48 protein-coding genes and 4 pseudogenes (2 of these 52 running past the window's edge) are annotated in these 57,671 nt (G+C 69.2%); 27 read left to right on the plus strand and 25 right to left on the minus strand.

The window, feature by feature from the left end; genetic code table 11:
- The 5 genes from ID574_RS47595 to ID574_RS47615 all read left to right on the plus strand — a co-directional run.
- Positions 1 to 483 carry the 3' end of an ABC transporter permease gene (locus tag ID574_RS47595; RefSeq protein WP_188195686.1) on the plus strand. 504 nt of this gene lie to the left of the window's left edge, so 483 of the gene's 987 nt are visible here — the last part of the coding sequence; its start codon lies off the left edge, out of view; its stop codon occupies positions 481 to 483.
- Positions 484 to 489: 6 nt separating this feature from the next.
- Complete coding sequence (locus tag ID574_RS47600) at positions 490 to 1,617, plus strand: ABC transporter permease (protein ID WP_188195687.1); 1,128 nt, start codon at positions 490 to 492, stop codon at positions 1,615 to 1,617.
- A 65-nt stretch (positions 1,618 to 1,682) separates the two neighbouring features.
- Positions 1,683 to 2,780 carry an ABC transporter ATP-binding protein gene (locus ID574_RS47605; RefSeq protein ID WP_188195688.1) on the plus strand — a complete coding sequence of 366 codons (1,098 nt, stop codon included), beginning with the start codon at positions 1,683 to 1,685 and terminating at the stop codon, positions 2,778 to 2,780.
- The gene (locus ID574_RS47610; RefSeq protein ID WP_188195689.1) at positions 2,777 to 3,814 is read left to right on the plus strand and encodes an ABC transporter ATP-binding protein; all 1,038 of its coding nucleotides are present in this window, start codon (positions 2,777 to 2,779) and stop codon (positions 3,812 to 3,814) included. Before ID574_RS47605 ends, ID574_RS47610 begins: the two co-directional genes overlap by 4 nt.
- A 53-nt stretch (positions 3,815 to 3,867) precedes the next feature.
- Complete coding sequence (locus ID574_RS47615; RefSeq protein WP_188195690.1) at positions 3,868 to 4,443, plus strand: hypothetical protein; 576 nt, start codon at positions 3,868 to 3,870, stop codon at positions 4,441 to 4,443.
- Between the two features lie 63 nt (positions 4,444 to 4,506).
- Here the strand turns inward: ID574_RS47615 and ID574_RS47620 are convergent, their stop codons facing one another.
- Entirely contained in the window at positions 4,507 to 5,547 is a 1,041-nt protein-coding gene (locus ID574_RS47620; RefSeq protein ID WP_188195691.1) for a LacI family DNA-binding transcriptional regulator, read from the minus strand.
- A 115-nt stretch (positions 5,548 to 5,662) separates the two neighbouring features.
- Between ID574_RS47620 and ID574_RS47625 the strand changes: the two genes are divergently transcribed.
- From ID574_RS47625 to ID574_RS47635, 3 genes are read left to right on the plus strand one after another with little or no spacing between them, the layout of a single operon-like run.
- Entirely contained in the window at positions 5,663 to 6,775 is a 1,113-nt protein-coding gene (locus ID574_RS47625; protein WP_188195692.1) for a Gfo/Idh/MocA family protein, read from the plus strand.
- Positions 6,772 to 6,993, plus strand: coding sequence for a hypothetical protein (locus tag ID574_RS47630; protein ID WP_188195693.1), 222 nt, complete (start codon positions 6,772 to 6,774; stop codon positions 6,991 to 6,993). Before ID574_RS47625 ends, ID574_RS47630 begins: the two co-directional genes overlap by 4 nt.
- Entirely contained in the window at positions 6,990 to 8,036 is a 1,047-nt protein-coding gene (locus tag ID574_RS47635; RefSeq protein ID WP_188195694.1) for a glycoside hydrolase family 43 protein, read from the plus strand. Before ID574_RS47630 ends, ID574_RS47635 begins: the two co-directional genes overlap by 4 nt.
- Before the next feature lie 91 nt (positions 8,037 to 8,127).
- On the opposite strand, the gene ID574_RS63135 is transcribed toward ID574_RS47635, so the two are convergent.
- The 7 genes from ID574_RS63135 to ID574_RS47670 all read right to left on the minus strand — a co-directional run bounded on the left by ID574_RS63135 (position 8,128) and on the right by ID574_RS47670 (position 14,438).
- Entirely contained in the window at positions 8,128 to 8,508 is a 381-nt protein-coding gene (locus ID574_RS63135; protein WP_188195745.1) for a histidine kinase, read from the minus strand.
- A gap of 279 nt (positions 8,509 to 8,787) precedes the next feature.
- Positions 8,788 to 9,009, minus strand: coding sequence for an RICIN domain-containing protein (locus tag ID574_RS47645; protein ID WP_223167811.1), 222 nt, complete (start codon positions 9,007 to 9,009; stop codon positions 8,788 to 8,790).
- 75 nt (positions 9,010 to 9,084) lie between these two features.
- Positions 9,085 to 10,491 carry an MmgE/PrpD family protein gene (locus tag ID574_RS47650; protein WP_188195695.1) on the minus strand — a complete coding sequence of 469 codons (1,407 nt, stop codon included), beginning with the start codon at positions 10,489 to 10,491 and terminating at the stop codon, positions 9,085 to 9,087.
- Positions 10,481 to 10,816 carry a DUF4387 domain-containing protein gene (locus ID574_RS47655; protein ID WP_188195696.1) on the minus strand — a complete coding sequence of 112 codons (336 nt, stop codon included), beginning with the start codon at positions 10,814 to 10,816 and terminating at the stop codon, positions 10,481 to 10,483. Before ID574_RS47655 ends, ID574_RS47650 begins: the two co-directional genes overlap by 11 nt.
- Positions 10,809 to 12,191: an acyclic terpene utilization AtuA family protein gene (locus ID574_RS47660; RefSeq protein ID WP_188195697.1), complete on the minus strand. Its 1,383-nt coding sequence runs from the start codon at positions 12,189 to 12,191 to the stop codon at positions 10,809 to 10,811. Before ID574_RS47660 ends, ID574_RS47655 begins: the two co-directional genes overlap by 8 nt.
- Positions 12,192 to 12,210: 19 nt before the next feature.
- Positions 12,211 to 13,161: a phosphoglycerate dehydrogenase gene (locus ID574_RS47665; RefSeq protein WP_188195698.1), complete on the minus strand. Its 951-nt coding sequence runs from the start codon at positions 13,159 to 13,161 to the stop codon at positions 12,211 to 12,213.
- Positions 13,158 to 14,438 carry an MFS transporter gene (locus ID574_RS47670; RefSeq protein ID WP_188195699.1) on the minus strand — a complete coding sequence of 427 codons (1,281 nt, stop codon included), beginning with the start codon at positions 14,436 to 14,438 and terminating at the stop codon, positions 13,158 to 13,160. The genes ID574_RS47665 and ID574_RS47670 overlap by 4 nt, the downstream gene beginning before the upstream one ends.
- Positions 14,439 to 14,549: 111 nt before the next feature.
- Between ID574_RS47670 and ID574_RS47675 the strand changes: the two genes are divergently transcribed.
- The gene (locus ID574_RS47675; protein ID WP_188195700.1) at positions 14,550 to 15,293 is read left to right on the plus strand and encodes a GntR family transcriptional regulator; all 744 of its coding nucleotides are present in this window, start codon (positions 14,550 to 14,552) and stop codon (positions 15,291 to 15,293) included.
- A gap of 24 nt (positions 15,294 to 15,317) precedes the next feature.
- Here ID574_RS47675 and ID574_RS47680 read toward each other — a convergent pair whose 3' ends face one another.
- From ID574_RS47680 to ID574_RS47695, 4 genes are read right to left on the minus strand one after another with little or no spacing between them, the layout of a single operon-like run.
- Positions 15,318 to 17,399: a hydantoinase/oxoprolinase family protein gene (locus ID574_RS47680; protein ID WP_223167812.1), complete on the minus strand. Its 2,082-nt coding sequence runs from the start codon at positions 17,397 to 17,399 to the stop codon at positions 15,318 to 15,320.
- A 32-nt stretch (positions 17,400 to 17,431) separates the two neighbouring features.
- Positions 17,432 to 18,157: a hydantoinase B/oxoprolinase family protein gene (locus ID574_RS47685; protein ID WP_223167822.1), complete on the minus strand. Its 726-nt coding sequence runs from the start codon at positions 18,155 to 18,157 to the stop codon at positions 17,432 to 17,434.
- Between the two features lie 12 nt (positions 18,158 to 18,169).
- Positions 18,170 to 18,874: a hydantoinase B/oxoprolinase family protein gene (locus ID574_RS47690; RefSeq protein ID WP_188195747.1), complete on the minus strand. Its 705-nt coding sequence runs from the start codon at positions 18,872 to 18,874 to the stop codon at positions 18,170 to 18,172.
- A 27-nt stretch (positions 18,875 to 18,901) separates the two neighbouring features.
- Complete coding sequence (locus ID574_RS47695; protein ID WP_188195702.1) at positions 18,902 to 20,026, minus strand: tartrate dehydrogenase; 1,125 nt, start codon at positions 20,024 to 20,026, stop codon at positions 18,902 to 18,904.
- 161 nt (positions 20,027 to 20,187) lie between these two features.
- Between ID574_RS47695 and ID574_RS47700 the strand changes: the two genes are divergently transcribed.
- Positions 20,188 to 21,114, plus strand: a complete 927-nt coding sequence (locus ID574_RS47700; RefSeq protein ID WP_188195703.1) for a LysR family transcriptional regulator — start codon at positions 20,188 to 20,190, stop codon at positions 21,112 to 21,114.
- A 62-nt stretch (positions 21,115 to 21,176) separates the two neighbouring features.
- A complete protein-coding gene (locus ID574_RS47705) occupies positions 21,177 to 22,160 on the plus strand; it encodes an alpha/beta hydrolase (protein ID WP_188195704.1) in 984 nt (327 codons plus the stop codon).
- A gap of 420 nt (positions 22,161 to 22,580) precedes the next feature.
- On the opposite strand, the gene ID574_RS60855 is transcribed toward ID574_RS47705, so the two are convergent.
- The 5 genes from ID574_RS60855 to ID574_RS47730 all read right to left on the minus strand — a co-directional run bounded on the left by ID574_RS60855 (position 22,581) and on the right by ID574_RS47730 (position 29,694).
- Positions 22,581 to 22,811 (minus strand): hypothetical protein, encoded by a 231-nt coding sequence (locus ID574_RS60855; protein WP_223167813.1) that lies wholly within the window; start codon positions 22,809 to 22,811, stop codon positions 22,581 to 22,583.
- A gap of 585 nt (positions 22,812 to 23,396) precedes the next feature.
- Positions 23,397 to 26,582 carry a S8 family serine peptidase gene (locus ID574_RS47715; RefSeq protein WP_188195705.1) on the minus strand — a complete coding sequence of 1,062 codons (3,186 nt, stop codon included), beginning with the start codon at positions 26,580 to 26,582 and terminating at the stop codon, positions 23,397 to 23,399.
- A 67-nt stretch (positions 26,583 to 26,649) separates the two neighbouring features.
- Complete coding sequence (locus ID574_RS47720) at positions 26,650 to 27,507, minus strand: CU044_5270 family protein (protein ID WP_188195706.1); 858 nt, start codon at positions 27,505 to 27,507, stop codon at positions 26,650 to 26,652.
- On the minus strand, positions 27,500 to 28,072 hold the full coding sequence (locus ID574_RS47725) for an RNA polymerase sigma factor (RefSeq protein ID WP_188195748.1): 573 nt from the start codon (positions 28,070 to 28,072) through the stop codon (positions 27,500 to 27,502). The genes ID574_RS47720 and ID574_RS47725 overlap by 8 nt, the downstream gene beginning before the upstream one ends.
- 557 nt (positions 28,073 to 28,629) lie before the next feature.
- On the minus strand, positions 28,630 to 29,694 hold the full coding sequence (locus ID574_RS47730; RefSeq protein ID WP_336245621.1) for a LacI family DNA-binding transcriptional regulator: 1,065 nt from the start codon (positions 29,692 to 29,694) through the stop codon (positions 28,630 to 28,632).
- Between the two features lie 31 nt (positions 29,695 to 29,725).
- Here ID574_RS47730 and ID574_RS47735 point away from each other — a divergent pair, with 31 nt between their 5' ends.
- Positions 29,726 to 30,985, plus strand: a complete 1,260-nt coding sequence (locus ID574_RS47735; protein ID WP_188195707.1) for an MFS transporter — start codon at positions 29,726 to 29,728, stop codon at positions 30,983 to 30,985.
- Between the two features lie 18 nt (positions 30,986 to 31,003).
- Here the strand turns inward: ID574_RS47735 and ID574_RS47740 are convergent, their stop codons facing one another.
- From ID574_RS47740 to ID574_RS47745, 3 genes and pseudogenes are all read right to left on the minus strand, one after another.
- A complete protein-coding gene (locus ID574_RS47740) occupies positions 31,004 to 31,567 on the minus strand; it encodes an IS5 family transposase (protein ID WP_262496140.1) in 564 nt (187 codons plus the stop codon).
- 44 nt (positions 31,568 to 31,611) lie between these two features.
- Positions 31,612 to 31,806: pseudogene (locus tag ID574_RS62540) on the minus strand (transposase); the annotation flags it as partial.
- A gap of 1,010 nt (positions 31,807 to 32,816) precedes the next feature.
- Entirely contained in the window at positions 32,817 to 32,966 is a 150-nt protein-coding gene (locus ID574_RS47745) for a hypothetical protein (protein WP_188195708.1), read from the minus strand.
- A gap of 388 nt (positions 32,967 to 33,354) precedes the next feature.
- On the opposite strand from ID574_RS47745, the gene ID574_RS47750 reads away from it, so the two are divergent.
- A complete protein-coding gene (locus ID574_RS47750) occupies positions 33,355 to 34,095 on the plus strand; it encodes a hypothetical protein (RefSeq protein ID WP_188195709.1) in 741 nt (246 codons plus the stop codon).
- Positions 34,096 to 35,039: 944 nt separating this feature from the next.
- Positions 35,040 to 35,447, plus strand: a complete 408-nt coding sequence (locus ID574_RS47755) for a hypothetical protein (protein WP_188195710.1) — start codon at positions 35,040 to 35,042, stop codon at positions 35,445 to 35,447.
- Between the two features lie 9 nt (positions 35,448 to 35,456).
- On the opposite strand, the gene ID574_RS47760 is transcribed toward ID574_RS47755, so the two are convergent.
- The gene (locus ID574_RS47760) at positions 35,457 to 36,182 is read right to left on the minus strand and encodes an NPCBM/NEW2 domain-containing protein (RefSeq protein WP_188195711.1); all 726 of its coding nucleotides are present in this window, start codon (positions 36,180 to 36,182) and stop codon (positions 35,457 to 35,459) included.
- Positions 36,183 to 36,394: 212 nt separating this feature from the next.
- Here ID574_RS47760 and ID574_RS63140 point away from each other — a divergent pair.
- The 4 genes and pseudogenes from ID574_RS63140 to ID574_RS62310 form a co-directional block, all read left to right on the plus strand.
- A pseudogene (locus ID574_RS63140) lies at positions 36,395 to 37,174 on the plus strand (D-alanyl-D-alanine carboxypeptidase); the annotation flags it as partial.
- Positions 37,175 to 37,317: 143 nt separating this feature from the next.
- Positions 37,318 to 37,695: pseudogene (locus tag ID574_RS47770) on the plus strand (D-alanyl-D-alanine carboxypeptidase); the annotation flags it as partial.
- A 118-nt stretch (positions 37,696 to 37,813) separates the two neighbouring features.
- Positions 37,814 to 38,335: a DUF5994 family protein gene (locus ID574_RS63145; protein ID WP_223167823.1), complete on the plus strand. Its 522-nt coding sequence runs from the start codon at positions 37,814 to 37,816 to the stop codon at positions 38,333 to 38,335.
- A 299-nt stretch (positions 38,336 to 38,634) separates the two neighbouring features.
- Positions 38,635 to 39,246 (plus strand): LysR family transcriptional regulator, encoded by a 612-nt coding sequence (locus ID574_RS62310; protein WP_270094321.1) that lies wholly within the window; start codon positions 38,635 to 38,637, stop codon positions 39,244 to 39,246.
- A gap of 191 nt (positions 39,247 to 39,437) precedes the next feature.
- On the opposite strand, the gene ID574_RS47780 is transcribed toward ID574_RS62310, so the two are convergent.
- Positions 39,438 to 41,162 (minus strand): SpoIIE family protein phosphatase, encoded by a 1,725-nt coding sequence (locus ID574_RS47780; protein ID WP_188195712.1) that lies wholly within the window; start codon positions 41,160 to 41,162, stop codon positions 39,438 to 39,440.
- Between the two features lie 367 nt (positions 41,163 to 41,529).
- Here ID574_RS47780 and ID574_RS47785 point away from each other — a divergent pair, with 367 nt between their 5' ends.
- From ID574_RS47785 to ID574_RS47800, 4 genes are all read left to right on the plus strand, one after another.
- Positions 41,530 to 42,435: a YhjD/YihY/BrkB family envelope integrity protein gene (locus ID574_RS47785; protein WP_188195713.1), complete on the plus strand. Its 906-nt coding sequence runs from the start codon at positions 41,530 to 41,532 to the stop codon at positions 42,433 to 42,435.
- 461 nt (positions 42,436 to 42,896) lie between these two features.
- Positions 42,897 to 43,220: an STAS domain-containing protein gene (locus tag ID574_RS47790; protein WP_188195714.1), complete on the plus strand. Its 324-nt coding sequence runs from the start codon at positions 42,897 to 42,899 to the stop codon at positions 43,218 to 43,220.
- Between the two features lie 153 nt (positions 43,221 to 43,373).
- A complete protein-coding gene (locus tag ID574_RS47795) occupies positions 43,374 to 43,685 on the plus strand; it encodes a UBP-type zinc finger domain-containing protein (protein WP_188195715.1) in 312 nt (103 codons plus the stop codon).
- 18 nt (positions 43,686 to 43,703) lie between these two features.
- Complete coding sequence (locus ID574_RS47800) at positions 43,704 to 44,705, plus strand: acyl-CoA desaturase (protein ID WP_188195716.1); 1,002 nt, start codon at positions 43,704 to 43,706, stop codon at positions 44,703 to 44,705.
- Positions 44,706 to 45,022: 317 nt separating this feature from the next.
- Here the strand turns inward: ID574_RS47800 and ID574_RS47805 are convergent, their stop codons facing one another.
- A complete protein-coding gene (locus ID574_RS47805) occupies positions 45,023 to 45,370 on the minus strand; it encodes a hypothetical protein (protein ID WP_188195717.1) in 348 nt (115 codons plus the stop codon).
- 198 nt (positions 45,371 to 45,568) lie between these two features.
- A complete protein-coding gene (locus ID574_RS47810; RefSeq protein ID WP_223167824.1) occupies positions 45,569 to 45,772 on the minus strand; it encodes an STAS domain-containing protein in 204 nt (67 codons plus the stop codon).
- Positions 45,773 to 46,311: 539 nt separating this feature from the next.
- Here ID574_RS47810 and ID574_RS47815 point away from each other — a divergent pair.
- The 3 genes and pseudogenes from ID574_RS47815 to ID574_RS60875 all read left to right on the plus strand — a co-directional run bounded on the left by ID574_RS47815 (position 46,312) and on the right by ID574_RS60875 (position 47,763).
- On the plus strand, positions 46,312 to 46,740 hold the full coding sequence (locus ID574_RS47815) for a hypothetical protein (protein WP_188195719.1): 429 nt from the start codon (positions 46,312 to 46,314) through the stop codon (positions 46,738 to 46,740).
- A 272-nt stretch (positions 46,741 to 47,012) separates the two neighbouring features.
- Positions 47,013 to 47,099: pseudogene (locus tag ID574_RS62070) on the plus strand (hypothetical protein); the annotation flags it as partial.
- Positions 47,100 to 47,202: 103 nt separating this feature from the next.
- Positions 47,203 to 47,763: a hypothetical protein gene (locus ID574_RS60875; RefSeq protein ID WP_223167825.1), complete on the plus strand. Its 561-nt coding sequence runs from the start codon at positions 47,203 to 47,205 to the stop codon at positions 47,761 to 47,763.
- Positions 47,764 to 48,337: 574 nt separating this feature from the next.
- Here the strand turns inward: ID574_RS60875 and ID574_RS47830 are convergent.
- A complete protein-coding gene (locus ID574_RS47830) occupies positions 48,338 to 51,157 on the minus strand; it encodes an ATP-binding protein (protein ID WP_188195722.1) in 2,820 nt (939 codons plus the stop codon).
- Between the two features lie 1,312 nt (positions 51,158 to 52,469).
- Between ID574_RS47830 and ID574_RS47835 the strand changes: the two genes are divergently transcribed.
- Both ID574_RS47835 and ID574_RS47840 read left to right on the plus strand, forming a co-directional pair.
- Positions 52,470 to 54,479, plus strand: a complete 2,010-nt coding sequence (locus tag ID574_RS47835) for a discoidin domain-containing protein (protein ID WP_188195723.1) — start codon at positions 52,470 to 52,472, stop codon at positions 54,477 to 54,479.
- A gap of 1,132 nt (positions 54,480 to 55,611) precedes the next feature.
- On the plus strand, positions 55,612 to 57,671 hold the 5' portion of the coding sequence (locus tag ID574_RS47840) for a LamG domain-containing protein (protein WP_188195724.1). The gene runs 1,945 nt beyond the window's last position; only the first 2,060 of its 4,005 coding nucleotides appear in the window; it begins with the start codon at positions 55,612 to 55,614; its stop codon lies off the right edge, out of view.

Consider the following 57,671-nt stretch of genomic DNA (forward strand, 5'->3'; position numbering starts at 1 on the left):
GTCGGCGGGCTCTTCTCCAGCCAGTACGAGAACGCCCCGTGGAGCTGGGCCAAGTTCACCGATCTGCTCGAACATCTCTGGATCCCGCTGGTGGTGATCGCGGCCGGCTCGACCGCCTGGCTGACCCGCGTCATGCGCGCCAATCTGCTCGACGTTCTCAACAACCAGTACGTGCAGACCGCGCGGGCCAAGGGGGTTTCGGAGCGCAAGGTGATCTGGAAGCACGCGGTGCGCAACTCGCTGCACCCGCTGGTGATGACCTTCGGCACCACCTTCCCCGTGCTGATCTCCGGCGAGGCGATCGTGTCGATCGTCCTCAACCTGCCGACCATCGGGCCGCTGCTGGTCAACTCACTGCTCAACAAGGACATGTACGTCGCGGGCACCATCTTGCTCATGCTCTCGGCCCTGCTGGTGATCGGCAATTTCGTCGCCGATCTCCTGCTCACCGTGATCGACCCCCGCATCCGGGTCGGAGAGTGATCGGAGATGACGACAACGCCACCGCCTCCCGTCACGGAGCCCCCCGCCCCCTCCGCGCTCGCCGACGCCGGCAACGGGGCGGCCACCCTGCCGCAGTGGCGGCTCATGTTGCGCCGCTTCCTCAAGAACCGCCTCGCGGTGGCCAGTTCGGTCGTGCTCGTGGTGCTCTACGTGTGCGCGATCCTGGCCCCTTTCCTCTCCCCCAACCCCTACGACCAGCAGAACGTCGACCTGAAGAACGCATCCCCGACGGCCGTCATCTGGTCCGGCGGACCGGCGATCTGCAGCCGCGAGCAACAGCTCGACACCGAGACCTTCACCTACGAATACCGCAGCGACTGCAGCAAGCCCGTACCGCTGCGGTTCTTCGGCAAGGGGTACGAGTACAAGCTGTTCGGCCTGATCCCGACCGACCGGCACCTCGTGACGGTGGACAAACCGCACACACTGCTGATCTGGGGCGCCGACAGCGCCGGCCGGGACGTGTTCGCCCGCTCCATGCAGGGCGCGCGGGTGTCGCTCACCATCGGCCTGCTCGGCGTAGCCGTCGGCACCTTCCTCGGCGCGACGATCGGCACGATATCGGGGTACTTCCGGGGAGCCGTCGACACGCTGCTGCAGCGGTTCATCGAGCTGCTGATGTCGCTGCCCACGCTGCCGCTGTGGCTGGCGCTGGCCGCGATCCTGCCCCAGGACATGTCCGTCACCAGCCGTTACTTCCTGATCACCCTCATCCTGTCACTGGTCGGCTGGGCGAGCCTCGCGCGGCAGATCCGCGGCAAGGTGATGTCGTACGCGGCCAGCGACTACGTCGCCGCCGCCCGAATCGCCGGCTCCTCCAGCGCCCGCATCGTCTTCAGGCACCTGATACCGAACGCCTCCAGCCACATCGTCGCCACGGCGATGCTGGCGGTACCGGCCACGATCATCGCCGAGACGTCGCTGTCGTTCCTCGGCGTCGGCATGCTGCCGCCCGCCGTCAGCTGGGGCGTCCTGCTCTCGGACGCGCAGAACGTCGCGACCGTGCAGCAGTACCCGTGGCTGCTGATCCCGGCGGCCTTGGTGGTGCTCGCGGTGACCTGCTTCCAGTTGATCGGCGACGGGCTGCGCGACGCCGTCGACCCCTACGGATGAGGGGCACCGTGACACCCCGCGTGACAGGACCCGACCGACCCCCGACCGAGCCGGAGAACCGCACGATGAGCCAGTCATACGCGGCAGAGGAAGGAACACCTGCCGCCGCCCCGGTGGAGGTGCCGCACGGCGCCGGAGACGCTGTGCTGTCCATCCGTGACCTGGAAGTGGAGTTTCCTACCCAGCTGGGCGTGGTACGCGCGCTGAACGGCGTGACATTCGACGTTCCGCGGGGCAAGGTGCTGGGGATCGTCGGCGAGTCCGGCTGCGGCAAGAGCGTGACGGCCCGGGCGATCCTGCAGATCATCGAGAAGCCGGGGCGCATCACCGGCGGCAGCATCACGCTGCGCAGCGTGGGCGGGGAGACCGAGATCACCGGGCTCAGCCCGGACAGTGCGCGGATGCGCGAGCTGCGCGGCAGGGAGATCGCGATGATCTTCCAAGAGCCGATGAGCTCGCTCAACCCGGTGTACACCATCGGCGCCCAGATCGCCGAAGCCGTCCTCATCCATCAAACGCGGAACCGCGAGGAGGCGCACAAGCGCGCGGTGGAGATGCTGCGCCAGGTGGGCATGCCGCACCCCGAGGCGGCCGCCGCGTCCTACCCGCACCAGCTCTCCGGCGGCATGCGGCAGCGCGCCATGATCGCCATGGCACTCTCCTGCAACCCGACGGTGCTCATCGCCGACGAGCCCACCACCGCGCTGGACGTCACCACCGAGGCACAGATCCTCGAACTGATCCGGAACGTGCGCGACCGGGCCGGCATGTCGATCATGTTCATCACCCACAGCATGGGCGTGGTCGCCCAGCTCTGCGAGGAGGTGATCGTGATGTATCTGGGCCGGATCGTGGAGCGCGGCAGCGTCGACGACCTCTTCTACGACCCCAAGCACCCCTACACCCGGGCGCTGCTCCGCTCGATACCCCGCATCGGCCGCAACCGCAAGGCGCCGCTGGAGGTGATCGAGGGCTCTGTGCCCGATCCGCACACACGGGTGGCCGGCTGCCCGTTCCACCCCCGGTGCCCGGAGGCGATCCCAGGCCGCTGCGATACCACCGTCCCGGCCCTGAGCACCGCGGGACCGGGACACACCGTGCACTGCCATCTCTACCAAGGCGACGACGAGACCGGCCGGACCGAGCCGGGCGAGGACGCATGAACGAACCACTGCTCGAAGTAACCGGCCTGCGCAAGCACTTCCCCATCCGCGGCGGCTTCCTGCGCCGCCGCGTCGGGGAGATCAAGGCGGTGGACGGGGTCGACCTGACGGTCCGCCGGGGCGAGACCGTCGCCCTGGTCGGCGAGTCCGGCTGCGGCAAGTCCACGACCGGGCGCACGATCCTCCGGCTGGAAGAGCCGACCGCCGGCGAGGTCGTCTTCCACCACCCCGGACGCGGCCCCGTCCGCCTCGAGTCCGCCGACGCCCGCATGCTGCGCGCGGTCCGCCCCCACCTCCAGATGATCTTCCAGGATCCGTTCGCCTCCCTGGACTCCCGGATGACCGTCGGCAGCATCATCGCCGAACCGCTCCTCATCAACAAGGCGGCCGCCGGGCGGGCGCTGAAGGACCACGTCGCGGAACTGCTCACCCTGGTCGGCCTGCGCCCCGAGCACGCGAACCGCTACCCGCACGCCTTCTCCGGCGGCCAGCGCCAGCGCATCGGCATCGCGCGGGCGATCGCCCTCAACCCGGATCTGATCGTATGCGACGAGGCGGTCTCCGCCCTGGACGTGTCCGTGCAGGCGCAGATCCTCAACCTGCTGGAGGAGCTGCAGCGCCGACTGGGCCTGGCCTATCTCTTCATCAGCCACGACCTGGCGGCCGTCGAGCACATCGCCGACCGGGTGGTGGTGATGTACGTGGGACGGATCGTCGAGAGCGGACCGGTCGAGCAGCTCTACACCGCGCCGAAGCACCCGTACACCGAGGCGCTGCTGGCCGCCGTACCGCAGCCCGACCCGCGGGTGCGAACCCGTCCGAAGCTGCTCACCGGCGACGTGCCGAGCCCCGCGAACCCGCCCAGCGGCTGCTACTTCCACCCACGCTGCCCCTACGCCCAGCCGGTCTGCGCCGCGGAGACCCCGCCGGTGCGTCAGGTCGGCGAAGACCACCGCTCGGCCTGCCACTTCGCCGGCGCGCTGCCGCTCGCGGGCGCCGCCGCGGCAGTGCCACCCGCACAGGCCACCTCGTGAAGCTCAGCCAGTCCTCCCCGGCCCCGCGTCACCGGGCGTACGACAGGAGTGCCATGACCGACGACGTACCGCAGTTCACCGGCATCACCCGCTACCGCGACCCGCGGGGCCGGTTCTCGTTCCGCTACCCCTGGGACTGGCATACCGATCGCCTCGACCAGGACCGCGAGGGGGTGATGCTCAGGCCCGACGCAGACGACCCGGACACCTATGTCGCCGCCTGGGTGAGCACGCTCCCGGCCGACGTGACCGTCGGCGACCTGCCCGAGCTGCGCGACGGCTTCGACGCCGGCCTGGCCACACTGCCGGAACGGGACGTTCTGGAAGCGCGCGAGGACACGGTGGGCGGGGCGGTGCAGGTGGAGCGCACCGCCACCTTCCGCGAGGGTGAACACATCCGGCAGCGCTGCATCCGGGCGCTGTATGCGGGCCGGATTCAGCTGGTCTTCGTGTATCAAGGTGCGACGCGGGGAGCGTACGCGTACTGGCTTGCGATGGGCAACTATTGCTGGGCCACGCTCCAGCTCGCCGAAGAGATCTGGTACGGCGCGGATCCGGAACAGGGCCGGGCAGCGCCCGGTGCGCCCCATACGGCGGCGGCGTCGGGTGTACCGGGTCACGTGGCGTAAGCCCGGGCTGGAACGTGCCCCGCCGCGCGGCGCCGTGGCGGGGCATACGGCAGCCTGCCGCTGTCAGCGCGTCCCGGCGGATGGGGATGCGGAGGGACGGCCCGGGGGGGCCGTCGACTCGCGCCAGATGACCTGCGTCACCGGGCCGCTCCACGGTTCGAGCTCGGGCCCGCCGACCGCCTTGATCAGCCGCAGCACCGCGTTGCGCCCGACTCCTTCCAGGTTGATGCGGACGGTGGTGAGCGACGGGGGGAGGAACCGGCACAGCTCGTTGTCGTCCCACCCGGTGACGCTCAGGTCGCCGGGTACGTCCAGGCCGCGTTCATGGGCACCGCGCACCACCCCGGAGGCGACCACGTCGTTGGCGGCGATCACGGCGGTGGGCAGCCGGTCGGAGTCCAGCCGCATGACGGCTTCCACCCCCGACTCGCCGGACCAGTCGCCCTCTGCCACCCCGACCGACTCGAGTCCGAGCCGCTCGACCGCCTCCAGGTAGGCGGCCTTGCGCGCCCGTGCCGAGGCCCAGTCCTGATCTCCGGCGACGTGCAGGAACCGCCGGTGGCCGAGGGCGGCGAGGCGTTCCATCAGCTCAGTGACGGGCGAAGCGTCGGTGAGTTCGCCGATGCTGCGCATGGCGTCGTCGAAGTCCGGGGAGACGACGACGGCCGCTCCCTCCGGCAAGCCGTGCTCGATGCCGGCCGCCATGGGCGTCAGCGACAGCACCCCGTCCACCTGTCCCGACTGGGCGAGTTCGAGGACTCGCTCGGTCCGGGTCGCGGTGGAGCCCTCGACGCTGACGACCTCGACCACGTGTCCCGCCTCGTGGCCTGCGGCCAGAGCGCCGGAGAGCAGGCGCGCGTGGTTGAAGGTGGTGACGGGCATGACGACGGCGAGCCGGCCGGTGCGCCGGGTGCGCATAGAGCGGGCCATGAGGTTGGGGCGGTAACCGAGTTCTTCGACCGCGCCATCGATGCGCTCGAGCGTGGCCGGGAGCAGGCCCTGACGAGACTTCAGGTATCGCGAGACGGTCTGGTGCGAGACGCCCGCCAGGCGTGCCACCTCTTTGATGGTGGGCCGCCTGGCCGGTGCGGAGTGTTCGGTCATGGATGGACCCCCTCGTGCTGAGCGGCACCCTATTGCCCTGCTGGAGAAAGTTCACTACGGTTTTCCTCGAAGCGAAAGTGAACGTTCACTATTCTGCCATAGAGGGAGACCGTCCATGCCGGACCCGTCCCCGTCCGCCCGCGTCGCCATCGTTGGCGCGGGCGGCATCGCCCACGCGCACGCGGGTGCCCTGGCCGAACTGTCCGACCGGGCGAGCCTGGTGGCCGTCGCCGACACCGACCGCGACCGCGCCGAGACCTTCGCCCGGCGCTTCTCCGTGTCGGGCGTGTACACCAGCGCGGAGAAGCTCCTCGCAGAGGAGCGTCTCGACCTGGTGCACATCTGCACCCCGCCGCACAGCCACACGCCGCTGGCCATCGCCGCCCTGCGCGCCGGGGTGCCGGTACTGGTCGAGAAGCCGACCGCGCTGAGCCTCGCCGAGCTGGACGAGCTCGCCGCGGTGCAGCAGGCCACCGGCACACCCGTCCTCACCGTCTTCCAGCACCGCTTCGGCCCCGCCGCCGTCCGGCTGCGCCGGCTGGCCTCCTCCGGAGCGCTCGGCCGACCGCTCACCGCGGTCTGCGAGACCCTGTGGTACCGCACCGACGCGTACTTCGCCGTGCCGTGGCGCGGGCGCTGGGAGGTGGAGGGCGGCGGCCCGACCATGGGCCACGGCATCCACCAGTTCGACCTGTTGCTCTCCGTCCTCGGCCCGTGGAGCGAGGTCACCGCCGTGGCCGGCCGGCTCGCCCGGCCCACTGACACCGAGGACGTCTCGATGGCCCTCGCCCGGTTCCAGAACGGGGCGATGGCCAGCGTCGTCAATTCACTGCTCGCCCCGCGCGAAACTTCACGGCTCCGCTTCGATTTCGAGCACGCCACCGTCGAGCTGGAGCACCTCTACGGCTACCGGGAGAAGCACTGGCGCTTCACTCCCGCCCCCGGCCACGAGCACCTGGCAACCCTGTGGCGCAGCGACGACGCGGACGACGTCGAGAGCGCGCACCTGCTGCAGATCGCGGCGGTCCTGGACGCGCTGCGGCACGGCACCGAACCCGGGGTGAGCCTTGCCGAAGCGCGCCGCACCCTGGAGTTCGCCGCCGCCACCTACGCCTCCGCGTTCCGCCGCCGCCCCGTCGCCGCGGGCGAACTCACCGGCGACGATCCTTTCGTGCGCGCCATGGACGGTGGCGCCGTGCCGTGGCCGCGCGTCAAGGAGGCCGCATGACCGCGCTGGACACCCGCCCGGGCACCGGGGCAGGGCTCACGGTGCACAACAGCGGCACGGAGCTCATCGTCCGCGACTGCACTGACGGGGCGGCGCACGGAGCTGCTGCGCTACGTCTACCACGGCGTCGCCGTCGCCGACGCAAGGCCGGACGAGGCCAGGAGTCGCCGCTGCTGCAGGGGAGTTGCCGGGCCGCGACGCAGGATCGGCCGGCGTGATGGGACCAGCGGGCACGCCAGCCCCCACGTCCGCCGGAGCCGATGCATTCGAGGGCTACCTGTTCGCCTACTTCACGGGAGAGGACAAACCCCGCGGCGAGCAGATCTACTTCGCGGCCAGCCGCGGCAACGACCCCCGATTCTGGGACGAGCTGAATGAGGGACAACCGGTCCTCACCTCGACGCACGGCGAGAAGGGGGTACGCGACCCGTTCCTTGTGCGTTCACCCGCCGGCGACCGGTTCTTCCTGCTCGCCACGGACTTGCGGATCTACGGGAGCGGGGACTGGCACGCCGCGAAAAGGGTCGGCAGCCTGTACATCGAGGTGTGGGAGTCGGCCGACCTGGTGCACTGGTCGCCGCAACGCCACATCCGGGTCTCCCCCGGCACCGCCGGCTGCGCCTGGGCACCGGAGGCGCACTACGACCCGGAAAGCGGCGCCTACGTCGTGTACTGGGCGTCGCGGCTGTACGCCGTGGGCGACACGGACCGCTCCACAGAGACCCACGAGCGCATGCTCTACGCCACGACCCGCGACTTCCGCACCTTCAGCGCCCCGCAGATCTGGCACGACCCGGGGCACCCCGTCCTGGACGCCACGGTGTTCCGCCACGGCGAGACCTACTACCGGTTCACCAAGGACGCGCGAGCCCCCGGCTGGTCGGACCCCTGCGGCCGGTTCATCACGCAGGAGAAGTCCGCACGGCTCACCGGCGCCGAGTGGGAGCTGGTCGCCAAGTGCGTCGGACGGGGTGACACCACGCGCCCGGGCGTCACCGAAGGCGAGGGGCCGACCATCTTCCGCTCCACCACCGAGCAGAAGTGGTACCTGCTCATTGACGAGTTCCGCGGCCGCGGGTACGTGCCGTTCGAGACCTCCGATCCAACCGGCGGGGTGTGGCGCCCTGCCGAGGGATTCGTACTTCCGCAGGGCGCCCGGCACGGCAGCGTCCTGCCGGTCACGCGAGCGGAGCTGGAGCGATTGCGTGCACACTACGGCGCAGGCGGCGCCCCGGCGCCACGGGGAGCCGGAGCGGGCTGACGGTTCCTTCGACGCACCGCGGACCGAGCGTCCTGACGGGGGCATCCCGCGGGGGCGCTCTTCGCAGCGCATGGCGACGGCTGCGCATCGTTCACAGTGTCCGCCACCGGACTCCTTCCGGTCCGCGTGAAGGCGCGATCGACCAGGCCGATGGCGATCTGGTTCGGCATGGCACACAGCCACTCGGGTCGGCCGCTGAGGAATTCCAGCCCGGCGCATGAGGAACTCGACCAGGCCGTGGCACGCGCAGCAGGTTGCCGGGCTGGCTCAGGCCGGTGAGTACGAGGGTGCGCCCGCGCTGGTGGCCGACGAGCCGGACACGGCCCGGACTCGCGCGTACGTCCCGCAGCGCGTCGCGGGCCACGCCGGTCAGGCTCCCGGCCTCGGCACGGGCTGCGGCGGCGTCCTTGGCGAACAGCCGCGGCGCCGGGTCGACCTTCAGCGAGATCGCCGACAGGCTCTGGCCGATCAGGTCTGCAGGTCGCGGGAGACCTGGATGCGTTCCTCGCCGACCACCGTGGCGGCCAGTCGCGAGTGGCGTCCAGCTCGGTCACCAGCCGGACCAGCCGGGCGCCGCCGACCAGGGCCACGGCGTACAGGCCGGCGGCGACCACGGCATATGTGCCCATGAGGATGGCCTGTGGGACCGTCGCGCCCGGCTCCCGCAGCACGCCATCCCGTCGGGCGTTCGCCCCGGGCGGCCGCGAGGCTGTGCCGCAGCTGGATGACGCCGGCAGGCCGGCCAGCAGGATCACGACGACCGGGTCGCCGGGCCCGCATTTCGCGTGAACTGCTGGTTCTGCCCGCTGGTGCAGGTGTACTGGATCAGGCGGGTGCCGTCGGCGGTGGAACTGCTCGGGACGTCAAGGCATTTGCCGGAGTGTCCGGCGACGATCTGGTAGTAGCCGGTGCCGAGGTCCCGGACCTCCCAGCGCTGGTTGCTGCCGCCGTTGCCGCGGATCGTGCCCAGCAACGGTGTACGGCCGGTCAGCAGCCGGCGGCCGGGGTGTGCGGCAGGCTTCGAGACGAATCACGAGATCTCCCTTTTTCAGGTCGAGGCAAGAGGAGGCTGGTTTCGTCCGCCATCGGGCTCGTCGTCGACGACCAGGGTCTTCATGAGGGTGGTGACGGTCGGCGCCAGGTCGACGTTCCAGATCTCGTCGAGCATCCGGCTGCACCGCGCTGCCGTCGTCAGCGGTTCCACGAGGGCCACGAACTTCTTCTCGAACTGCTCATCGGTCATCGGCGTCCGGTGGCCGCCGGGGGCGTCGTGGACCTCGCGGACGAGCTTGTCGCCGGAGGTGAGGCGGATGGTGACCCGGTTGGGGATGCGGGTCGGCAGCATCGCCGTGAGAACCGGGTCCTCGCGAACCTCGACGCGGGCCATCAACGCCCCGACGGCGGGGTCGGTGAGCGCGTCCGGATCGTACGAGGACGCCGTCAGTTCCCCGTCGACGAGTGCGCGGGCCACCGTGTACGGGAGGCTGTGGTCGGCGGTCTCGCGGGTGGTGGGGCGCCACTTCTCCGGGTCCTTGCCCAGGATCGTCCAGCCGATGTGCGTGGTGTCGACGACGATGCGGTCGATCTCGTCGAGGTCGGCGATCTTCTCGCGCAAGGCGAACGCCGCCCACACCGCTGTCTGCATCTCACCGTTGGTCGGCAGCAGTTTGGTGAGCGTCCGGGACACGGCGTACGTGCTGCCGGAGTTGTGCGGAAACTCGAGTGGCTCCAGCACGAAGGAATCGCTCACCTGTCGCATGAACCCCATCTCGCCCTCGAAGATCGGCGCGGGTCCGGTGAACCCCTCCCTGGCCAGCCAGGCGGAGAAGACGCCGTTCCTGGCGGCGTTCGGCGCGGAGGAACCCTTCCACGACGACAGTTCGCCTGCCCGGACCTGGCGCATCGCGATGTGCCCGTTCAGGGCGATGTTGACCGCCTGGGTGAGCTGTCGAGCCTCCAGGCCCATGAGCTTGCCGGCGGCGAGGGTGGCGGCCACGAGCACGTAGTTCACGTGGTCCCACCCGCGGCGGTAGAGGTTCGCGGCGTCCTGCAACTGGACCTGCACCTCGTAGGCGAGCGCGATGGCTGTGACGAGGTCCCGGCCGGAGCGCCCTTCGGCCTCGGCAACCGCCAGACATGCCGCAATGTTGTCGCTGGGATGTCCGGGCTCGAGCCCGAGGTAGCCGTCGTTGAAGTCCAGGTGGCGCACCATCGTTCCGTTGACGAACGTGGCGACGTCCGCGGTGGCGGTGTGTCTCGCGCCCAGGACCGTCGACGGGCCCGGGGGAAGGGCACGTGCGAGACGTCGCGCGGCGCGGCTGGGCTCGGCGTCGAACGCGCCGAGCCCGCAACCGAGGGTGTCGACCAGGCGTTGCCGGACCGTGTGGATCGCGTGCTCGCTGAGGTCGTCGAAACGCAGCGCAGCCGCCCAGGTACCCAGGTCGTCAGCGATCACGGCCGGCCGACTGCCTGATCGGCATGCGCGCGAGAGGGACGTGGTGCTGGCCGGCGTGCATGTCGCGGTCCCGGAGCGATCCCTGGCCGATGGGGCGCGGGAAGGAGATCTTCACGACGTTCAGCGACGGGATCCGGAACATCTGGACCGTGCTCTCCTCGACCCGGTAGAGCTCGGCGATCACGCGTTCGTTCAGGAAGGACTCGTCCGCGGCGATCCGGTAGCCGTCGGCGTCGCGCAGGAAGAGCTCCATGGTGACCCAGAACGGGCCCGCGTTCTTGGACCGGACCTCGTGGGCGAGGTCCGCCAGGGTGGTCTCAGACATCGGCGTTCAATCCCATCTCGATGCGGAACAGGCTCGTCGGGTCGGCGCAGTCGACGACATGGTTCAGCACGAACTCGTACGCCGCGCCGCGCTCGACCTCGGCCGGCGAGGACGCGAACGCGAGGCTCGGCAGGTAGTCCATCGCCGGCGTCGGCAGGTGCAGCATCAGCGGGTTGGCGACCTTGGCGATCGCCGTGGCCGTCGCCTGGTCGGGCGCGTTGACCAGCAGCATCACGCCCACCTCCCGCGGCGGCCCGGTCTCGGGCTCGAGGTCGTCCAGCACCGCGTTGTGGCCGTAGAGGCGCAGGTCGAAGGCGTACTCGTCGTGCGCCAGCCCCAGCGTCTGGCCCACCCGCTGCTTGATCATCATGCGCATCAGGTCCGCCCAGGCGTCGATGTCGGCGAGGATGAGGGGGTCTCGGATCGCGGTGAACGACATGGTCTCGTAGCCGGTGATCCGGGCGCCTTCCAGCTTGATCGTGTACTGGTCGGCGACGTGGAACCTCGACCCCTCGACGCGGACGATCCGGTCGTCGACCGCGGTGTACCGCGCGTCCCGGACGTCGAGGGTGCCGTCGGGCTCCCGCATCTCGAACGGGTTCGCGCTCTCGTAGAGCATGTGGGCGGCCACCGAGATCGGCGTGCACGACACCGCGGGGTCGAGCGGTTCGATGGTGAAGCCGTCGGCGTCGATGGTGGCGAGGACTCCGCCCGCGCGCGGGTTGCTGGTGCACTGACCGCCGCACTCGACGATCTTGGCGGCGTGCCACGTCGGCCCGGCTGGCATGCCTTTCATGAGCGGGTAGGCGGCGGCCACCGCCGTGTCGGTGGCCCGGCCGGCGAGCACCACCTGGGCACCGGCACGGAGTGCCGCGACGATCGGTTCGTGGCCCATCGCGCCGACGATGTGGGTGCAGCTTTCAAGGGTCTCGGCCCGCAGCGGTCCCAACGGTGGTAGCGGGTGGATCCGGCCCGCGTCGAGGTGCTCCTTCAATCCGGCCGCGTCCTGCTCGCTGTAGATCCGGGCGACCTTCAGGTCCAGTCCCTCCTCCGCCATCACCTCGGCCGCGATCCCGGCGACCCAGTCGACGCCGCTGTCGGTCCCGCTCGTACCGCATGAGCCCACGATGACGGGTATGCCCGCGCTGGACGCGGCCGTCAGCAGACTGCGCAGATCGCGTGCCACCGCCTTGGCCGTCGTCTTGGGGGTCGCGGAACCGAGGTAGTAGGGGCCGGAGTCCGTTGACCCGGCGTCGATGCTGATGACGTCGGCACCCAGGGCGATGCCGCGCTCGATCGTCGCGTGGTCCCAACCTGCGCCGAGCATGCCGCTCGGCGACAGGACCCGGACCGACTTGACGGGTTCGCTGTCCATGTCCCTCTTTCTCTCGGTGTCAGTTCACCGGGAACTGTGCTCGGCCTTCGAGCGCCGCCACGAGTTCCTCGGCCCCTCTGCGCCCTGCGGCGGCTCGCGCTTCGGCGGTTTGCCCGGCCATGTGGGAGTAGACGACGATGCCGTCGACGCCACGCAACGGGCTGCCAAGCGGAAGCGGCTCCTCGCTCACGACGTCGAGTGCGGCGCCCGCGATCTGTCCCGCCCGCACGGCCGCGACGAGTGCGTCCTCGTCGACGATGGGACCACGCGCGGTGTTGACCAGCAGCGCGGTCGGCTTCATCCGCTTGAACGCCGACTCGCCGAGCAGGCCTCGGGTCCGTTCCGTGAGCGCGGTGTGCACCGAGACGTAATCGGCGATGGCCAGCAGCTCGGGCAGGTCGACGAACCGGACCGAGGGGTCGCTCCGCAGCCGCGGCGGCACGTTGGTGGAGCAGACCACGCTCATGCCGAAGGCGCGAGCCAGCGGCACCACCGCCCGCGCCGATGCGCCGTAGCCGATGAGTCCGAGGGTCGACCCACGCAGTTCACGTCCGTCCTCACGCGGCCAGGCCCCCTGGGCCACACCGTGTGCGGACTGCACGAGACGTCGGGCGCCCGCGAGCAACAGACCCATGGTGTACTCGGCGACGGCGTTGGCGTTGATGCCGGGCAGGTTGCTCACGCTGATCCCCAGCCGGGCCGCGGCGGCGACGTCGACCGAGTCGTAGCCCACGCCTGTCCGCACGATGACCCTCAGCCTCGGCGCGCGGGCGAGGACGTCGGCCGTCAACGGTTCGTTGGCCACCAGCGCGGCGTCGATCCCGGCGAGCGCTGCCACGAGCTGCTCGGGGTCGCGCCGACCGACCATGGGCAGGTGCACGGTCTCCAGCCCGGAGAGTCTCAGGAACTCGTCGACCTCGTCGCCGGGGCGGAGGTAGTCCGTGGTGATCAGCACGCGGGTTGCCGTCACAGCACACGTCCGGAGGAAGACCGTCGTTGCAGGGCACTGACGCGCGCGACCGTCAGCACGGCGATGACCGCGATGATCGCGACGTGGATCAGCAGCAGGAACCAGTTCGTCAGGTCGACCATGCCGCCGACCACCGCCGGCCCGAGGAAGCCGCCACCCACCCACCCGACGGTATAGAGCCCGGTATAGGTCCCGACCACTCCGTCAGACGGGGCGAGGTTCCACAGGACGACGACCACGTTGACCAGGAACGAGGACGCACCCGCTGCCGCGACGCACAGACCGACCACCGCACCGGTGGGCGTCTGCACCACGGTGCCGAGCACCAGGCCGGCCGCGAACACCGCCATCCCGGCCATCATCACGCGCAGCCGGCCGAAGCGCTCCGCGAGCATCGCCACCGGGTAGGCCGCCAGGATGAAGGCCACCCCGCTGGGCAGGGTCAGCCCGCCCGCTTCGCCGCGGGACAGGTCCAGCACCTCCATGCCGTACGGCGTGATGAGTGCCCGGGAGGCGGCCCACGCACCACCGAAGAGGAGGATGGACACGATGAGCAACAACCTGCTGCGGTTCGGATCCCGCACGATGTCGAGCACGACGTCCCGCACCCGCACCCGCACGTCCGCCGACGCCGTACCCTGCCGCTCGCGGTCCTCCTCCAGTGCCGTCTGGTAGGCCGGGGACCGGCTGTCCCGCAGCTTCGCGGCGAGCAGGACCACGGACGCCACCATCAAGACCGCGGGAATCGCGAACGACAACCTCGGAAAGTCGTCGATCATGAAGACGCTGATCAGCGCCGCGACCATCACCGTGAGGCTCGACGCGATCTTGACCGCCGCGTTGGCCCGGCTCCGGCGCTGCGGCGGGATGAAGTCCGGGAGCAGGGACTCGGCGATGGGCTTGAACGAGTTCGCGACCAGCGCGTAGGCGAACATCACCAGGACCAGCAGTGGTAACGCGGCCGCGGCATGCGGGATGGCGAGGAACAGCAGCGCCGCCAACGGCATCCCGACGACGAGGTACGGGATACGTCTTCCCCATGAGGTACGGGTGTTGTCCGACCGGTTGCCCATCCACGGCTGGATGAAGATGCCGAGCAGGTTGTCCATCCCCATGAGCAGGCCGATGAGCGCGGCACTGCCGATGTGCTCGCGGAGCAACGGCGGCACCTGCGAGTCGTAGAGGTTCCACGTCGACTCCTGCGCGAAGACCGCCAGGGAAACGAGGAACGTGATCCGTCCCGCTCGCGCGCGCTGCCCGCGCATCGTCGTCGACATTGGACACCTTCCCTTCGCCACTGCTGTTGTGGCGAGCACAACGCTACGATTGCTATAGCAAGACGGTCAAGTGACTCAATTTGGTTTTGCCATGGCAGATAGACTGCTCGCATGGCGGATGAGACGTTGAAGGGCCTGACTGCCAGCACCTTGGCCGACCGCGCGTACCGCGCCATCCGCGACGCGATCACGATCGGCGAACTACGTCCCGGTCAGAAGGTCACCGAACGGGGGCTCGCCGAGCGGTTGTCGGTCAGCCCGACGCCGGTGCGCGAGGCCATCCGGCGCCTGGAGCAGGACGGCCTGCTCGAACGAACGGGACCGAGGACGGTGCAGGTGGCCACGTTCGGCGACGTCGCGATACAGGACCTCGCCGAGGTCGAGGTGGCCCTGCGCGGGATGGTGGCCCGCTTCGCCGCCCGGCACGCGTCCCCGGAGCAACTGGACCAGCTCGACGCCATCCTCGACGAAGCCGACGACCTGCTGATCCTCATCAAGCAGCGCCAGAAGGCCGGGCAGGAGCCGTCGCGACACCTTGGCCGGCTACTCGACGCCATGCAGCGCTTCAACGAGGTCGTCGAGTCCTGCGCCGGCAACCCGGTCCTCGTGCGTCTGCTCGACCAGACCCGGGTGTTCTCGTGGCCCGAGCGCCGGGCCAAGCTGATCGAACGGATCAGCCACGACGCCGAGTTCGGCCTGCACCGCTACACGAGCCATCGTGCGCTCGTCCGGGCGTTGCGAGCGCGTGACTCGGCAGCGGCCGAGGCGCTCGTGATCGAGGACGCCCGTGGCGGGCTCGGGGACCTGCTCGCCGCACCCACGACACCGGCGACGGCTTCCGTCGCCCAGCCCTGAAGGACCATGCCTGGCTGCCTGAGGTCAGCGCGCGAGGTCGACGAGGAGTGTCAGATCACGGTCCACTCGGATGCGGCACTCCGGTCCGAAACAGCACGAGGACTCGCGCTCCTCGAAGACCGCCGGCCCCGTGATCTCCGTTCCCGGTCGCAGGCGGTACCGGTCCCAAACCGTCGCCTGGAGCCAGCCGTGCCCGGGGAGCCACACGTCGCGTACCCCGCGCCGGGGGTGGCCGGCGACGGGTGCGCATCTCACGGGGATGTCGTGGCCGGGCAGTTGTGCCGAAAGCCGCCAGTTGACGACTTCTGCAGGTCCGTCGAGGGAGCGACCGAACGTCGCGCGGTAGGCCTCTTCGAATGCGCGGTGGAGGCGTTCGACGTCGGTCCGGGCGAGGTCCGCTCCAGGGAGCTCGACCTCGATCTCGAACCCCTGTCCCACGTACCGCATGCCGGCTGACCGCCGGGTCCGGATCAGATCCGGACGGTCCGGTCGCAGCACCGCGGTGGCGTGCGCGGACATCTCGCCGTAGACGGCGGCGACGCGGTCCCACTCGACGTCGGCGAGGGCCGACGGCAGGCTGCGCGCCTGGTCCACCGTGGGTGCGGCGACGAGGAACCCGTAGGCGGACATGACGCCGGCGCGCATCGGGACGACGATCCGTGCGATCTTCAGCTGCTTCGCCAGACCGTACGCGTGCACCGGGCCGGCCCCGCCGAACGCGATGAGGGCGAAGTCGGCGGGGTCCCTGCCGTGCTCGGACAGGTGCATCCGGGCGGCGGCCGCCATATTCGCGGTGGCCACCTCGACGATGCCCGATGCGGCGCCGACCCGGTCGAGGCCGAGCGGCCCGGCCAATTCCCGGTCCACCGCCTTGTGGACCTCGGCGGTCCGCAGCGCCATCTCCCCGCCGAGGAAGGCGGCCGGATCGAGATAGCCGAGCACGAGATCCGCGTCTGTGACAGTCGGATGGTCCCCGCCCCTGCCGTAGGCGACGGGCCCCGGCACGGACCCGGCGCTGCGCGGGCCGACCTTGAGCAACCCCAGCGAGTCAGGCGCCGCGATCGAGCCGCCACCCGAGCCGATCTCGATCATGTCGACGACGGTCAGCCTGAACGGCAGCCCCGAGCCCGGCTTGAACTTGTCGACGCGGCCCGCCTCGAAGTCGTGCTTGCGGCGAGGCTCACCGCCGCCCACGATCGCGATCTTGGCCGTTGTGCCGCCCATGTCGAACGAGACGACATCCGGCTCACCCAACTGGCGTGCCACGGCGGCAGCGGCGATCGCACCCGCGGCCGGACCGGACTCGAGCAGGCGGAAGGGAAACGCCTTCGCCTCGTCCAAGGTGGTGACTCCGCCCCCGGACAGCATGACGTGCAGCGGCGCGTCAATGCCCATGGCGAGCAGGTCGTCACGCAGCGCGTCGAGGTAGCGCACCATCAGCGGTTGCACGTAGGCGTTGAGGCATGCGGTGCTCGCCCGTTCGTACTCGCCGATCACGGGAGCGACCGCGCTGGAGATGGTGACCTGCAGCCCCGGGTGTGCCCGCGCGAGCAGCTCCTGCACCCGCCGTTCGTGCTTGTCGTCGCGGTAGGAGTGCAGCAGGACCACAGCCACCGCTTCGACGCCCTGCTCGAGGAGCTCCCGCGCCTGTGCGAGCACCTCGCCCTCGTCCAACGGCTCCAGCTCGGTGCCGTCGGCGGCGATGCAGCCCCGCACCCCGCGGCGGAGGTGCCGCGGGACCAGCGGACCGGCCGGGCGGGCGAGGAGATCGGTGGTGTCGAACCGGATCTCCCGGGCCATCTCCAGGGTGTCGCGGAAACCCTTGGTGGTGAGCAGTCCCACGACGGCGCCGGTGCGCTCGAGCAGTGTGTTGGTCACCAGGGTGGTGCCGTGCACCACCCCGGCGATGTCACCGGCCGGCGTGGCGGTCTCCGCCAGCAGACGTGCGATGCCCGCGGTGATCGCCTCGTTGGGGGCGTGCGGCGTGGAGGGCAGTTTGCCGGACCACGTCAGGTTGCGTGCCGGGTCGTGGAGCAGCAGGTCGGTGAACGTGCCGCCGACATCCACCCGATCCGGACCGTGCGGCTCATGGATGAGGCTCCTCACTCGGGTGGGCGGTCACGTCACGGCCCACCCGTTCACGTTCCGCCGCACGCGGACGGACTTAGCCGCCCAGTTCGTCGGCCACGGCCAGGTTCGGCTCCCGGTCCTCCGGCGCGCCGAACCCTCCCCCGCCGGGGAACGAGATGACGACGGAGGAACCCGGGGCCGGCTGGGAAATCGACTTCAAGGACAGACGTTCCCCGGTGTCCAGCACCGCGTACGCCGTCGCCCCCGGCGAGTCCCAGTGCCGGGTGTCGCTCGCGATCCCCCAGCAGCACCATCTGCACCGGACGACGGGTCGGGTTGTGCACCTCGATGTCCTGCCCGAGCCCGCCACGGCGCCGCCCGCGACCACCCGAGTCCGCCCGGAGCTCCTTGCGCACGAACCGCAGCGGAGAGGCGACCTCGATCGCCTCGACACTCCCGCTTCCGGAGTTGGTCGGGAACGCGGTGGTCGAAAGCCCGTCCTCGTCCTTGGAGGCTCCCATGCCGGCGTTGGCGAACAGCATCTGCGAGAAGGGGCGACCGGCGTCGTCGACACCGGCGAATCGAACGCGGAGCGCGGGCGCTCCCCCGCTGTCGGCGATGACCCGATCGGGCAGCGCCGGCGCGAGCGCCTGGTAGATCGCGCACGAGAGCAGGTGCCCGGTCAGGTGGCGCGCGACGACCGGCGCGGGAAACGTGGGATTGACGATCGTGCCCGCCGGAGCGGTCACGCTGATCGCCTGGTAAGAACCCCCAGTTCGTCCGCGTGGCCGGATCGAGCAGGACCTTCAGCGGTCGGCGTCGACGCCCGCCCGGTACACGCCGTCCGGCAGTTCGCGGATCGCCGCCCGCAGTGCGGCATCGGCCAGCGCGTGCACCTCGGCGGCGAACCGCTCGAAGTCCGGTTCGCCGAAGTCGTCGAGGAACTCCTGCTCACGCCGTCGGCACACCGCGTGCGCGGCGGCCTGCGCCTCCAGGTCACCCCACAGCTGGTCGGCGAGGCGGACGTTGGCCAGCAGGAGATCCTTGACCCCCTGCTCCACCCCGCCGGCCCGGAACAGCCGTAACGGCGGGATCAGGATGCCCTCCGAGATCAGGTCGGTGGCTCCCATCGACGGCGTGCCGCCGATGTCGGGGGAATGCGCCGCGGTCCCGGCAAAGCCGACGAGCACGCCCCCGTGGAAGATCGGGGTGATCATGGCGATGTCGGGCAGGTGTCCCGTCGCGATCCACGGGTCGTTGGTGATGACGCAGTCGCCGTCCTGCCATTGCCGGGCCGGGAACTTGTCCAGGACCACGGCGCTGAGGGAGCTCATCAGGGCCGCGAAACCGGGGATACCGGCGCGCGACTCCGCCATGGTGCGTCCCTGGCGGTCCATCAGGACGATGGTGTAGTCGTTGGACTCGCGGATGATGGTCGAGAAAGCCGTGCGCAGCATCGTCGAGGCGGCCTCGTCGGTCGCGGCGGCGAGCCGGTCCCACCGGACCTCCAGGCCCGATCGGGTCGGACAAGGATGGTGTCATGACGTCGTGGTGGCCTTCGGCTGCGAACCGCGCTGGCCGGATGCCCCGGCGGCGATCTCGGCGGCGATCGCCGCGCCGAGACCCGCGGTCGTCCCGGTGCTGCCGAGGTCGGGAGTGAGCACCTCTGGTTGCTCGTCGAGCACGCTCTCGATCGCGGCCACGACCCGCGCCGCCGCGGCGGGCTCTCCCAGGTGGTCGAGCATCAGGGCGCCGCTCCAGATCTGCCCGACCGGGTTGGCGATCCCGCGTCCGGCGATGTCAGGAGCCGAGCCATGAACCGGCTCGAACAGGCTCGGCCAGGTGCGGTCCGGGTTGATGTTGGCGCTCGGGGCGATCCCGATCGTCCCCGCGCACGCCGGTCCGAGGTCGGAGAGGATGTCCCCGAAAAGGTTGCTGGCGACGACGACGTCGTACTGCTCGGGGCGCAGGACGAACTTGGCCGCGAGGATGTCGATGTGATCCTTGTCCGCGACCACGTCCGGGTACCGCTCCGCCATCGCGGCCGCGCGCTCGTCCCAGTACGGCATCGTGATGGAGATGCCGTTGCTCTTGGTCGCCCACGTCAGGTGCTTGCGTGGCCGGGAGCCGGCCAGCTCGAACGCGTACCGCAGGACCCGGTCCACCCCGGTTCGGGTCATCACGGTCTCCTGCACGACCGTCTCGCGGTCGGTGCCCTCGAAGATCCGGCCCCCGATGCTCGAGTACTCGCCTTCGGTGTTCTCGCGGACGACCAGGAAGTCGATGTCGCCCGGCTCGCGGTCACGCAGCGGGCTGCGCACCCCGCGCAGCAGCCGGACCGGCCGCAGGTTGACGTACTGGTCGAACTCACGGCGGAACTTCAGGAGGCTGCCCCACAGCGACACGTGGTCGGGCACGACCTCGGGCCATCCGACCGCGCCGAAGTAGATCGCGTCGAAGCCACCGAGCACCTCGCGCCAGTCCGGCGGCAGCATCTCGCCGTGCCGTATCCAGTAGTCGGCGCAGGCGAACCCGAACTCGACGGTCTCCAGCTCGAACCCATGGGTCTCCGCGGCGGCCCGCAGGCACCGCAGCCCTTCCGGGACGACCTCACGTCCGATGCCGTCGCCCGGGATGACGGCGATGCGGTAACGGTGGGACACAGGCGCTCCTCCGGCCTCGTCGACAGTGCACGCGTCCGGTCCTGCCGGCAGGTGCGCCTCCACCTTCGTCGGCGGGGAACGCCGCAACAAGAACGTCCGGAGCAACCTATCCTTTCGCTCATGGAAAGACACCGGCGCTACCTCCGCCGCGGTGCGACGCGATGACCACCTCGATGGACGACCTTCGCTTCTTCCAGGTGGTCGCCTCCAGCGAAACGCTCACGGCGGCCGCCCGCGAGCTGGACTGCTCCTTGCCTGTTGTCAGCAAGCGCCTCAGCGCCCTGGAACGCCGGCTCGACGTACGTCTGGTGCACCGCGGCACGCGCCGGCTCGCGCTGACCTCCGAGGGGGAGGTCTATGCCGCGCGCCTGAAGACTATCCTCGACCAGGTCCGCGAACTCGAGGACTTGGTCACCCATCGTTCCGGCGACCTGCGGGGCTCCGTCGTGGTCCAGGCGACCCTGGGCCTCGGACGGGCGCACGTGGCGCCGCTGGTCGGCGAGTTCACCGCCCTGCATCCCCAGCTGAGCATCCAGCTCCGCACGACGGCGCTGCCCCTGCGGCCGCACAGACGCGAGTTCGACATGGCCGTCCACGTCGGAACACCCCCTGACTCCTCACTGCGGATGCGCCGACTGGCGGAGAACCGTCGAGTTCCCTGCGCCGCACCGTCCTACCTGGAACGAAGGGGAACGCCCAAACGCGTGGAGGACTTGGCCGACCACGACTGCATCGTGCTCCGCGAGAACGAGGGCGACTTCGCCCTGTGGCGCTTCGGCGACGCCAGGAACCCGCGCCAGATACGCGTGCACGGCCGCCTGTCCAGCAACGACGGGGACATCGTGACCGACTGGGCACTGCAGGGCCGCGGGGTGATCATGCGCTCGGAATGGCAGATCCGGTCTCACCTCGAGAGCGGCGCCCTGGTGCGCGTGCTGCCCGAGGTGCCGACACCACCTGCCGACATCTACGCACTCCTGTGCGACGACGTCCACGTGCCTCGACGGATCAGCGAGCTGGTCGACCATCTGGCCGCACGGCTACCGGACCGGATCGCCGGCTCTGGTGAGCCGGCGCTTTCTCGCTGAGAAAGGTCGCTTTGCCATCGACGGCATTGTCCGACCGCCACCCCGGTTTCTAGGTTGCGTCCGTGGACATCACCCAGCGCATCGATCCCCAGGTCCGCGCGCGCCTCGATCAGTATCTACAGCTGGTCGGCCCCAAAGGTCTGAGCGGTATCGGGGACATTCCCGAGCGACGCAGGCGACAGGCCGAGTTGACCGCCCTGCGAGCCGCCCCGGGCGTGCCCGACGACATGGACGTGTACGACCTGTCGATCACTCACGGTGCGGCGACGCCGGTGCTGGTGCGTGTGTACCGACCGCACGCGAGCACCCGGCAGGCGCCCTGCGTCTACTACATTCACGGTGGCGGCATGGTGGCGGGCAGCGTCGACGGCGATCACGCAAAAGCCATCGGGCTGGCCCGGGCGACCGGCTGCGTCGTCGTCTCGGTCGAGTACCGGCTGGCACCCGAAAACCCGTACCCCGCGGCGCTGGACGACTGCTACGCGGGACTCGTCGCGGTCGTGGACCGGCACCGCGAACATGGGATCGACCCCGGCCGAATCGGTCTCTACGGGACGAGCGCGGGCGGCGGGCTGGCCGCGGCGGTGGCGTTGCTGTCCCGCGACCGCGGCGGTCCGGCCATCGCCTACCAGATGCTGGTGTCCCCCATGCTGGACGACCTGTCGTCGACCCCCTCGGCCACGGCCAACACCGGCTTCGGCGCGTGGAGCCGGGAGGCCAACATCCAGGCCTGGCGGGCACTGCTCGGCGAGGACTTCGGCACCGGCCGGGTCCCGCCGTACGCCGCACCGGCGCGCGCCGGCGATCTCTCCGGCCTGCCGCCGACGTACGTCGACGTCGGCGACCTCGACCTGTTGCGTGACGAGGCGATCGATTTCGCACGCCGGCTGTGCTGGGCCGGCGTTCCCGTCGAGCTGCACGTCTATCCAGGCGGCATCCACGGCGGTGAGAACCTCGCGCCCGACGCCGAACTGAGCGTTCGAGTCCGCGGCTACCGGCACAATGCCCTCCGCCGAGCACTCTGCGGCGAAGAGCCGCCCCGATGACGCCGGGTTGTGGCGCCCCTGGCCCGCAGGCAACTCGTCAGCCGGTACCGGCCGCCGCCCGGTTGGTGACGATCATGGATCCCAGCAGGACCGATACCCGCACCGAGGACAAGCCCAGCTCGGCCTGTAGGTCACCAGCATCTGGCCGGGCGACACGGCCGTCGTCCAGGTGACGTAGGCTGCTGCGTTGCCGCCGTAGCGCCGCGCGTTTCCGGCCCGCCGGTTGGTCCCGACGATCTCAGGGAGCGATCCCCACACCGTCGATCCGGCTCCACGCCCGCTCCTGCGCGGCACTCATCGCGGGCCAGCGGTGGGCGCCGGGTCGAAGGCGGATCTTCGTGCCGTACGGCGCGGGACGGAACTCCGCGTCGTAGAAGCACCCGCTGTGATAGGTGTTGTCGAACCTGCCGCAGGTGCGTGCTATCGAACCGGGAGTCGGCTTCCGGCCGGAACGCACCCATATGTCAGCGCGGCGATGGAGTTGGCGTACTCGGCGTTGCTCAGCTCACCGTGCTCGGATTCCGTCGTGAACGTCTGGACGAGATCCCCGCCCTGGCCGGCGGCGCGGAGCGTGGCACGGCAGGCCGCCTCGTGTTCCACCACGACCTGCGGGTCGTCGATCGCGTGCAGGGTGAGGACGGGGAGGGACACCTGGCCGGTGAGATCGCTGTCGTAGGAGTAGTCACGAAGCGCGGTGGGGTCCGCCGCATCTTTAAGAACCCCTAACAGAATGATCTTTGTTGTGCTTGATCGCTCGCGGTAGCGAAGGCGAGAGGGGCGAGGATGGCGCGGCTGAAGCCGTGGGAGGTCAGTGATGAGCTGTGGGTGGTCATCGAGCCGCTGATCCCTCGGTTATCTGGGGTGCCGAGAAGGCGTCAGGCATGTAAGGCACGGGCATTCTCGACGAACATGCCTGACAAGTTATCTTGGGTTGTCAGGCATGTTCGTCACCTGCGGAAATTCCCTCGCTCGGGCCCGGTCGTACGTCAGCGTTTCCGCGGTCATGCAGCCTCAGACGCCCATCGGGCTCGATGCCGGGGGGCCGACGAAGGAGGCCTGCGGCGGCGATCGCCCAGCCCGTCCCCAAGCCCAGCCACCCCAGCGATCGTCACGGTCGTACCCGGGCCTCGAATGGATGTCCAGAGAACGTTTCGACCGAAACATTCCTGCCTGGGTCTAGCGTCTTTTGGTCTAAACCCGCTGGCCCCACGTTCAAAGCGCCATGCTGCATCACTGTCAGCCGACGGCGTAAGCGCGGGTGATCGTCTGGGTCAGTCCGAGGCCCGCCGCGTCGGTCACCACCGCGCGGAGCGAGACGAACCCGGCCGTACCCGGGTTCGGCACCATGGCGGACCAGCCCGAGCCGGTGCGGTCGACCGGGATCTTGCGCCAGTTCGCGCCGTCGTCCACGGACATCTCCAGCCGGACCAACGTCGCCTGCACCGGCGCGGACCCGGGGTTGCGCTCGATCCGGACGGGCAGACGGGTCACGCTGCCCGGCTTGGCGCGGTTCGAGTCGTCCAGGCCTTCGGGGCTGTAACGGACCGCGGTCAGGGGCAGCGGCTGCGCCTTGGCGGTGGTTGCGGACGGGAACGTCCACACGGACTCCACGCCGGTGGACAGCGCCGAGTGCGGGACCTGCCTCCGCATCGACGCGGTCAGCGTGTACGAGCTGCGCCCGGCGGGAAGGTCGGCGCGCAGCTCGCACCCTCGCGGCTCGTAGACCGAGCAGCCGGCGAGATCGGCGGTGGCCAGCACCTGACCGTCCTTGGCGAGGGTGGCGGTGCCGGTGGCGGCGGTGTCCGACCCCGTCCTGCCCGCGCCCCCGTCGGCGAACAGCCCCACTCCGGAGAAGGTCAGCTTGTCGCCGGTACGGTTGCCGCCCGGCAACAGGAACGACGGCCCGGTGACGGCGGTGTTCCAGACCTCGCGGGTCTGGCCGCGCTTCATGAGCCTGCCGCCGTCGAACATCAGTGAGGTGCCGGCCTCGAACCCGCTCTCGTAGGTCAGCCCCGGGGTGCGGTAGTGGATGAGCGTGCCGGGCAAAGTGATGTCGCCGACCAGCGGCCCCAGGGTCGAGCCGGGGAAGTCAGGGCCGTGCAGTCCGGCCAGCGGCGTGCCCGTGGCCGCCACTCCTGAGGCCCGGTAGGTCGCGGTGACCTTCGCCAGATCCTTCTGCCTGGCGTTGTAGGCAGGATCCTCGGGGAGGCCGTCCCTGCGTTGGTCGACGAGGTCGTAGATGTACGGGCTGGGGGACACGTCCTTGCTGAGCCACTTGGTTCCGAGACTGTAGGTCAGACCCGGCACGCGGGCGGGAATGACGAAGAATTCGGAGTTGACGTCCGCGCGGAATGCCATGGTCCGGGTGTTCCATGCGCCATGGACAAGCCCGGTCTGGTATCTGTTCTCCAACAGGGCGCTGGGGTCGTCAAGCGTGACCTTGGCCGCCTTGCCCTGCCGTGCATCCACCGTGAGCCGCTGGTCGCCGCCGTCGATCGTCAGCGTGGAAACAGCGATCGTCCTGGGGAATTTCCCGTCGATCTTCTCCACAATGTCGCTGTAGAGGCTCCAGTCGCCCTTGGGCAGCCGGACTCGCGCCACGCCGTCGCGGAAGGCCGGCGAATGGACAGTCCCGGTCTTCGCGTCATAAATCTGGCCGATCCTGGGGGTGACCGGAAGGCCCTGCCTGCCGAGGACGGTGAGGCTGACGTCATAGGACTCGGGCTCGACGTAGGCGCCGGCCAGCGTGCGGACCACCGTCTCGCCTGATCTGGCGGTGACCGTTCCCGGGTAGTCGCCCGGCGCCTTGCCGTCGGCATCGATGGTGAGCGTGATCGAGGCCTCGCCCTTGGCCGGGACCGTGACCTGATCGGCCGGCAGGTTCAGCACCTCGCCCTGTGCCGACAGTTCCAGGGTGATGGGAGTGTCGCTCGCGTTGGCGTACGTGATCGTTTTGGTCGTCACCCGCTTGCCGGGGGCGTTCCAGGGGAAGGCCGCCCAGACGTTGCCTTGCGCGGCCACGACCTGCTGCTTCAGCGCGCGTACCAGGTCGATCAGCCCGGCTCCCTGCTGATAGAGCGTCGATCCCTGAGCGGGCGCGGCGCTGCCGATCAGCGCAGCCTTGAGCTGCGCGCCCGTCCACTCCGGATGGCGCTGGGCCAGGATCGCCGCCGCCCCTGCCACGTGCGGGCTGGCCATCGAGGTGCCGCTGAGCGGCCGGTGGGGGCCGTCGGCGGTGCCCGCGGCGGCCGCGGCCACGATGTCCACGCCCGGCGCGGTCACCTCAGGTTTGATCGCGTGGTCGCTCACTCGCGGCCCCGGGCTGGAGAAGTCGGCCAGCCGGCCCTGTTTGTCCACCGCGCCCACGGTCAGCGCCGCCTCCGCGCTACCGGGGCTGGACACCCTGCCGCCGGCTCCGCCGTTTCCCGCCGCCGCGACGAACAGCGTGCCGGTACGCTCCGACAGCGTGTTGACCGCCTGCTCCAGGGGGTCCAGGTCGAGGCTGTCCGTGTCGCCGAAGCTCATGTTGACGACCTTGGCCTTGATCTCGATGGCCGCCCACTCCATGCCGGCGAGGATGGCCGATTCGGTCGGGCCTGCGGCGCCGCCCACCTTCCCGATGGCCAGCTTCGCCTCCGGCGCCACACCCCGGTACTTGTCATCCCTGCCCGCCACGATGGAGGCGACATGAGTGCCGTGGCCGAGAGTGTCGCGGATGTCGGGGTCGTCGCTGAAGTTGCGCTCCTGCGCCACCGCGTCCTTCAGACCCGGATGATCGGGGTCGTAGCCGGAGTCGAGGACCGCGACGGTGACGCCCTTGCCTGTCATGCCCTGCTGCCACGCCTGCGGGGCGCCGATCTGCTTGACGCTCTGGTCCAGCGAGAACGACCTGCGGCCGTCCAGCCACAGCTTGGTACGCCCCGCTTCCAGGGTGCGGGCGCCGCCCGCCACCTCCTTCCACGTCTGAGCCGCGCTGCCCTTGGGCAGGCGAAGGGTGGTCATGCCGAGGCCGGCGAGCTGCCGGGTACCCTGCGCGCCCCGGAGCGTAGGGGCCGGGCCCGATGCCGACTGCGTGATCAGGGGGATGTCGCGGGTGTCGGCGTCGCCGTATCGCCACTGCAGCAGCTGGGTGACGTCGAACAGCCGTCCGTCGAGCACCCCCTGAGTGACCAAGGTCTGGGCGTCGGACGGAATCACGTACAGGTGCCCGTCGCGTACCTGGCTCGTGAAGCCGACGTCCTGCCGGCCGGGTCCGGGATCCACCCGATGCCCGCGGTCGGCGACGACGACACGGTCACCGGTGATCAGAGTCACCCCGTTCGCCTGTTGGGCGGGAGCCTGCGCTTCCGGTGCCGGCGTCGGCGTGTTGCCCACGATCGTTCCCGCCAGGACAGCGGCAAGAAGCGCCTTACCTAAAATCATGATCTACCTTGTGTGCGAAGGGACATGGTCTCTTCCTGCGGGGTGGCGGGGAGCCGCCCCCCGGCCCCTACTGGGGCGGCTGGTCCGTCCAGCCGGTGGTCACCGAGATGAATCCGTTGGGGTCCCCCGCCAGGCTCCCGTCGTCGGCGAGGAGATAGTTGGTGCGCATCACGCGAGAGGTGTCGGGATCGACGACCAGTTTGATCTCCGGCTCGCCGTCAGGACCAGCGATCAGCAGCTCCTCCCCGTCGTCGACCGTGCCCGTCCTCTTGACTTCCGGCATCGTGGCCAGGGCCCGGAACGCCGCGGAACGGACCTCCGAAGGCGCCGGCAGCTCCGTGATCAGCGCGATCAGAGAGAGAACGTCGTCACTTCGCTGCTCGGATGCGGCCATGTCGCTGTCACGCCCCGGAAGCTCGGCGATCCGCGCTTTCAACGCCTCCGGATCCGCCGGCAGCTTGTCAAGGTCTTCGAAGTCCACCTCGACGCCCTTGAGCATGAGCGGGGCCGGGTCTGTGACGGCCGCGTCGGGAGAGTCGCCCGGCTCACCCTTGGACCAGCGCCGACCGTCGCGGCCGGTCCAGCTCTCCTCTCGCGGCATGTCCGGGTTGCTCCACTGACGTGTGACGTGCCAATAGGCCCCGGAACCTTCAGGCGTACGTTCCGCACTGACAGCGGCCATGAGCAGAACCTCCCTGCCCGAGGCCGGTGCGCCGACGGGCGTGGTCACGCCCGTGGCGATCACGGCCACTGCCGCCGCGGCGACAGTGGCCAGACTGAGTCCTGGCGCCATCCACCCGATCCGCCGCCGCGCCCGACGGCCTCGCATCCTGTCCTGGAGCCGGCCCCTGCTGCGATTGATCGCCTCGGCGGGCGGCTCCGGCTTGGCCAGCAGAGTGGCGAGCGTGTTGTCCAGGTCATCCATGGACGTTCTCCTTGTTGATGAGGGCGTGGATCTTCGAGCGGGCCCGGCTGAGCCTGGAGCCCACCGTGCCGGTGGAGATTCCGAGCGCCACGGCCACTTCGTCGTAGCTGAGCTGGCCCAGGGCAACCAGCAGCAGGGCGTCGCGCTCGCCGCTGGACAGCGCGGCGAGCGCCTTGGCCAGGTGCGGCTGCATGCGCTGAGCGGTGACAGAGGAGACGACCCGGCCCTCGTGGCCTTCCATGACGGGATCGGGATCAAGCCGGGCCAGCGCCCTGTAGTGGCGGATCTCCTTGCGCCGATGCCTGGCGATCAGATTGGTGGCGAAGCCGAACAGCCAGGGCCGCAGGCTCCCGCGTTCTGGGTCGAACCGGTTGCGCCGATCGAAGGCCAGCAGGAATGTCTCAGCCGTAATGTCCTCGGCGATCTGCGTGTCCAGCCGACCGGCCACGTACCGGTAAATGTCGCGGTAGTAACGGTCGTGCACGGCGGTGAACAGGTCAGGGTTCCCCCGCAACCGGGCGGCCAGGTCAGCCTCGGTCACCTGCTCGCCCGCTTCGACGATCAAATTCTTCTCTCCGACATAAGCCTGCCTTCCGGGGGCGGTGGATACTGTCACTCATCCTTCGCCGCAAGCCGGGATCGTCTTCCTTCGAGTGCACAACGGCCGACGCGAGGCCATCGAGGGACGCGGTGCACCGGCCGGAAGTGCATCGCCTCACATTCCCAGCCGTCATAGATGGCAGCCGCCACTCGCCCCTGATCGGCCAGCCGAACGGCGGCCTACCGGATTGCGAGCTCGGCCAAACACCGAGACACGCCCGTGAGGCATTGCCTTCAACGCCAGCCAACGTGCCTTACGTGCCTGAAAAGATCATCTCGCTCTGACCTGCGAGAAGAGACCAAGAACCCAAGATAACCATCGCGTCGATCAACTGCCCATGGAGTGATGTCGAGGCCGCGGTGACCAGGTCGAGATCAGGCATAAGGCGTCCGAGCAGCGGGAGTCCCTCACCGAGGTCGTATTGAATGTGAATGTCAAGGCCGGACATCATCGCGGCGAACCGCCGATGTTGAGGCCTGTCCAACCGCCGAGTGATGCACGTGTGGGGCCTGCTCAAGGGGTTATAGCCCGTGGGCGTCGGAGGCGCCGGTACGGGAGGCGGATGCGGAGGTGATGGACCATAGGATTTCTTGGCCGTTCGGCTGAGGCTGGTCGGGGTTGAGTGCCAGGTGCGCGCAGCGGCGGCCTTGGTCTCGTAGCGGGTTGGTGACGGACGTGATGCCGAGCCTTTGGCCGGCTGGTGAGGCGTCCCAGCCGAGGTAGGCCGCCTCCGGGTGAGTCTCGTGGAGAATTTGGTGGGCTCCTAGGGCGAGTTCGTCGCTCATGGCGATGATGAGCGCATGGGGAGTGAGCTGGGGGGCGAGTTCTCGCGCTGCCGCGGCGCCATCTGCCTGAGTGTTGCGTGCCACGACAGCGACGGGTGTACTCGTCCAGCTGAGCCCGGCCTGTTCGATGGCGGTACGGTAGCCGCGCAGACGGGCGTCGGTGACGGGAAACGGTGCGCGTGAGGGCAGGTTCGCGCCGGTCGTCACCATGTGCTCGCGGTGGCGATCGAGCGGGAATGAGATCAGTACGGGCGTCCGGCCGTCACGGAGTCCATGGGAGGCGACCGCGCGCGCGGCCCGGTAGTCGTCCTGGGTGACACACGTGATTCCCTCGCGTGGTGGACCCCCCTGGATGACGGCGGGGCGGGGATCGCCGGCGACCGCCGCCAGCACCGGATCGTCCTCCGCGGTGGTCCACAACACGAAACCATCGACTGCCGCGGACAGCACCCGATCAGCGTCTGCGGCGTCGCCGCGCGTGGGGATGAAGGTGAGACCTCGGCCTTCCGCTACGCAGACCTCTGCGACCCCGGCCAGGAACTGTGCCGCTTGGGGATCGTCGAAGGCATACGCCAGGTGCTCGCTGAAAACCACCCCGAGCTGGTGCGTACGACCGGATTTCAGCGCACGCCCGACGGCGTCCGGGCGATATCCCAGCTCGCTGGCCGCGCGGTGCACGCGCTCGCGGGTGGCGGTCGCAACCCGCGCAGGCCGGGTGAAGGCATAGGAGGCGGTCATGGGTGACACTCCCGCACGAGCCGCCACGTCCTTCAGCGTCACACGTCTACGGCTGGTTGGCACGGGACCATCCTATGTGTGTAGCGTTACACATATGTCGACCGAGATCGCTCGCCCCGCCGCAGTGCTCCGTGCCGCGCCGTTCCTCGGCTTCGCCGGATTCGGCACTTTCTGGGGCGTGTGGGGTGCCAGTCTCCCCCTGCTGCGGACCCAAGCCGAGGTGAGCGATGCGGAGTTCGGCATCGCCCTGCTCTTCGTGGCCGCCGGTGCTCTGCCTGCCATGCTGCTGGCCGGGCGGCTCATCGACGCGCTCGGGCTGCGTGTCGCCGGCGTGCTGCTCGCACTGCTGGGCGTCATGGGCCTCGTGGTTTCCGTCACGTCGGCGACCTATGCCGCGTTATGCGTCGGTATCCTCCTGGCAGGAGCCAGTTCGGGAGCGTCTGATGTAGCGATCAACACGCTGGCGGCGACGGTTGAAAAGCGGACCGGACGCCCCGTCGTGGCCCGCTCGCACGCGGCGTTCTCCGCCACGGTCGCCGTCTCCAGCCTGGGCGCCGGTGCGCTTACCGGACTGGCGGACAGCCTGCTGGCGAACTTCGCCGCGGCCGCCGTAGTCACCGTGGCCCTCGGTCTGGCCGTTATCGCCGCGACGCGCTCAGTCTCCGCTCAGGACGCTGTCGTACCCAAGAGCCAGGACGCGCCGGCGCACGCCGGTCGCGCGTTGCGGTGGATCGCCCTGCTCGTGATCGGTGCGATCGGCGCATTGGCGTTCGCATCGGAGAATGCGTACCAGTCCTGGTGTGCTGTCCTGCTGACCGACGAGTTCGCAGCCTCGTCCCCGCTGGCCGCCGTCGCGCCGGCGGCGTTCGCCACGACGGCCGCGCTGGCCCGTTTCGCCGCCGCCACGATCACATTCCGACGCCCGATCGTCACGTTGGCCAGCGGAAGCGTGATCGCCACGACCGGAGGCGTCCTCACGGCGTTCGCGCCCACGCTGCCGCTCGCACTGGTGGGCATCGTCACTGCCGCAGCAGGCACCTCGATACTCTTTCCCACCTTGCTGTCCTACGGGCTTCGACCGATCCCCGACGAGTCACGCGGACGAGCCACGTCCGCCATCTCCACAGTCGCCTATGTCGGTTACCTCGCCGGCCCCGCATACTTCGGCCTGCTCGCTGACGCCACCGGAGTGCAGCAGGCGTTTCTGGGCATCGCCGCACTGACCGCCGTGCTTCTGGCGACGATCCCGGTACTGTCGACGCTCAAGCGAGCAGCGGACGTCCGCTCTCCCAACGAGACGCCGTACTCGATTCGCACGCGACCAGCCCGAACGCACAGGACTCCGGAGCCTTAAGAGGCTTCAAACAAATGATCAGCGGACGAGGCGGCGCCAGCAGATGATGGCAGCGGCCAGAGTCATGAAGGCTTCGCAGATGTCATCGCGGACCTCCCAGCGGATGCGCAGACGGCGGAACCAGTGCAGCAGCGCGATGGTCCGCTCGACCACGTAGCGATGCACACCCAGGCCGCTACCGTGCGGGGTGCCTCGGCGAGCGATGATCGGCTTGATACCGGCACTCCACACCAGGCGCCGGTACTTGTCGTGGTCGTAGCCGCGGTCGGCGAGCAGGCAGTCGGGCCGCTTGCGGGGCCGCCCGACCCGTCCGCGGACCGGTGGGATCTTCTTGATCAACGGGATGAGCTGGGTGACGTCGTTGCGGTTGCCGCCGGTCAGGCTGACGGCGAGCGGGATGCCGTGGCCGTCGGTGATGACGTGGTGCTTTGAGCCCGTCCGTGCGCGGTCGACCGGGCTCGGCCCGGGTTTGGGCCGCCCTTGAGCGCGCGTACGTGCGAGCTGTCGATCACCGCCCTCGACCAGTCCAACTGCCCAGCGGCGTGCAACTCCGACAGCAAGGTCTGATGCAGCCGCTCCCAAACCCCGGCCTCATGCCAGTCCCGCAAGCGGCGCCAGCAGGTCATTCCCGACCCGAACCCCAGCTCTTGAGGCAGGAACTCCCACGGGATCCCGGTGTAGAGCACGAACAAGATCCCGCACAACACCTTGCGATCGTCCAGGCGCTTACGATCCGGATGACGCGCGCCGCTCCACCTTCGGCAGCAGCGGCTCAACCCGCTCCCACAGGCTGTCACGCACCATCCACGGCGGCTGCTCACCTTTCCTCACAAACCGCGATCCAACTGGCCCACCGGCTCCCAAGAGGCCATAGTGATCATTTTGTTAGCACTTCTAAGTGTCGCACCGTGCCATCAGGTTACGGCTCGTGCCATCTCGGCCCGTTTTGCGTGTCACGTGGTGCCAGGTCCTGACGATGCGTGACGGGGCGTACGAGCACGCACCGAGCACGGCCGACACCCTATTCGATCATTGCTGTTCCAGCTGCCACCCTGCGCCGTCCGTGTGGGGCGGACCACGCGGACGCTGCAAGGGATAACACCACGTTCGGGACGCCAAGGCGCTCCTGCGGCGGCTGGACCGTTGCCACCGCGTCCTGGCCGATCCGCGGCTCGGCCACACCCCGCTCAACGCCATTGGCGCCCGGTGGGGTTTCGCGAACGACGCACCATTCAACCGGGCCTTCGGCGTCACCCTGAGCCGGGAATGGTGAAAGCCCTATTCGTCTCCCCCAGTCCTCCCGGATCTCACCTCACGACCCGGCCGGATCTCACCTCACGACCCGGCCGGATCTTCCTCACCACCGGCGGCATGACACCGGCGGGCCCGTCACCCCGTGTCGAACAATCTACGGGCATAGATTCCGCAGGACGCGCTGTCACCACGGAAGTCCAGACCATGCCGATCTACGCTTCCCGCATGGCTTTTGTTATCCCAGAGATCAAGGTCGGCCTGGCCGAACTCGGTGGCGCGCCTGACGCCTGGTGCTCAAGATGCGGCAAGCGTGCGACTCTGTACTACGTTGATCCAGCGACCGGAAGGCACACGTACGTCTGCACGACCGATGCCGGTCCCGAGGTAGAGGCAATGCTCTTGCGCTCCGCCGACTAGGCGAATCACCACCGTGGTGTCAGCCTTTCGAGCCTCCGCGCTCAAGAGACTTCGGAATGAGGTATTTCTTCGACGCCGTAGAACCGCGCCCGCGCCCGTACCTATGAGTGTTCGACCCCACAGAACGGGGCGTCCCACGCCGTCGGAGCGTCGCTCTGGATCACGCCCCCGACGCGAAGCCGTCGCCCCGGCCTCCGGCCTCGGCCGCCTCCCGCTCGGCGAGGTCGTCGGGGCGCATGTACTCGCGGTGCCGCCATCCCGAACATCGGCCGTCGTAGCAGCCGCATCCGGGGCACTCCGGGCAGACCATGCTGACTGTCCAGCCGCACTTTTCGCACAACACCTCGTTTGGCCGAGTCGGTCATGATGGCCTGTACGATGCCAAAAATCGTCCATGACATATGGCCTGGCTTCTATCCTCGGCACTCGTGTTCCTACGTCTGCTGTATCTGCTGATGGTCCGGTTGTTCGCTGGTTGACGCTTGTCGCGCGGGGCGACACCTCCAAGGAGGCGGAGATTTTGGTGTTGCGTCACGAAGTCGCCGTCCCACGTCGTCAGGTCTCCCGCCGGCAACCGGACGGGGCCGACCGGGCGCCACTGGCCGCACTGGCGCGACTGCTGCCCACGCGGCTTCGGCTCCATCCGCGCCGCATGGCCTTAGCGTGACCGTGATCCGACTACGGCATGATCTGCCGGCATGAGGAAAACGATTTCTGTCTTGGTCGTCTGCGGCGCCTTCCTGGTGGGCACGGCCCCCGCGCAGGCCCAGGCCGTGTCCAAAGACCCCGTGCGCGTGCTGAAGTCCAAGCTCATCCCCGGCCACGGCGTCCGGTACACCGAGATTGCCAACTGGTCCGACGGCACCGAGACCTCGCAGGCGTACGAGACGAAGGGCGCCCTGCAGTTCGGGAAGAAGGGCCTGGCCGGCTACGACATCGTCGGCACCGCGTATGACGACGAAAAGGACCGCGTCATCTACAACGGCAAGGCCACGTACTACTCCGGTGCCCTCGCTGGAGACCTCCCCAAGGGCAAGACCTGGATCAAGGTTTCCGGCGGTGGCGGCATGCCCAGCCAGTACGACCAGATCCTCAACCCCACCGAGCCCACCACGCTGTCGGCGCTCCTCAACAAGGGCAAGAGGAGCGGGAACACGGTCACCGGCACGATTACCTTCAAGGACCTGCGTAAGGTGTCCGCCTGGTTCTCCCGCTCGGACCTGCGCTCCTGGGCCTCGGACACAGAGGTCTCCTACAAGCTGACGTTCACCTCGGCCGGACTGGTCAGCAAGCTGTGGAGCTCGTACACGGCCAAGGGCGTCCCGCTGGACTACGAAGACTTCGAGGGCAGCACCGTCATCGTCGACACCCGCTACACCGGCTGGGGCGCCAAGGTGTCGATCAAGACGCCCGACCCCAAGACCGTCGTCACCGAGTGAGCTTGTTCGGGCGTCGCAATGGACGTCGAGTGTAGCCCCACCACCCCTGGCCCCGCGCCGACATGATGCGGTGACTGGTCGGCGAGCCGATTTCTGTGCGGTGCGCAGGGCAGGGGGCGAGGATGCGGTATCGCGCAAGGGCGCCGCGAACACGATCACGAGGACGGTCAGAGAGTTTGCGAGGGATAGGTGGTGTCTTACGACCTTCTGTGGCATATGTGACAGCGACTGCTGCGGCCGCGTCACCTGATTCGCAAGCGTCGGGCCTAGGCGGCGGGTGTGGAGTCGGGTGGGTTGGCGCGGAGTTCGGCCATGGAGGTTTCGGGGAGGTAGCGGCGGCCGGTGACCTGGAGCTGATCGCCTACGAGGCTCGCGATCCACCACACTGATCACGCGAGCTGGATCGCGCCTGCCGTGCGGGCTTCGCCCGTGGCGTACGTGGGTTCCTGTATGCCCGCCCGGGCAGCAGGGGCGGCGCCGCACTGGCCGATCATGCCCACGCCAAGGCGGGCGTCGAGGCGGCGCTGGTGCACTGCGCCGCCCAGAACCCCGCCGTCGGTGCCTTTCTGGTGCCGCCAGGGCTACCAGCCGCTGGTCGCGTCGTGGGGACGGTGGATTTAGCCGGCCTTTGTCTTGTGAGATTTTCTCGCATATCACAAACGAACATCAGGCAACATAAAGAAGCAAATTTGTCGCCATCTCCGGGAAGACTTGGATGTGCTTGTCATACGGGGCGAGGTGCGCATATGGCGATATGTCGTGCGGTGGTGCGGCCTACGTGCTTGATCGCTCTTATGGTGCTCCTGTTATCCTGTGGCATCTCGCCCATCACCCGCTTGCCAGGATCGAGCTCACCTTCCCCAAGCCCTCACAGCTCCGCGCCTGTCATCGCGGAGCCAACGGGTAAAGGCTGCCTGCTCACCCTGCAGCAGGCAAGTGCCGCGATGGGCTGGCCCGTCGCAGACGTTCAGCAGTCCGAAACCCCAGGGCAGGGACAGAACGCCGCGGTTCATCAATGCCTTTATCTGAGCATTCCAGCCAAGGACTGGAGCCGACTCGACCTTTCCGCCAACCCGCCGACCCTGGACGGGGTGACGCACACCATCCTGGCAACGGCGCTGGCGTGTGGCGGCGATGCGGCATTGGGATACGACTCGGCGCCGGCGGCTTTCCCGTCGGTTCCAGGCTCTCGCGCGGTGGGCGGGAATTTCCGGTTGGTCGTCGTCCCGGTTCCGCGAACTGATTGCTGGGCGTCGGTCAACATCGCCCAGGGCAACTGGCCGGACGATCTCGCTCCTGTCGCAGAGCGCCTTCTTGTCCAAGCCATGGCGAATCTGGAAAGCGGATCGTGACCTGTACGGTCACGGCCCGGTCTGAAACTTGGGGGAGATCCAGGCCAGGCGGAACGAGTCGCCCGTTGACGTGCTGTTGCCCTTGAGCACCAGGATCTTGAGCGTAATGCGGGACGTGCTCCCCACCTGAGCCGTCATGGTCGGCGACTCGGTGTACGTGGCCACCCGCTTGTCCAGGACCTGGCCGTCGAGAGCCAGAACCGAGAATTCGACCTGCGCCGCAGCATTGGCGGATCCTCTATCTATGCCAGCTTTCGCCGTGAACGTGGTGGCGCCCTGGGGAACGACGAAGTCCATGGTGCCGTCCATGGCGCCACGCTGAGAGACAAGGCAGATCATGCCGGGAGCTGGCGTGGTCTCACCACCCAATAACGCGATGCCGTCTTTCCAGGCGTTCCCGCCCAGGCTTCCGCAGGAATCGTCCGCGACCGCTTCATTGACGCTGAGCACGGCTCCCGTTCCTGCAGACGTCTGTTCCCCGTCTCTGGCCGCGGAGGGGGTGGCCGTGGTCGTGGTCGTCATGGTGACCGTCGCCGTGGCGGTCGTGGTCACTGCGATGCGATCGCCCAGCGCCTCGCGTACCGCGTCAGGAGCGGCGATGACGGCGGCAATCACGACGGCGGCCGATGAGATCAATGTTCCTGCGAATGTCAATAACGCCGTCACCACCGCGACCTTGTGTTGACGCCCGCGTTCTTTTGCGGCGGCCGGATCTTCTGCTCGGTCCTGGGCCATCCGATGATATTAGCGGACATTAACCTGGCTGCAGATATTATTTGAGTGATCCATTGTTAAGAATCGATCATTTGGCCCAGCTTATCGAAGGCGACGATGTCGTCGCGCAGCCGCGGCAGCGGCGGTTCGAGGTCGATGGGCTCGTAAATGGTGACGCCGTCGAACCCGGTTCGGCCCTGAACGCGGCGCTGAAGGCCAAGATCGAGCAGATCATGGCGCGGCCCGAATTCCAGGGCGCGCGGTGGGGGGCGGAGTTCTTCGCCCTGGACAGCGGAGAGTCGATCTACGAGCTCAACAGCGGTGAGCCGTTCAACGCCGGGTCGTCGTCCAAGGTTTTCGTAGGCGGGGCGGCGATGCTGGCGCTCGGCTACGACCGGCGCTTCACCACCCGGGTGTACCGGACGGGGCCGGTGCGGGGTGGTGTGCGCAAGGGCGACCTGGTGCTGGTGGCCGGTGGGGACCTGCTGCAGTCGGGGCGTCTGCGCCGCAATGGGGGCATGCTCCTGCCCGACCCCGACCCCGACCCCGACCACACCTACAGCTCTACGCCGGGCGCCGGCCCTATCGGCGGCGACCCGCTGCAGGAGCTTCGTCGGCTCGCCGCACAGATCGCGAAGTCCGGCGTCAAGCGCGTCGAGGGCCGCGTCGTGGTCGACACCTCTCTGTTCCGTGAGGGCAGTGAGAAGCTGGCCAACAACGTCACCGCCACCATCTCGCCCATCACGGTCAATGACAATGTCGTGGACGTCACGGTCAAACCGGGACGCCGCTCCGGCCAGGCGGCCGTCCTGCGCATCTCTCCACGCACCGACTACGTTCGCATCATCAACAAGGTCCAGACGGTTGCCGCCTCCGACGCCGCCGCCCGCCCTCTCACCTTCGCCGACGACGAGCGCCACCCCGACGGCTCCCACACCGTCACGCTGAAGGGCGACATCCCGGCCGATAGCGAGGGGCTGTTCCGGGCGTACTTCGTGCCCGAGCCGGCCGTCTTCGCCGAGTTCCTGTTCACCAAGGCGCTCGGCGAGGCCGGTGTGCGGGTCCAGGCGGAGAAGACGGGGACGGGCGGGCGCAAACTGATTGCGGAGTACATGGGGCCGGCCTCGATCCCGCGCCGCCCGGCTCGGCGGACAACAACTTCACCCCGCGCAATTTCACCCAGTTCCTGGCCTACATGGCGCGCCAGCCGCACTTCCATGAATACCGCGACGCGCTGCCGATCACGGGCAAGGACGGCTCCCTGGCCGACGTCCAGCCCGACTCACCGGCGGCCGGGCACGTCTACGCCAAGACCGGCACCAGCATGGGCGGCCCGAACGGCGTCGGGATGGTGCGCAAGGCCCTGGCCGGGTACGTCGAGCTGCCGGGCGACCGCCTGGTGGCCTTCGCCGGGTTCGTCGGTATGTCGGCCAACGGCGAGCAGGCGCAGCGGGAGGTGTCCGTACTCACGGGGCAGGCTCTCGGCGAGATGGCCGCCACCGCCTACACCACGCTGGGTGGCACAGGAGCCTAGGGCCGTCTCGGTGCAGCGTCCGGCCCGCTGCGCGCAACCTCCCTGTTTCCCTCTGGTCCATGCTCATGTGCCCTGGAGAGGCGCCGGAGCGAACCAACTCGGACCCAGTCTCCACCCGGTGCTGGATCGGCGAGCCCTGGTGGACGGGGCTTGGTGGCCCTACTCCCACGACGCGAGGGCCGGACTGCCCGGCCTCATCGCCGCCGTGGACCGGCTGCTTGATCGGGTCATGCTCCGCATCGGCGTGCACCGGGACGCGTGGCAGCGCATTCCGCGCCGGATCCCGGCACGCGGGCGGCAGGTCCGGGTCGGCTGGTTCCGCCACGCCGATCCTCGCGTGATCATTCTGTTCTTCGCTGCCGCCGAGCCGGTCGTCCTACTGATCATCCCGCCGGGGTACCGCCGCCGGCCCTGCCGAGGCCACGCTCAAGCTCACCGGCCAGGACACCACCGGCTGGACTGCCGACGCCATCTTCACCATCGCGCACCTGCCGCCCGATCCCGCCCTCCGCGCGACGGCCGCCAGGAGCTCGGCCAGCAGGGAGAGCGAGGTCGGATCGGTGACCGAGCAGGAGGCGCAGTGCACCATCAGACGGCTGTCAGCGCAGGCGTGACCACATGCCGCCTGCCGGCCGGATAGAGCGGTTCAGGCACCGCCCGTTCTGGCGGCGGACCGAGCTCCGGCCGGCAGGCTCCTCATCCCGTGGGCTGAGCGTGCTGCTCGGCGTGCAAGGCCGTGCCCGGGCACGCGGCATCACCTGCTCGCTCAGGGAAACGGGCAGAGCCAGATGAGCCCATCGCCAACAGCGATCGCCACAAATTGGCACAGGATCGCTCCGGTCGCCGACGGCGGTGGACGGACTCGGCCGTACCTCCGTCGCCCGTCAGAACTTTAAAGTAAAAGTGACGCGCCGCCCAGCGTGGAGAGGGGTGGCAGGCATGGAGCTACGCCAGCTGCGCTATTTCGTCACCCTGGCCGAGGAACTGCATTTCGGCCGGGCCGCGGCCCGCGAGCACATCGTGCAGTCCGCGCTGAGTCAGCAGATCCAGCGGCTCGAACGCGAACTGGGAGTGCGACTGCTGGAACGCAGCACCCACCACGTCGGACGGGCCACACGGGCCGCAGGCGACGCCGCGACGCCATCGCCCCCGCTCCGTGCCGGCATCATCGACGCCGGCTACGACTCCATGCCGATGATCCTGCGCGAGGTGCAGCGACGCCGCTCGACCGGATTCACACCCACCCCCTACGAGGGGACCGTGGAGAGCACACGTGCCGACGCCGACCTCGTACTCCGACATCGCTGCGTCTTCTGCCTTCCCTCCTCCTTCCGATCCTCCAACCTACCCGGCACCACCTGGCGGCCCCTGTCCGAACCCGCCGCGCACTACCCATGGTCACTTCTCTGGCCCGAGGCCAGCCCCTCCATTCACGTATCCGCTGTCCTCGACAGCGCCAAACGACTCGCCCGACAGCTCGGGTGGTTGGAACCCGCGCTGACGGAAGAGGGCGACCCAGCTGTCACCGACCTCGACGACCAACCCACCTGAACTACAAGAGGAACTCGCTGTTCCGACCGTGCTGCCGAACCACATCACGTGGTCGGTCGCCGAGCGTCCGCTGCAACCTGCGGCAGGTACCGGCACGTGGGCTCCGGCAGCCGACGATCCTGCTCCTCGACGAGAGCCGCCACACCCGGGTGGCCCGCTGACCGCCTGGCATGGGTCTGCCTCGCAGGAGGTCAGCGGGCAGGCCGCGTGGCGGTCGGGACGCGCAGGGCCAAAAGGGCGATGTCATCCGTGTTGCCAGGAGGCATGCGGGTGAGGATCTGATCGCAGAAGTCCTCCAGAGGATGGCGGGCAAGGGCGGCGGCATGGCGGCGGAGACCACGCAAGCTGGTGTCCAAGTCAGTGCCGGGGACTTCGACCAAGCCGTCTGTGTAGAGCAGCAGGGTGGAGCCGGGAGGCAGGGCCGCCGTCGCGTCCGGTCGGCTGACGCCCCCTAGGCCCGTGCCCAGCAGCAGGCTCTGACCTTGTTCCAGGTATTCGGCGTGTCCCTCCCGGGTGACCAGGAGGGGCGGAGGATGACCGGCGCTGGTCCATCGCAGCTGCCAGGGCCCTTCCTCTGGACCTTCGACGCGGGCGTAGATCGCGGTGGCCAGAGCGACGTTGGTGATGATGGGAACGGCCTCGTCGAGGCGGTCGATGATGGCACTGGGCGGTTTCATCCGATCCCAGGCCAGCGAACGCAGCATGCCGTGCAGTTGGGCCATGCCTGCCGCGGCGGCCAGGTCGTGGCCGATGACATCGCCGATGACCAGGGCGATGGCGCCGTCACGCAGGGGGAAGGCGTCGTACCAGTCGCCGCCTACCTGCGAACCGGCCGGGGCGGGCTGGTAGCGGGCGGCCATGCGTAGCCGGCCGGGCTGGGGGAGGGCGGTGAGCAGGTTGCGCTGCATGGCCTCGGCGATCTCGCGTTGGCGGCCGAACCGCAGGGTGTTGTCGATCGCCAGACCGACGCGGCGGCCGATGTCGCCGATCAGGGCCACTTCTGTGGCGTCGAAGGGCCGGATGTCGTCGGTACGGGCCAGGGTGAGGGCGCCCGTGACTTGCCGGGCGGCGCCCAAGGGCACGATGAGCGCCGAGGCGGCGCCGACTGCCTGGAGGAATCCGGTCTGGACGGCCGCCAGGGGCGAATCAGGCGGGGTGGCGATCTGCCTTGGCCCCAGCAGCACCGGCGCGCCGCCGCGCAACACCCGTACCAGAGCGGAGCGGGAGTGTTCGTCCAATGCCGGGAGAGGGCCCCGCCACGCTTCCTGATCCAGGTCACGGCCTTCTGGCCCGACCACCGCCACCCTTCGGACTCCCTCTTCCCTGCGCAGGTCGATGGCGAGCCAGTCGGCCAGGCGCGGCACGAGCAGGCGCCCCAGCCGAGCGAGGGCCTCCTCGGTGTCCAGGGTCTGAGCCAGGGCTGTGGAGATCTCCGCGGCCAAGGTCAGCCGGTCCGTGAGGTCCTCCAGGGCGATCACATGCGCCGCGAGGCCCTCCTCCGTCGCCCGTCCGGCCGCGTCACCGACGAACAGCACGGTCGTACCGAGCACGCGGCCGTTGCTGATCACAGGAGCGCTGAACCAGGTGACGGGGATGGGATGCCCGTCGCCGCTCAGAAAGCTGTCGAGCTCGGCGCAGGACGACATGCGGTGGGTGAGCGCCATGTGCAGCCGGCACCGCTCATCCGGAATGGCGGCACCGTCCGCGTGGCGGTGCACAAGGCCGTGAAAGCCCTCCCCCACCATCGCCGGCGCAGTGCGGCCCAGCAGTTCTTCCGCTGCGAGGTTGACCGCGACGATCTGCCCGGAAGGGTCCAGCACTGCCACGCCGGCGCCCAGATGGTCGAACACCTCCCGCCAGAACTCCGGCCGCATCGCCCACCCTCGGCCCTGGCCACCAGCCGTGTTCCGGACCATGCCGTTCCTTCCGCTATAGACGTGCGCTGCCGGCCAGAGCCGGCCGGCGGACCTCGGCCGGCTACCGGCAATGATCTCCGGCGCGGACTCGCCGTGCCCGGCGATGCGGCGATGCCCCTGTCACCGCATGGCGGCTGTCGTCCGGGGTCGCGTGATCGTACATCAAGCGCGGCATGACCAGCATGGGCTCGAGTCGGTGTCGTGGCGTCTCGCTCCCAGATTGTGGCTGACGCCCCGTGGCCTCGGAGGAATGCTCTTAGCCTGAAGCATCATGGTACCGGCGCAGATCGCGCTTTCCGGACGCCGCCGTCACGATGGTGTCCTCGCCTTCAACGCGGGCCAACGCCGCGAAAGGGGACCTCTCATCATGAGCGTCACCGGGCCGATCCGGCGGTCGGCCGAAAGGCTGGCAGCGGGCTGGCGGCGCGCCCGCGAGCGTCATGGATGGCTGGACCATCTGGTGCGGGCCGTGGTTCGCTACGACCAAGCCGATGGCGGCCGGTTATCGGCCGCGCTCACGTACTACGCCTTCTTCGCCACTTTCGCGTTGGCCCTGCTGGCCTTCGCGATCCTCGGTCACGTCATGGACGACCCGACGGTGCTGGCCACGGTGCAGCGCTACCTGAGCGAGAACTTCCCTCGCCTGGACGTCCAGGCGTTGCGGGACGCCACGGGAACCGCCGGCGTGGTGGCCTTCATCGCCCTGCCGCTGACGGGCTTGTTCTGGATGGACACCTTGCGCTCGGCCAGCAGAGCTGTCTGGCGCCTGGAGGAGTATCCGGGCAATTTCTTCCTGCGCCAGCTCATTGACCTGGGCGTGGTGGCCGGGCTCGGCCTGCTGCTCTCTCTGTCGCTCGCCATCGCCTTCGCCGCCGAACGGCTGTTGACCTGGCTGGCGGTGCTCACCGTGGGGGTGAACGCCCTCCCAGCCCAATGGGCGCTCACAGCCGCCGCCTTCGCGTTCGGCTTCGCCGTCAATACCTTGCTGGCCGTGGCGTTGCTGACCGCGCCTCCTCGGTTACGGCTGCCCCTGCGCCGCGTGATCGGCCCGGCGCTCGTCATAGCCGTCGGCATGGAGATCCTCAAAACCCTCGGCCAGGTCTACGTCAACCTCACCGCGGCCAACCCCGCGTACCAGGTCGTCGCCGGTGCCGCCGGCATGCTCCTGTTTCTCAAAGTCGTCAACCAGCTCATCCTGTTCGCCACGGCTCTTGCGGCCACCAGCACAGCCGGGCACGTCACCGATCTGGCCGCCCGGCGTGCCTCTCCCTAAGCCTCCGGGGCCTTGGCAGGTCGATCACCGATGTCTTGCCTCCAAGATCACGGCGCTCCGGGGACGCGAGTGGGATAGCTTGGGAAGACCGAGGACCTCTCGTGCGTCGGCATCCAGGCCGACGTCGCCCACGGCGATGGACCATTTGCGGATCCTCCGGGGTCCAGGCAGGCCGGGTGACCGTGAGGTGGGCGTTTTCCTTCTCGTCACAAGCCATCGAACGCGCTTGCTCACGCGATCCCGTTCAGCGACCATCCGCCTCAGGCCGATCTAGAGGCCGCAGCGTATCCGGCGGAGAGAACGCGCGCACATCGCCGACCACGCGGTCGCTGGCTCGCTCGGCGCCCAGCGTGGCCACGCACCGCCTGTCGGGTCGACCCAGCGGTGCTGACCTCGCAATCCGGCGGCCGACCGCCGCCGGCTCGTGTTTCCCTCCTGCGCCTCTCCGATCGGAGAACTTCATGACCGTCATCAACGCGACCCCGCTCGGCGGAGCTGACGCATCGGCTCCCACCACCGTCCACCTCTCCGGCGAGATCGACATCTTCACCAGCAAGGCGTTCCGCCGGCACCTGCTGAACGCCTTGACCTCCAGCACCAGGCTGCTCATCCTCGACCTGTCGCAGGTGTCGTTCTGCGACAGTTCAGGCTTGGCCGTGCTCGTCGGCATCCATCACCGTGCCCGAGCGCGAGGCATCACCCTCGCCCTGGCCAATCCTCGCCCGTACGTATCCGAGATCCTGCGCATCACCGGCCTGGACCGCGCCTTGCCGATGATGGCCTGAGCGGCCACGCGGGTGACCCCGTGCCAGAGCCGGCCATCGCGATCGGTGATGGAGCTTGCTGGGATTGGGCGTTTCCGTCGCCCCACCGATCGCCTTGACTGGTAAGCGATCAGCCGGCGCATCTCGCGTCGCTGTCTCCGTGAGGGGGTCGTGATGCCCCTGGACGCACAAGAGGCGAAAGCAGCCGCGCGTGCCGGCCTGAACGGTCAGGCACCGCGATGCGATCACATCGACCTGCTTCCGGCCGTGGAACCCGGGAAAGGCGAGTGCCAGGCATGTCTGGTCGCCGGCCAGACCTGGACGCGGCTGCTGACGTGCCTGACCTGCGGTTGGGTCGCCTGTTCCGACGATTCGCAGGGCGGCCACGCCAAGGCTCACTACGAGGAGACCGACCACCCGGTGGTCGCCGACCTGGCCCCGGGCTCGATCTGGCGTTGGTGCTATGTGCACCAACGACCTGTATGAGCGAGACGAATGAGATTCATGACTCTTTCCATACAACCGGTACAACGCCGTCAGGACTACGACGGCACCTCACCGTTCCCCGGAGCAGGAGAACACGCGCCGGCGGGCCTGGCCGTGGTGGCGCTGACGGCGGCGATCGTGATCCTGCCGTTCATGGCGCTCGGCGTCGCGATCTCCCTGGCGTGGGGGCAGGGAGTCGCGCTCACCGATCTGCTGCTGGCGGCGGGCTTCTATGTGGTGACCGGGCTCGGCGTGACGGTCGGGTTCCACCGGCTGCTCACCCATGGCTCCTTCACCGCTCGGCCGTGGCTGCGCGTGGCCCTGGCGATCGTCGGCTCGATGAGCTTCCAAGGCAACGTCATCGGCTGGGTCGCCATCCACCGCCGCCATCACGCCTTCACCGACCGGCCTGGCGACCCGCACTCTCCCTACCGGTACGGCACCGGCCTGCGCGGGCAGCTTCGGGGGCTTGCCCACGCCCATCTGGGCTGGCTGTTCACCGACGACCAAACGCCTGCCGAGCGCTACGCCCCGGACCTGCTGGCCGATCCGGCCATGGCCCGGGTGACACGCGCCTTCCCCGCGCTGTGCGCGCTGTCGCTGGCGCTGCCGTTCCTGGCCGGCTGGGCGATCACCGGCACCGTGTACGGCGGCCTCACCGCTTTCCTGTGGGCCGGATTGATCCGCATCGCGCTGCTCCAGCACGTCACCTGGAGCGTCAACTCCCTGTGCCACGTCATCGGCAACAGGCCCTTCAAAACCCGTCGCCACGACCGCTCCACCAACCTGTGGCCGCTTGCCCCGCTGTCCTTCGGCGAGAGCTGGCACAACGGCCACCACAGCGAACCCAGCTGCGCCCGCCACGGCCTGGAACGCGGCCAGATCGACCCGTCCGCCGGCGTGATCCGCCTGTTCGAACGGCTGGGCTGGGCCAGCGACGTGCACTGGCCAGATGCCGACCGCATCCAACGCCGTCGCGCCGACCTCTCATCACAAGCCCGGGCATCCAGTGCAGACTGACCGATGCGCTTTCGGGTCACCATCATCATTGGTCGGCTCTGGACCGCAGCGTCCACCGCGCTGCCGGCCATGTCACACCAGCCGGTCACCGGTGACGAGGCGCGGGCCAGGCCGAGGGCTCCGATGCACCAGGACCGTCCGCATCCTGGCCCCACCGGTGTCCGCGCCGGCGCGATGCCTCAACCAGAGGGCCTCCGCGCCTGCTCACGCCAGGCGTCACGGCCCCCTTCACCATCGTGACGGCCGCGGTCCCCCACCACGCGGTCACACCGGCGGAACCATTCGGACACCCGCTGCAGGCTGCTCCGCCACCCGGCTCAAGACTCGTCACCAAGGTCGCCACGCGCAGCGGCGTCAAGGAGGTGGGCTCCGGCGTCGTGCAGGGTGATGCCGGAGCCGCCCCGCGCATCTGGGGGCATCCACTCGTTCGTCGCGGCGATCGCCGTGAAGCGGGTATCGCGGGTAGGACCGTCACCGACGAGGTGGCCGCACAGGTGGCCCGCGCGGTCGTACACGGCCCAACGCCCCACGCCCACCTGCGGCATCGCCGCTGGGTTGTCCTTGAGCCACTGTGCGTTGGCCGCGTGCTGGGCCAGCGCGTCGGTCTCAATCTCCTGGGCGGGAGCCTCGCCCTCATGGCCATCGGTTTTGCGAGCACTACTCATATTGTGTCTCGCTCTCAAATAGTGCGTCGACCGGCACACGCCGCTGGGCGGGGGCGCCGTGAGAACGCCCGGATCCTGAGTGGCCCGGATTCACGATCCTATCGGTTCCGCCTCCGCGTACCCGATCCGCGGGAGGCCGCTTGAGCGCCCAGATGTGCCAGGTCGCTGCCCGGCAGCCGTGAGTCGGCCTCGACCGGCTCACAGCACCATCGGCAGGCCGCGGTCCAGGCCGGTGATGCGCAGCAGCCGGGACATGGACGGACGCGGTGCCGACAACGCGACGATGATGCCCTGACGGCGGGCGCGGCGCTGGACACCGACGATCACGGCCGGCCCGGAGGCGTCGCAGAACGACACCTCCGAGAGGTCGAGGACGAGCAGGCTGGTGCTGTAGTGCAGCATGTTCAACACCGGATGATCAGAGTGCTCGTAACCGATGACGACCCCATTACCCTGGCTGCGCAAACGCGGTGAGCTGACTGGCTCGCAGACCGACCTCGCCTCCGCCAAGCTGTACGAGACGTTCCGGGGCGCCGCCTGGCAGGTGCACGGCCCGCAGAGCACCCGGATCCCCTTCCTCGGGCTCCAACCCCTGCCCTACATGATGATCTCCATCAATCCGCGAGCTGGTAGAGGGAGAACTCGTCGTCGGGCTTCAGGCTGACGGCGCGTTTGAGAAATCTCTCGGCGTCGGCGAACCGATGCCCAGTGCTTACCCAGAAGGACATGCCAGCCCTCTCGTGCCGTTCGACGGCGTCCGTGATGGGACGCGTCCCTCGGCCCAGTGCCCGTCGTCCAGAAATGCCCGCCCGGCGGCGACGATGATGAGAACGGCCGAACGCACGTATGTGACCTCAGTCACCCCCACGCTCAAGGAGCGGCGTGTCCCGCGATCTGGCATGCCCCTGCGTGGGGCTTTCAGTAACGACAAGGAGTGCGACATGCGGAACCTCAGGACCGCGCTCGGCGTTTCGCGGACGGTCACCGGATTGACCGTTGCCTCTCCGGCCGCGGCGGCCGTGCCGGGACAGTCGGCCGGGATCGGTCGCTCGCCGGCGACGGGCGCGGCGATGGCGGCCGCCTCGTCCGCGGCCGGATGCAGCCTTCGCGCCTACCGCCCGGAGACGAGAAAAGACGTGGTCGCGGCAACCGCCTGGTCTCCGGGATGCGGCAAGAGCATCGGCATGGATCTCATGCGCAAGAGAGCATGGGGCTGGGAGACCATCGCGCACAGCAGATTCCGCGCCCCCGGGCCGAAGACGCTGTACAAGAAGTGCAAGCGCGGCACGACTTTCACCTACAAGCTCAAGGTCTATCCCCCCGTAGGGGCGTCGAAGGAAAGCCCTACCTTGCGCGCCACCTGCGGCTGAACGGCGTTTCCTGCGCGCCGAGGCCGGCAAAGCCGCTGTGCTCGTCACCGCCCCCAAGCACGTCCACGCCTCGTCACCCTGGCCACCGCCGCCGGAGCCGAGCCGCGCCAGCGGGTCAGATCGCGGCGGCTCATCCAGGAAGACAGCGTGGCTCACGGCGTCGAGGCCGCCGCAGGCATCGCCGGCCCCGCCGGAGCGTCCTCTTTCAGCAGCGACATGCGTGCGTAACACTGGAGGGCGTGTCCCCGGGCTTGACCCCCGCCCGCGTACCTGTGCTGCGCGGCCGCGACCAGGAGGAGTGCGCGCTGCTGCGGCTGCTCGACCACGCCCGCGCCGGTCGTGGCGCGGCGCTGCTGGTGGTGGGCGCGCCGGGCATGGGCAAGACGGCGCTGCTCGACCTGGCCGTCGCGCGGGCGGCTCCTGGCTTCCGCGTCGCTGCCGGAGGGGCAGGCCCGCGTTCTGATGGCGGCGCTGGAGTCCGGCACGGGCGCCGACGGGCTGGCGCTGCCCGCTGCCGTGCTCGGCCTGCTGTCCGTGGTGGCCGCCGACCAGCCGGTCCTGGCTTGCGTGGACGACGTGGACCGGCTGGATGCGGCCAGCCGCGACGTGCTCGCGTTCGTGGCCAGGCGGGTGGCGGGCGAGCCGATCGCGCTGCTGTTCGCGGCCCGCGACCGGGAGCGGGGACCCGAGGGGGTGGCGGTCCGGGTGCTGGGCGGCCTCGACGAGACGGCCGTCAGGGAGCTGGCCGGTGACGTGGCGCCCGTGCGGCCGACGGATGACCTGCTGGCGGCGCTCAACCGGACCGCCCGGGGCAACCCCCTGGCGCTGGGCGAGCTCATCGCCTCCCTCACCGCCGACCAGTTCACCGGCCTGGCCGCGCCGCCCACGACACTCCCCCGGACGGGCGTGGAACGACCTGGTAGTCGATCGTTTGCGAAGTGCGTTCCAGGTACGTTGAGGAGCTACTCCCGCATCGGGCGGGAATCGTGGTCGATGTGGTGGAGTGGGTCGCGGGCACGGTGACCATGCACGCCCGACGCCGAGCCGATGAGGGAGTCTGCCTGCGCTGCGGTGTGGCGTCGGGCCGGGTGCGTGACCGATACGTCCGACGGCTGGCCGATGCCGCGCTGAGCGGGATCAAGACCGTCCCGGTGATGCCGATACGGCGCTTCAAGTGCATGAACACCAGGTGTGCGGCGGCGACGTTCGCTGGGCGGCTGGTCCGATCGCATCCCGAGCCGCCGCCGGGGCGGTGCGGGCGGTGGCGGTGGATGACTTCGCCCTGCGCAAGGGGGACGAGAGGCCGCAGTGATCGCGCCGGCGGAGATGGACGAGGCCAAGGTCACCACTTCCCTCCATCGAATGTTTGATCGTCGCGGCAGCCACGGTTCCACCGGGCGGTTACTGGCGTACTCCACCGGCGGGGCGAGTCCTCGACCGAGGAGGCGCTGCCGCGGTCCCGGCGGTGCACGCGGCGTCGGCGATGTCGACCTTGCCGGCCCTGCAGGCGATCAGCCGGCACGCCCCGAGAAGCCCTCGCCTGCGGCTGCAATCCCTCCCTCAGCAACTGCCCCCGAAGGACTTACGGGCATGACCCTTAGGTGTCCAGCAGCGTGCGGATCTCTTCGGCGGCGGGGCTGGCGAGGTCGGTGAACAGCTCCAGGGCCTCCTGCCAGCGGTGCTCGGCCGTCTGGAGGTCGCCGGCGCCGCGGAGCGCTCGGCCCAGCGCCTGCAGGGCTCGCGCCTCGCCGAGCCGGTGACCGCTCTGCCGGTGCAGTTCCACGGCCTGCCGGGCGTGCGTGAGCGCCTGGTCGTGGTGACCGAGCCGGTGGTGGGCGAGGGTCAGTACGGTGTGGGCGTAACCCTGTACGACGCGCATGCCGGCGGCGGTGGCCAGACCCAGCGCGTGGCGGGCCCCATCGAGCGCCTGCCGGGGCTGGTCGAGGGCGAGGCTGACATAGGCCAGCCCCAGCCGCGCCTCGGCCTCGCGGGTGCGGCTGGGGATCTGCTGCGCCAGCTCGAGCGCCTGCCGGTAGTGGTCGCCGGCGGCCTGGGCGTCGCGGAGGTTCAGGTGGACGCCGCCCAGCACGATCCGGACCCTGACCTCGGTCGACCGGTCGCCGATCTCGCCCGTCAGCCGCAGCGCGTCCTGGGCGTGGGCCAGCGCCTGTTTCGCGTGGCCCGTGTCGCGGTCCAGCTCGGCGAGACAGCGTAGGAAGTAGACGCGGCCGAACCGCAACCCCAGCTCCTGGAAGAGGCGCAGGCCGCCGAGGACGCGCTGGCGGGCGGCCACCGACCGGCCCAGCAGGTGGTCGATCTCGCCCAGCGCGCCCAGCGCGGTCGTCTGCCCGATGCGTGAACCGATCTGCCGGTAGATCTCCAGCGCCTGGGTGAAGTGGGTGGCGGCCACGTGCAGGAGGCCCCGTTCCATCTCGATCAGGCCGAGGTCGATCAGGCTGTCGGCCTCCCCGCCCGCCCAGCCGCTCCGACGGTACAGCGCCACCGCCTGGGTCAAGCCGTCGACGGCCTGGCGCAGATCCCCTGCCATCCAGGCGACGTTCGCCTCGCAGGACAGGGCGGCCGCCTGGCCGTCCGTCCAGCCCGCCCGGCGGGCCAGGGTCAGCGCCCTGGTGATGTGCCGGCGGGCCGGCTCCCGGCGGCTGGCCGCCCGGTTGGCCTGGCAGAGGCTCAGGTGGCCGGACACCTGGGCGCGCACGTCGCCCGCGGCGGTGGCGGCGTCCAGGCCGGCCTGCGCGATCAGGAACCACTCCACCATGGGGCGGCGCTGCCAGAAGAAACCGCGCAGCGCGTCGGCCAGCCGCCAGGCGGCCGGGTGGGGACCGGACTCGCCAACCCGGCCGGCGGCGTGCAGGGTAGCGGCGACGAGGCTGGGCAGCTCCGCCTCCAGCCATGCCGCCGCCTGCGGCGGATCCGCGAACGTGGGCGGGGTCGGGACGCCGGGCGGCGGTGAGGCCGGCTCGCCGGGCGGGAGGGCGGTCGGGGCCGCCGGCGCGTGGGGCAGGCGCACCTCCTCCGGGTACAGCAGCTCGGCGGCGGCGCCGATGCCGGCGAGGTACCAGTCCAGCAGCCGTTCCAGGGCCGCCTCGCACCCCGCGCGGCCGTGGTGCTGCTCGGCGCGCCGGCGCGCGTACAGGGCCAGCAGGTCGTGCATGCCGTAGCGGTCCCGGCCGCGCAACTGCACCAGGTGCGCGTCCGCCAGCTCCTCCAGGGCCCGCCGCGCGTCCTCCGTCCGCAGGCCGGCCAGCGCCGCGGCGCCCGCCACGCCGACGTCCGGCCCCGGGACCAGCCCCAGCAGCCCGTACAGTCTGCGGTGGTCCGCGGTCAGCCGGTGATAGGAGTGGTCGAAGGCCAGCCGCACGGCGGCCTGCGGGTCGTGGGCGACCGTCAGGCCGTCCAGCGGGTCACCGGCCTGCAGCTCCGCCAGATAGTCGGCAATCGGCTGCTCGGGGCCGCGGCTGAGGTTGGCCGCGGCGATGCGCAACGCCAGCGGCAGGTGGCCGCACACCCGGGCCAGCTCGGCCGCAGCCCGGGGTTCGGCCGCCACTCGCTCCCGGCCGACGATCTGCTCCAGCAGCGCCGCCGCCTCGCCGGGATCCAGCACGTCCAGGGTGAGCCGGTGGGCGCCGTGGGTGGCCACCAGCCCGGTCAGCCGGTCCCGGCTCGTGACCACCACCATGCATCCCGGGCTGCCGGGCAGCAGCGGGCGGACCTGCTCGGCGCCGTAAGCGTTGTCCAGCACCACGAGCACCCGCTTGCCGGCCAGCAGCGACCGGTACAGTGCGGCGGCCTCCTCCAGCCCCATCGGCACCTGCTCGGCCAGCACGCCCAGGGCCCGCAGCAGCACCGCCAGCGCCTGCATCGCCGACAGCGGCGGGCCCGAAGCGTACCCCTGCAGGTCGACGTACAGCTGCCCGTCGGGGAACCGGCCGGCCACCCGGTGCGCCCAGTGCACCGCCAGCGCGGTCTTGCCCACGCCGCCCATGCCGTCGATGGCCGTGATCACCACCGTGCCCTCGGCGCGGGCCTCGTCCGCGACGGCCAGCTCCCGCTCCCGCCCGACGAACGCGGCCACGTCGGTGGGCAGCTGCCGGGGCACCACCCGCATACGCGTCGCAGGCGGAACATCTGGAATCGGACTCGCCACGCGGGTCAACAGCGCGAACTCATCGGCGGTCAGGCCGAGCGCCTCAGCCAGTGAGCGCATCGACGAGCCGCGCGGCCGCCGCAGCTCGCCCGTCTCCAACCGGCGCACCGTCCGGGTGTTGAGGCCCGCCCGCGCTGCCAGCTCCTCCTGGGTGAACAGTGCCCGCTCACGCCAGGCGCGCACCAACGCACCGGGAGTCGCATCCTGCGCCGCGGAACCCGCCTGGCCGTTGTCCTGTGCATTTGACGGCATGAAACACACCTTCTCGCTTGCCACCGCGAACCTGGCCGACACTCCGCCACATGAAACCGGTAAGTGGAACACTCGGGCCCGAAAACCCCTTCCACCCGTCGGGACGGGCGTAGCCGGACCTTCCCCTGCGAGAGCGGACACGTGTTGAGGCGTGTCATGCGGCCAGCGTGAGGCTACTCGATCTCCTCTGGTGTAGGTGTTCGCAGGCGAGGACGCTGTGGTGCGTCGGCCGAATGCCTTGCGCGGGTGTTGCAGCAGGTCAGTATCGAGCAGTCGCAAGCGGGTGCGCTCCGGAGCGTCTCGCGTTCGGACTCTGTTGGCCGATTCGGCGATCAGGCGATCAGCGCGAGAAAGAACGGGGCGAAGTGGCTGGTACGGGTGGCGTCAGGGGGTTGCCGGCTCACCATGCGTCGAGGCGGACGAGGCTGAGGGCGGTGGCGGTGGACAGGTGCCCGAGATGAGTCTTGGCAGGCCGACACAGCGGCTGGTGCGGTGCCGGATGTATGCCTCGCCTGTGCACTGCCTGGACGATGGCGTGAAGCCGATGCGAAGCAGCCGTGTGGTTCTCTCAACGTCCGAGGGGCGGAACGACCCTTGCGGACTGTGAAGGGACCACCGGCCGGCCAGCGCCGATCGAGGGATTTCGCTGGGCTGAGCGAACCCCTGAGGAATGTCAACAGCGGGCGATGGCCGGTGGCCCGGCCGGAGGGCAATTCCACTCGACTTGAGCAGCGCGACTCCGGAGAATTCATGTCATCCATTCCACAACTTTCCGGCAGCACCCTTGCCGAGACGGGCAGATGGGCAATACGGTCGCGGGCTTCACTTCGTTCTGGGTGCGGTCCCGCCATTTCCAGGCGAAGCTGCCAGCTTGGTGCGGGGCCTCCTGGAAACCTAATCAGGCCCACGGTTCCATGGCAAGCGGCCACTGGCTTCTGGCAGCCAGTGTGTCTCCCACCGGGACGTCAGGGTTGCCCGTCCTGCTCCCCTGGACGCACGCGCTCGACGCAATGTCCTCTCAAAGTCCGGATGGTGGCCTTCACTGGGCGTGCAGGCAACCATAGAATGTGGGGCGCTGGCAGTAACTTATGTCAATGGCGTTGTTGTCCAGAGTATCACTATCAAGAGATTTCCATATTCCGAGTGAAGCGACGCATTCCTGCCGTCACCCCAACCGGTAGGTCGGCGAGGATCCATGACGGACCGGCCGGAAATTGGTCGCGCAGAGCCTCAGCTGAATCAATAGCGTGCCGCCCGGCCTCCCCGACTGGTCGGCGTCCTCCACGTGTGCACATCATCGAAACGGACGGCGATGAACCACTTACTCGCGAGATCAATCGGCGCGCTCGCCCTGTTAGCGGCGGTCGTGGCGACCGTGCTCGTGGTCCCGGTCGTACCGGCGGCCGCGGCGCCGCACCAGACGACGATCACAAACTTCGACGCCGCGGGCCAGCAGGTTACACGCTACGACACCGAAGGCAACGCGGTGGACGCCCACGATGGAGACCTCGCATTCTTCGACGGCGTCTACTACCTGTACGGCACCAGCTACGACTGTGGCTACCAACTCCAGATCAGTGGCACGCCGTTTTGCGGCTTCAAGTCCTACAGCTCGACCGATCTGGTCCATTGGACCGACCGTGGCCTGCTGTTCAACGCCTCCACCGCGCTGTGGCAGAGCCGGTGCGCACCGCCGCGGTTCGGCTGCTACCGACCACATGTCGTCTACAACTCCGCAACCAACCGATACGTGTTGTGGATCAATGGTTACGACAACAACAGCGGCTACCACGTCTTCACCTCGACCACACCGGTCGGCCCGTTCACCGAAGTCGCCGAGCCGCGGCTGGCCGTTCAGGGCAGCGGGCCGGGATTCAACAACGGCGACATGGACCTGTTCGTCGACAACGACGGCACCGGATATCTCGCCTACACCGACATCCGCGGAGGCCACCGCCAGGTCGTGGAGCAGCTGAACGCCAGCTACACCAGCGGCACCGGCCAGCACACGGTCGTCGGCGGGCAAGGCACCGAAGCACCATCGCTCTTTCGCCGCGGCAACACCTACTACCATGTGTCCGGCAACACGTGCCCATACTGCGCCGCCCGAACGGAATTCAGGACAGCGAGCAACCCGCTCACCACGTGGTCCGGCCCGAGGACAATCAACAGCAACTCGTGCAACGGGCAGCCCGCGTTCGTCGCGACGATCCCCACCCTATCCGGCACCGCGTATCTGTACGGCGCGGATCTCTGGCACGCAGGGAAGGCAAACCAGGCCCTGGCCAACTACTTCTGGACACCGCTGACATTCGCCAGAAACGGAGCCGTCGAGCCTTTCTCCTGCACAGCGAGCGCAACATTGGATCTGGCTACCGGGGCCCCGGGGAGCCAGCATCCGATCCCCGACCTGGATCGTCACTCCGGGGTCACCGGGTTCCGCACCCACTGCGACATCGCTTCGGGCTGGAGCAGGCTGCAGAGCTTCGTCCCCTCTCGCACTGGCCGGTTGGATGCGGCGTCGCTCACCGTTTTCCAGGAGGGGGCGTCACACGACCTCGTCATCGACCTGGTGACCGTGGACGATGGACTGCGGCCTACCGGAACCCTCAGCACCACCGTCGTACCGCGGACAGCGGTCGGCTGGTCGCCGCGACAGATCGTCGTCCGTACGAGGGGGTCGGTTTCCGCTGGTGTCCGGTACGCACTGCTCGCCCGCTCGGCCGCGACCACAGGCTGCTATGGCTTCGCCTACAACGATGCCGCCCCTTATCCCGGCGGCGGGAGCTCCTACCGTAGTGGCACTGGGAACTGGACGCCGGAAGTCAACAGGTCCCACAAGTTCATGACCGCAGTCACCACCAGCAGCGCCTACGCGACCGCTGTGTCGGCGAGCAGTTCCTACACCGGCGGTGGCTGGAGGCTTGACGCGATCAACGACGGCCTGATCACTTCGACGTCCGCGTCGATGGGCTGGAGCAGCAACGATCAGCTGCAGACGGATCACACCGAGAGCCTCCAGTTCGACCTCGGTGACAGCAAACCAGTCTCGAGTGTCATGCTCTTCCCCCGGGCCGATCCGGGCAACCAAGGCCAGGGCTTCCCGGTTGACGTCCGGATCGACGTCTCACCCAACGGCACGACCTGGACCGCAGTGGCCCAGGTCGCCGATCTTCCGACGCCGACCTCGGGCACTCCGCTCCGGCTGGGATTCAGCCCAGTCCAGGCGAGATATGTGCGGCTCGTCGGGACCCGCCTCCGCAACACCAATCCCAACGATCCGACCTACCGGCTGCAGTTCGCCGAGGTGGGCATTTACTGACCCGGACCGGGCTGGAAGGGACAGTACAACCAGGGACGCCTGACAAATGATCAACGTTCACGCTTGAATGGTTGATCGTGGTGAGCTGACCGGCAAAGCGTGGGCTCGATCTGAGCCCACCTTTGCGGTGGCCGACGGCCGAGGACGTCCCTGGCGTGGTCACCGGCTGCTGAAGGAGATGCGGGTCAAAGGCGACTCCATCGGCCGGGCCGAGTTCACCGTCAGCGTCCGTATCTCCCGCGCCCCACCGGCACGCCGCCGGGGCCGGAAAAAGGAGGACGACGGCGGGACGATCGATACGAGGCAACCGCAAACCGGCCCTGCCATTGCGCAGCGGGCCGGCCGGCTCCGACACCATGGTGGATCACGTGCGGGTGCTGAGTGCGGCCATCAGACCGATCCCGTACGGTCCTCGGCCCGCCACCAGCGGCAGCTCACCGTGCCCGGGAACAAGACCGGCTTCAACGTCGGCTGGATGCTCGCCGCCCGTCAGCGGATCCTGAAGATCCACGACCGGGCCGTGCAAGTACGCGTTCCTAATCCGCGGACGCGCTTGTGTATCCTCCCGGTTTCCAGTGACAGCACGAACACGCACGACAACTTGGGAAGAAGCCGCAATACAGGTTGTGAGTTGCGTGGAGACCGCCGCCCACCCGAGCGTCTGTCGGCGGCGCCGTCCTGCAGCACCTCAAAAGGACGTTCGGGCGAACACTTCACACGCACTGATCGGTTCAGCTGAAACGGCCGCAACGTGAGTCGTCGGGGCTCGGACGCGGCAGCAGTCCGACAAATGTCCGCTTTAAGTCCTGGCCTGAGTGCTTTCAGCCGATGACAATGACTCTCGTCAATATGTGCGCCGTCGGCGGAGGCACCTCAAGTACGCCACGTAGCGGAATTCTTGGACGGCGGTTCACCGTCGATTTACGGCAAGGGCTAATGAGGCTGTCTGCCCGATCATTCGTTCTGGAGGCGCCCGGTGTGGCGACGTATGGTTGTTGTGGTCGTGGGTTTCACGACCGTACTTACCTGTTTTTTACCTGCGGAGAGTCAGGCAGGCGCATTTCCGGTTAGGGCACCCGGGAACGCGGCGATGACCTTGGAAAATACGCCTGCCTCCGGTAGCGATGATCCGGTGGGTTCGGCGTCCTGGGCGGCGGGCGAGGCGCGGCGGACCGGCAAGCGGGTCGCGGCGACGCTGGAGCAGTCCGAGGTGCGCGACGTCTACGCCAACCCGGACGGATCGTTCACGGCCGAGCTGCGGATCACCCCGGTACGCGTGCGGCGCGGCTCGGGCTGGGTGCCGGTGGACACGACGCTGCGGCAGCGCGCCGACGGCGGCGTGGAGCCGGGCGCGACCACGATCCCCGTCACCTTCTCCGGAGGCGGGGACCAGCCACTGGTGCGGTTCGGGCAGGACAAGAGACGGATCGAGCTGCGCTGGCCGGCACCGCTGCCGAAGCCGGTGCTGACCGGGGACACCGCGACCTACCCCGAGGTCCTGCCCGGGGTGGACCTGCGGATGACGGCGACCGCGGAGGGCTTCGGCAAGGTGCTGGTGGTCAAGGACAGGACCGCCGCGGCGAACCCCGAGCTCGCCGAACTGACCTTCGGGCTGGCGACCGAGGGCGTGAAGGTGCGTGGCGAAGGCCACGGGGACATCGGCGTCTACGACCACGAGGACGATCTGGCCTTCGGCTCCGGCGCGCCGATGGCGTGGGACTCGACGCCGACGAACGCCAGGCGGGCGGTGGGCAGTCTCGAAGTCCAGCGCGACACGCTGGTCCTGCGGCCGGACAAGGAACTGCTGGCCGATCCGGCGACGCGATTCCCGGTGTACATCGATCCTGACTTCGACGCCGGCCGGACGGGCATGGCGATGGTGCTGTCGGGCCATCACGACCAGGAGTATTGGGGCGGCGACGGCGAGAAGGTGGCGAAGGTCGGCTTCTGCGGCTGGGACTTCTGCAACAACATCGGCGTCGCGCGCTCCTACTTCCAGTACGACGCCGCCTTCCTGGTGGGCAAGCACGTGCTGGAGGCGGAGTTCAACGTCTTCGAACACTACGCACCGTCGTGTACGAAGACGGACGTGGCGGCGTACGGGACGGATCCGGTCAGCGCGGCCACCAACTGGGACAACCAGCCGTACAAAGAGGTCGGCGGAACCCAGGTCGCGCTGGGCACCCAGAACGTCGCCTGGGGCTACAGCGCTTCCTGTCCGGCCGCCTGGGTGGGGTTCAACGCCCTTGCCGCGGTCGAGAAGGGGCTGAAATCGCACAACGGCGCAACCGCGATCATGCTGAAGGCCGGGAACGAGTCGGACAAGTACGGCTGGAAGAAGTTCAGGTGGCAGCGGAACGCGGGAGAGACGGCCCCGGTCGAGCCGAGCCTGGTCGTCACCTACAACACGCCGCCAGCCGCGCCGACCACGCAGAAGGCCGAGGGCAAGACCTGCGCGCTGGAGCCGAACGAGCCGCGGGTCAGCCCCTACATCGACAACGATCCCAGCCAGGGGCTGCGCGGCCCGCAGCTGTCGGCGACGCTCTCCGATCCCGACGGCGGCCAGTTGTCGGCGGAGTTCGAGTGGTACGCCCGCGGCGGAGCCCGGCTCGGCGGAGCCATGGTGGGGCCCAAGACCACCGGCGCCACCTTCACGGCCGACGTGTCCGCCGCGCACGCCGCGGACGGGACCAAGCTGGCGTTCCGGGTGCGCGGCACCGACGGGATAGACGCCGGTCCCTGGGGTCCGTGGTGTGACGTGACGGTCGACCGCACGGGCCCGGACAAGGCGCCGACGGTCAGTTCGGCGACCTACCCCGAGTGCTCGCTGGACTCCGGCTCCTGCTCGGGAGGCGGCGCGGTGGGCTTCACCGGCGGTTTCACCTTCGGCGCCAACGGCGTCACCGACGTGGGTGGATATGAGTATTACCTGTACGGCCACGAGGTCTTCCACGTCGCCGCCCCGTCCGGCAGCGCGAACGTGCTGGTCACGCCGCCCGATGACGGGCCGATGGACCTGTACGTCCGCAGCGTGGACCGGGCGGGGAACCCCGGACCCCAGTACCGCTACCGCTTCTGGGTCGGCAGGGGCACGCCCCCGCGGGGGCACTGGAAACTGGAGGGCTACACCGAGACCAAGGCGGTCGACGACGCGCCGAACGGCCACGACGCGACCCTGGAGGCGTCGGCGCG

The organism is Nonomuraea sp. SYSU D8015 (genome assembly GCF_008065375.1).
GTDB lineage: Bacteria > Actinomycetota > Actinomycetes > Streptosporangiales > Streptosporangiaceae > Nonomuraea.

Excerpts from the sequence above, each read along its gene's own strand:
- ID574_RS47600 (WP_188195687.1), top strand. The coding sequence starts at position 490 with ATGACGACAACGCCACCGCCTCCCGTCACGGAGCCCCCCGCCCCCTCC.
- ID574_RS47605 (WP_188195688.1), top strand. The coding sequence starts at position 1,683 with ATGAGCCAGTCATACGCGGCAGAGGAAGGAACACCTGCCGCCGCCCCG.
- ID574_RS47610 (WP_188195689.1), top strand. The coding sequence starts at position 2,777 with ATGAACGAACCACTGCTCGAAGTAACCGGCCTGCGCAAGCACTTCCCC.
- ID574_RS47615 (WP_188195690.1), top strand. The coding sequence starts at position 3,868 with ATGACCGACGACGTACCGCAGTTCACCGGCATCACCCGCTACCGCGAC.
- ID574_RS47620 (WP_188195691.1), bottom strand. The coding sequence starts at position 5,547 with ATGACCGAACACTCCGCACCGGCCAGGCGGCCCACCATCAAAGAGGTG.
- ID574_RS47625 (WP_188195692.1), top strand. The coding sequence starts at position 5,663 with ATGCCGGACCCGTCCCCGTCCGCCCGCGTCGCCATCGTTGGCGCGGGC.
- ID574_RS47630 (WP_188195693.1), top strand. The coding sequence starts at position 6,772 with ATGACCGCGCTGGACACCCGCCCGGGCACCGGGGCAGGGCTCACGGTG.
- ID574_RS47655 (WP_188195696.1), bottom strand. The coding sequence starts at position 10,816 with ATGTCTGAGACCACCCTGGCGGACCTCGCCCACGAGGTCCGGTCCAAG.
- ID574_RS47660 (WP_188195697.1), bottom strand. The coding sequence starts at position 12,191 with ATGGACAGCGAACCCGTCAAGTCGGTCCGGGTCCTGTCGCCGAGCGGC.
- ID574_RS47670 (WP_188195699.1), bottom strand. The coding sequence starts at position 14,438 with ATGTCGACGACGATGCGCGGGCAGCGCGCGCGAGCGGGACGGATCACG.
- ID574_RS47675 (WP_188195700.1), top strand. The coding sequence starts at position 14,550 with ATGGCGGATGAGACGTTGAAGGGCCTGACTGCCAGCACCTTGGCCGAC.
- ID574_RS47700 (WP_188195703.1), top strand. The coding sequence starts at position 20,188 with ATGACCACCTCGATGGACGACCTTCGCTTCTTCCAGGTGGTCGCCTCC.
- ID574_RS47715 (WP_188195705.1), bottom strand. The coding sequence starts at position 26,582 with ATGATTTTAGGTAAGGCGCTTCTTGCCGCTGTCCTGGCGGGAACGATC.
- ID574_RS47720 (WP_188195706.1), bottom strand. The coding sequence starts at position 27,507 with ATGGATGACCTGGACAACACGCTCGCCACTCTGCTGGCCAAGCCGGAG.
- ID574_RS47735 (WP_188195707.1), top strand. The coding sequence starts at position 29,726 with ATGTCGACCGAGATCGCTCGCCCCGCCGCAGTGCTCCGTGCCGCGCCG.
- ID574_RS47745 (WP_188195708.1), bottom strand. The coding sequence starts at position 32,966 with ATGGTCTGCCCGGAGTGCCCCGGATGCGGCTGCTACGACGGCCGATGT.
- ID574_RS47750 (WP_188195709.1), top strand. The coding sequence starts at position 33,355 with ATGAGGAAAACGATTTCTGTCTTGGTCGTCTGCGGCGCCTTCCTGGTG.
- ID574_RS47755 (WP_188195710.1), top strand. The coding sequence starts at position 35,040 with ATGGGCTGGCCCGTCGCAGACGTTCAGCAGTCCGAAACCCCAGGGCAG.
- ID574_RS47760 (WP_188195711.1), bottom strand. The coding sequence starts at position 36,182 with ATGGCCCAGGACCGAGCAGAAGATCCGGCCGCCGCAAAAGAACGCGGG.
- ID574_RS62310 (WP_270094321.1), top strand. The coding sequence starts at position 38,635 with ATGGAGCTACGCCAGCTGCGCTATTTCGTCACCCTGGCCGAGGAACTG.
- ID574_RS47780 (WP_188195712.1), bottom strand. The coding sequence starts at position 41,162 with ATGGTCCGGAACACGGCTGGTGGCCAGGGCCGAGGGTGGGCGATGCGG.
- ID574_RS47785 (WP_188195713.1), top strand. The coding sequence starts at position 41,530 with ATGAGCGTCACCGGGCCGATCCGGCGGTCGGCCGAAAGGCTGGCAGCG.
- ID574_RS47790 (WP_188195714.1), top strand. The coding sequence starts at position 42,897 with ATGACCGTCATCAACGCGACCCCGCTCGGCGGAGCTGACGCATCGGCT.
- ID574_RS47795 (WP_188195715.1), top strand. The coding sequence starts at position 43,374 with ATGCCCCTGGACGCACAAGAGGCGAAAGCAGCCGCGCGTGCCGGCCTG.
- ID574_RS47800 (WP_188195716.1), top strand. The coding sequence starts at position 43,704 with ATGACTCTTTCCATACAACCGGTACAACGCCGTCAGGACTACGACGGC.
- ID574_RS47805 (WP_188195717.1), bottom strand. The coding sequence starts at position 45,370 with ATGAGTAGTGCTCGCAAAACCGATGGCCATGAGGGCGAGGCTCCCGCC.
- ID574_RS47810 (WP_223167824.1), bottom strand. The coding sequence starts at position 45,772 with ATGCTGCACTACAGCACCAGCCTGCTCGTCCTCGACCTCTCGGAGGTG.
- ID574_RS47815 (WP_188195719.1), top strand. The coding sequence starts at position 46,312 with ATGCGGAACCTCAGGACCGCGCTCGGCGTTTCGCGGACGGTCACCGGA.
- ID574_RS60875 (WP_223167825.1), top strand. The coding sequence starts at position 47,203 with ATGGCGGCGCTGGAGTCCGGCACGGGCGCCGACGGGCTGGCGCTGCCC.
- ID574_RS47830 (WP_188195722.1), bottom strand. The coding sequence starts at position 51,157 with ATGCCGTCAAATGCACAGGACAACGGCCAGGCGGGTTCCGCGGCGCAG.
- ID574_RS47835 (WP_188195723.1), top strand. The coding sequence starts at position 52,470 with ATGAACCACTTACTCGCGAGATCAATCGGCGCGCTCGCCCTGTTAGCG.